Consider the following 57,671-nt stretch of genomic DNA (forward strand, 5'->3'; position numbering starts at 1 on the left):
ACTAAATTGCAAATCATTAAAATACCAAAAGTGTGTAAATAGGCATCCATATACATTAACTTTTCATGCTTATGTAGTATATATGTAGAAAGGAAAGGAGTACCGAAAAGAATAGTATTATATACAATATTAAAATAAATGGTTTGCTTTTTTTCATGAATCGATTTTGGAAAAACTACTTTTTGAATATCTTTCGGATAATCAGTTAACGAAAGTCGAGGATTATAATATAAGGACCCTAAAATCATTACGGATAGTACAATAGACATGATGACACCAACGTACATCATTTGCTCAAATTGATTCATATGCTTCATTCACCCTTTTCTGTAATTACTATGATGGTCATTCACTTAATTACATATTGTATGTACGTACATAATCAAAAATTAACAACTAGCTTTAATAGCGAAGCAAAATTGTTGCAATGCAAATGCAAATTTAATACAGTGGAAGCCTAATTGATACAGATAGGATTGGTGAAACCTATGAAAATTGAACATATTGCAATTTGGGTAAATGACTTAGAATGTATGCGTGATTTTTATATGAAATACTTTAATGGTAAAGCAAACTCTTTATATCATAATAAAACGAAACAATTTGAATCTTATTTTATTACGTTCGAATCTGGAGCAAGACTTGAACTTATGCGTAAAAAAGGGATTGAAAATAAGCCTAATTTAAACATAACCGGCTATACTCATATGGCTTTTTCTGTCGGTAGTGAAGAACGTGTGAATGAACTAACAAAGGTGATAAAAGATGCTGGTTATCCTTTATTAAATGGACCACGTTTTACTGGAGATGGCTATTATGAAAGTGTAATAGGCGATCCAGAAGGCAATCAAATAGAAATTACGATTTAACTTACCCTTTTCCACCACCTCCGTATTTTTCCACAGATTAGGCGGTGCTGTTGTTGAGGTGCCAAATGAGGCAACTGCTTACTTTTACCGAAAAGCACTATCAAACATGCCAATATTCGCTACTTGGGAACAGCCAGAAGGTGCTGGTGGAAGTATTCGATGAGTTGAAGACTTCCGCTTAGCAATGCTTCCATTTACAAAAGGTGTCTATGTTAATACTCCTGACCTATCCATTAAAAATTGGCCAGATGCATACTTCAGTTGCAACTTTGACCGATTAATGGAAGTAAAAGCGGAATACTTTGCGAAAAATGTCTTTAACTTTCCGCAAAGTATTCCGCTTTTTTAAACTATATACTCCACCTAATCTATCTAAATGCAAAACATCCATTTTAAAAAATGGATGTTTTGTAAAAGTAAGTTTACATAATATAATTATCAATTACTTATACCGAATAACTATTCAATCACCGAAAGTAAAACTTTCTCAAGCTCTTTTTTGGATAACATACTTTCGTTTATATAGCCATTCTTTTAATTGTACTTCATCCAAAGTTTCATTCCCCTCTCGTGATCTTTCACACTATATTCGCTCGTTTTTCACAAAAGGTTCATTTTACATGAAAATTTATTTATTACAATAAAAATATAAGGTATATTTTTATGAAAAGGAGGAATTCAATAATGAATACAGAGGATAAAATTCACGCTAAAAAAGTGTTAAAAAATCTATTCATCGGATCACAAGTTGATGGATTACAATTTGGTATTTCTCCAGGCGCTATAAAGATTCATTTCACAAACTTTCACGACTCAGTTGATTATGACGGACAATTATATATCAATATCGAATCCAAATGGTGTTTATTTAATAAACCTCAAAAAAGCTACCCATTAAATGAAGATGAATTTGAAGTTTATTCTGAGAAAGAAGAATATGTAAGATAAGAAGACAAAAAGTTACCGATATACAACTTGGCTTAGAAAGCCCTCATTTAATTATTACATTAGAGAGTGGACAAATTATTTTTTTAAATGGTTTTCATGATTATTATGAATGTTGGCAAGCTGGTGTCCTATGTGAGCAATGGCTTGTAGTCGCTGCACCTGGGAATGAAATCGCCACTTGGGCTCCCGATGAGTTTACCGATAAGTAAACTGTCTTCACGAAGAAGAAACGAAGATATTTTATGAAGTACTATACTAATGAACTACATAATCATTTCTATTACACGTAAACAAAATGACGATTTTACTTTAATAGAACTCACTTTATTAAAGTTGAAAGGATGATAATGATGGCATGTGTCCATGATTTTGGAATAATTGACGATTTTACTTCTCAAAAAAATTACGAAGATTATACACCAGAGAAATATCATTGTATATCTGTTGATGATGATATTATCAGTAGTTTAAATCAAAATTTATCAATTATGAAAACCTACTTCCATACAGTCAAAAATCAGAAATACGGTTTAGCTTATTGTGGTATTACAATTATCCCGCCTGAATCATTAGCAATTTTCTATGAAACAGTTACATCCTCAAAGTTCTTCAGAAAATCTGATGAGCTGAATGAGTTAGCTTCAAAAATTGTACAAGCTGCAGCAGAACAGAAGTACATGATCCATTATGGGGTTTAAATGTAATTCAAAAAATGCTTAGGATTTCTCCGAAGCATTTTTTGTATGTTACTAATACATTTATTCCTTAACCATTTAGTCAATGCTTGAGCCTATGGACCCATCTTTTACAAGTGAGGGCGCCCCTATTAATCTAAATAAGCGTCTCATTTCCAATCTTCCAGCTAAACCATCTCCCGTGCCCTTCTGTTTCTCCAACCGTTTCACGATATTCGTTTCCGTTAATATAATAATCAATATGAAGGTCACGATCCCACATGTTGTTATACAGGTGGAATACATCACGTTTTGCGCCAATTTCTTGTATTTGTTTTTCTAACTTATGTTTTACTTGTTCTGGTATCTGATTTGCAACATGTGTATGGAAAATACAAATAACAGCTTCTTCACTTATTTGTTCAATAATAGATGATAATAGCTCTACACCGTCTCCTTCTATTAATTGGACAGATTCATTTTTCACTAAAGATGCAGCTTGATCAAACATCTCAAGCCTTTCTTTATGTTCTGGCCAAATTAAAGCACGTAACCATAAATAATCTTCCTTATTATGTAAATCATTCACATGTAAGTCCAGTCCAATTCTTTCTACGACAGATGGGCTTTCTTTTAGAAAATGCGGCACATTCGTCCCTCTTATTTCAGAAGTTACATGCACATTTGAATTTATATTTCCGTACATTTCATCCGTCCCGTACGAATAACTATATTGGTCCCAGAACAGTTGCAACCCAGAACTTGTCCCAATTTCAATTAACGCTAACGGCTTCTTCACTTTGTTAAATATGTAGCAGAAACTTGGGTATAAGTATGCGCACCGTCTTACTTCATTTGTTTGAACGAGTTTCGTTTGTAACAAAGTAATGATTTCTTCTCGGTACTCTTTACAGAAATCTTTAAAATGATTAAAAGCTTTATCTAAATTTGTATCAGCATTTTCAACTAAACTACTATAATACGTTTTTAAATGATGTTCTTTCCCTGCTAACAATAAATAATGTACTGCACCTAATAGTAAGTTTGGGACTGGTTGACCTACCTGAGCATAGGACGATAGTGTAAGTACTTCCTCATCTTCAGCAATTTTCATTGATAAATATTCATATAAATCACTTGACCCTTTACATTCCTTTATTGAAAAGTTTCGAAATAAGTTTGAAATTTGTTCTTTTGTACACATTAGAGTCCCTCCTTTTTATTTTTCAGAATAATCTTACCATTATAGAAAGAATAATCCTATAAAAAGGTACTCGATTTAGTCACTTAAGGATACGTAAGCTTTTTCGAGATAATTTCAAACTGTAATTTTTTTCTATTTATCACCTTAAAAGAGCTTGTTAAATAAGATTTTTAGCGAATAAAACGTTAAATAGTTTAAAATTATCAGATAACACTAGATATTTTAGTCTATTAATTATTATAATAGAGTATGAGATGGTTATATAATTGAGACAAAAAAGGTATACACCTAGGTGGGGCCTAGGCGGTGTTTCTCTTTTACGGCTTAGACATAGAAAACACCTACACTTTTTTGCCAATATAGGGGATGGAGAGATTATCATGAGCAACATGCAGCAAAAAACAGACGTTATCTTAATTGGTGCAGGAATTATGAGTGCAACGTTAGGCTCATTACTAAAAGAATTAGCACCAGAATGGGAAATTAAAGTTTTTGAAAAACTCGCAAGTGCCGGGGAAGAAAGCTCTAACGAATGGAATAATGCAGGTACAGGGCATTCTGCGCTATGCGAACTGAACTATACTTCCGAAAAAGCTGACGGATCTATAGATATTAGTAAGGCTGTAAAAGTGAATGAGCAATTCCAGCTTTCAAGACAATTTTGGGCATATCTTGTAAAGAGCAAATTAATTCGTAATCCACAAGATTTTATTATGCCACTACCTCATATGAGTTTAGTACAAGGGAAAAAAAATGTTGAGTTTCTAAAAAACCGTTTTGAAGCGCTTTCAAAAAATCCACTGTTTCAAGGAATGGAATTTTCTGATGCTCCTGAAACATTAAAAAAATGGCTTCCACTCATTATGGAAGGCCGCACATCTAATGAACCGATGGCGGCAACGAAGATTGACTCTGGAACGGATGTTAACTTCGGTGCATTAACACGTATGTTGTTTGATTACTTAAAAACAAAAAATGTCGAGCTAAACTACAAGCATAGTGTCGAAAATATTAAGCGCACGAAAAATGGTTTGTGGGAAGTAAAAGTACACGATATGAATAGTGGTAAAATTGAGCATCATACTGCTAAATTCGTCTTTATTGGCGGCGGTGGCGGTAGCCTACCTCTACTTCAAAAGACTGGTATCCCTGAATCAAAACATATCGGTGGATTCCCGGTAAGTGGACTATTTATGGTATGTAAAAACCAAAAAGTTGTAGAGCAACATCATGCGAAAGTGTACGGTAAAGCTAAGGTTGGTGCTCCGCCAATGTCTGTACCTCATCTAGATACGAGATATATAGACAATAAAAAAGCTTTACTGTTTGGACCATTCGCAGGCTTCTCACCTAAATTCTTAAAAACAGGTTCAAATCTTGACTTAATCGGTTCTGTAAAACCGAATAACGTCTTAACGATGTTAGCCGCTGGTGTAAAAGAAATGGGACTTACAAAATACTTAATTCAGCAAGTTATGTTATCACACGAAAAACGTATGCTCGATTTCCCGGCATTCATTCCGAACGCGAAAAGTGAAGATTGGGATATTGTAGTTGCTGGGCAACGTGTACAAGTAATTAAAGATACTGATGCTGGTGGTAAAGGGACACTTCAATTTGGTACAGAAGTAGTAAGTGCAGCTGACGGCTCAATCGCCGCATTACTAGGCGCATCACCAGGTGCTTCTACTGCTGTTCACGTCATGCTTGAAGTATTAGAAAAATGTTTCCCAAGCCGCATGATAGAATGGGAAGAAAAAATAAAAGAAATGATTCCTTCATATGGCATTTCACTAACTGAAAATCCAAGATTGTTCCAAGATCTTCACACTTCTACTGGTCGTACACTTGGATTAAACGAAAAAGAAACTGTTCATAATTAATGAAGAAATAAAAAAACGTCCGATATATTCGGACGTTTTTTTGTCTACTAAAAATTATACTTATCAATATTATCTTTCGTAAATACAACTCGTTCTGGTAATACGATAATTCCATTCCCTTCTGCCTCATAATCATATCCTTGAATGGAGTTTGGCTCTACCTTCACTTTTCCAATTCCTTTTACTTCGAAGCTATCCCCTACTTTTAACTTCTTCCCTTTTACAACAATTTCATTTGCTACATACGTTGCGAGAGCACCTTGTTGTTTTACATCCCATAAACCAAATTGTGCTACTGTTCCTCGTTTTACGTAATCACGCATAACGTTTGGTGTAGAGAAGCCAGTTACGACAACCTTTTTATCCATTTTTAAATTTTCAGCTGCTTGTGCCATTGCCGGAAGTGCCGTTGCATCTGGACAAATGACTGCATTAATATCAGGATACGTTTTTAAAATATTCTCTCCTACTGACAAAGACTTTTGCGCATTATTTTCACCGTACTGCGTCGTTACAATTTCCCAGTTCGGATATTTCTTTTTAATAATTTCTTTCGCTTTCGTTACCCATTGGTTTTGATCCGTTACTGTCGGGCTAGAATAAAAGAAGGCTACTTTTCCTTTATCTCCAATTTGCTTTGAAGTCATTTCTATTAATAAATTAGCAAGTTGGTCTGGTGTTCCTTGGCTTATATAAAAAGAACGATCTTTCGGATTCACATCAGAATCCCACGTTAAGACAGTCATTCCTTTTTTCTTAGCACGTTGTAGTGATTGCGATAAACCATCAACTGATGTAGAGGAAACCATAAGTGCATCATAGTTTTGGTTAATAAAATTATTTATATACTTTACTTGCCCGGATACGCTCGCTTCAGACGGTCCATCATACTTCACTTGCACGCCTAACTTATCTCCCATCTCTTTTGCCCCTTCACCACCCGATGTGAAGAAACCAACTCCTGTTAATTTCGGAATAAATGCAAATTTCACATCATCAACCTTTTTCTTATCTGCCGTTTGGCTAGAACACGCAATTAAACCGATTAAACAAATACATACAATCAATACAATCCCCAGTTTTCTCTTCATGACATTTCCCCCTTATGCAAATTCTTTCTTTTCTCCGCTAAGAATTGATGTAATTTGAAATGTCTCATAATAACTGAAAGAATAAGGATAATACCTATTACTACATTGGATTGTTCATTTGTTAAACCCGTCATTTGCAAGCCATACTGCATGAGCCCAATAAAAATACTCGCTAGTACAGTACCAATAATACTTCCTTTTCCCCCCGTAATAAGTGTCCCGCCTAATACGACTGCTGTAATGATTGGTAAAATTGTTTCACTTCCCATATCAGCACGTGCGGAACCAAAATATGCGGTTAAGAAAGCACCTCCTAATCCACCTCCTAACCCGGAAAGTATGTAAGCGATAATGACTACTTTTTTCGTTTTAATCCCGGTGTATTTTGCTGTATTTTCGTTCGCACCTGTTAATTTTACATGGCGCCCGTATATAGTTCGGTGAAATAATACAGTACATAAAACTGTTAATACGATCAGTAGCCATAATAAATTCGGTATTCCTATAAAACTACCGTTTGCCAGTTGTACAAATGTGTCAGGTAAACCGCTTATTCCTTCGTACCCAGAAGCACCTGCCCCTCCTGAAATGACGAGGGCAATTCCCCCGTATAAAAACATCGTTCCGAGTGTAACGACGAGTGGTTCTACATCCGTCATTTTTATAATGAGTCCGTTTAAAGCGCCTGCTAAACAACTAATTATTAGGGCGATTATAACAGCAAACAAAATAGGTATTCCGTTCATCCAAAGTACACCGATTAAGATTGAAGTGAGCCCCATTATTGAGCCGATCGATACATCAATTCCTCCTGTTACTATAACAAAAGTCATTGGTATCGCCGCAATTGCGATAAATAGGAAATCATTTGTACTAAAAAGGAGATTACTAATATTTAAGAAATCACTATTTATTAAACTAAAAAGGATGAATTCTACAAGAAGTAATACAATTAGAACCCCTTCCCATCTATATACATACTTCATAGATTCATCCTCCTTTCTGCCTTCCACTTTTTCATAACACTATCTAATATGATGATAAGTAATAATAAAAAACCTGAAATAGCATTATTCCAAAATGCTGGTATTTTTAAAAAGACGAGTGAGCTACTTATTGTTTCTAAAAATAACGCTCCTAATGCAGCTCCAAATAAAGATCCTGTTCCTCCTTTTAAATGAATTCCTCCTAGTACAGCGGCTGCGATTACTTGTAATTCTAATCCTGTACCTGTTTGATTTGGCACGAAACCGATATTCATAACAAATATGCAACCAGCGAGCGCAGCGCTTATGCCTGAAATCATAAACGCATATATCTTCACTTTATTTACAGGTATACCAATAAGCCTCGCGCCATCTTCATTATCACCTACCGCATAAAAGTATCTTCCCAATGGCACTTTTCTTAAAAAGAAGTATAGTAGTAGTAAAATAATAAGAACGAACCATACAGTTATAGGTAAACCAAGAATGATGATAGATGACAGCTGCTTAAAATCGTTTGGAATATCTTCAATCCACTTCCCGCCTGTGAAAATTAACATTGTACCTCTAATAATTCCTAACATGCCTAATGTCATAATAATGGCTGGTACCCGAAACTTCGCAACTCCAATACCATTTACGAAACCAATAATGGCCCCAAGTATAATAGCTACAAATATCGACAAGAATGCACTATACCCATTCGTTAACATCATTCCGCAAACTGCTGCACTTAACCCCATGCTTGAACCAACTGATACATCTATATTTTTCGTAAATAAGACGAACGATTGACCGATTGCTAGCACGACTAAAATAACGCTTGATTTCATCAGTAAAGATAACGAGTTAAATTGAATAAAACTAGGGTTTATCATTCCTACAATAGCTATATAAATTAGTAGTAACAGTATGATAGACGTTTCATGCATTTTTAACATATGTTTCATTCCGCTACACCTCCGTATGCAAGGCGTGTAACTTCATTCACACTCAGTTGTTCTTTTTCCATATGAGAAACAAATCGCCCATTTCTCATTACATATACACGGTTTACTAATTGGACAATTTCTTCAACATCTGAAGAGATTAATAAAATTGCGAGTCCTTCCCTTTTCATTTTTTTTATCGTCTCATACACTTCAAGCCTTGCTTTCGCATCAATTCCGCGAGTCGGCTCATCAAGAATAATAATTTTAGGATTACATGCAAGATACTTCGCAAGCACGACCTTCTGCTGATTACCTCCTGATAAAGATGCCAGTTCTTTATTCATATCCTGTACAACAATTCGGAACTGTTCTATAAACGAATTAACTAAAGCGCTTTCTTTTTCTTTATTTATAAAAAAGCGATTATTTTGATATAAACTTGCTGCTGCAATATTTTCTTTAACAGAAGCAATTGAGAAAATTCCATTCCTCGCCCTATCCTCTGGCACATAAACTAGTCCTTCGTCTAGCCTTTTATGCAAAGAACACGTATCAATTGATTTTCCACCCAATAAGATAGACCCTGATTTTATAGTTTTCAATCCAAATATCGCTTCTGCTAATTCCGTTCTGCCAGATCCTATAATGCCAGCAACACCTACAACCTCACCCGCATGTACAGTGAATGATATATTTTCGAATGCGTGACCATTTATATCAACCACTTCTAATATTTTTTTCGTCTTTACTGTCTCTTGAACTACTTCTATTTTCTCTTTCTGTTTATATCCTTTTGGCAATAGTCCCTCCATCAGCATGTCATATGTATAGTCACATACATCACCTTGGCTTACAACCATTCCATCACGTAGTATTGCTACTTTGTTGGCAATTTCAAAGATTTCTGGAAAACGATGCGTAATATAAATCATCCCAATTCCTTTTTCTTGTAAACTTTTCATCAACACAAAAAGACTCTTAATTTCGTGTGTTGTTAATGTCGATGTTGGCTCATCTAGAATAAGAATCTCAGCTTCTCTTATTAATCCTCTAACGATTTCTACTAACTGTTGTTGCGCAATCGATAATGTTCCTCCTAGTTTATTAAGGTCAATATCCCATCCTAAGCTGCTAATCAATTGCTGAATCTGTACTTTTAGTTTCTTTTTCTTTTCTTTTAACCCGATACATATATTTTCTTCAATAGTCATATGCGGAAAAATGAGTGGTTCTTGCGGTATTAAATAAATACCTTTTCGGTGTGCTTCTGATGGATTTGAAAACTGTTGCTTCCTTCCTTTTACATACATCTCTCCATCATCATACGAATATAACCCCGTTAATATTTTCATTAATGTTGATTTCCCGGCGCCATTTACTCCCCCACTAAAGCGTATATATCTCCGCGCTCTACTTGTAAGTTCACTTCTTTTAATACAAGTTGATTTAAAAACGCCTTACTCATTTTCTTTACTTGTAATAAAGGTACGTTCTCCACATGATGTCACCTGCCTTTATCCAGAACATTTTTTGAGAAAATGATTATTTGTTCTACTTGTTTTGTAGCATTGTATATTCCTTTTTTTATATCTAGAACACTTTTTTCTACGTACTATTAATCGTTTCAACTGGAATAAACAAAATATATGGTACATATGTTTAAGCTGTGGTCAATTGTTGAAAGGGATGAAGAGTATGACTCAGCTGAACTTTGAAGAAAATTTATTAACTAAAGTAGCTTGGTACTATTATAAAGACCAATTAACACAACAGGAGATCGCGTCACTTCTTCATATTTCAAGAAATAAAGTCGTCCGGTTATTAGATAAAGCGCGAAGTGAAGGTATCGTTACATTTCACGTAAAAGGGACTGGTTTGCACTGTTTAAGTATTGAGCGTGACCTAATGAAAAAATTCCACTTAAAAGATGCTTTTATTATCCCTACCCCAGTAAACAATTATCACGCTTCTCTCGGAAAAGCTGCTGCACAATATTTAGAAACTCATCTCCAGCAAGGTGATTTACTCGGTATTGGCTGGGGAGAAACAATTAGCAAAATGCTAGAAAACATTCATTTTGAAAGTTCTATCAACCTTTCAATCGTAACGCTCACAGGCGGGGTAAATCACTATCTCCCGAGAAAACAAAACTATTTACACTACATGCAAGGCGAACTTCACATTATCCCTACGCCGTTTCTAGCGTCTACAACCGAAATGGCACAAAGTATTCTATCAGAACCGAGTGTAAAAGATATGCTTCAAGTCGCTTCACTTGCTCATACGGCTGTTGTCGGTATTGGGGGATTATCTCAAGACGCTACGATTGTAAAAGAAGAAAAATTAACACTACGTGAGATGACATATATTCGTAGTCAAAACGGTGCTGGCGATATTTTAGGACAGTTTTATAATACAAATGGCGATTTATTAGAGCTCTCGCATCACAATCGTCTAATTGGCACGCCCCTCTCTATTTTGCGCAATATGAAGCATGTCGTCGGTGTTGCTGGAGGTACTGAAAAGATAGATGCAATTTGTGGTGCCTTAAAAGGAAAGTTTATTCATTCATTAATTACCGATGAGGAAACTGCCCTCTCCTTATTACGAAAGGATGGTGATTGTTAATGTCCCATTTATTAGCTTTCGATGCTGGTACAGGGAGCATTCGAGCAGTTCTTTTTGATTTACATGGTAATCAAATTGCAGTAAGTCAAAAAGAATGGATTCACAAATCTGACCTTCGTTATCCAGGCTCTATGAACTTTGATGTAGTAGAAAATTGGAAGCTAGTACAAGAATGTACGAAAGAGGTGCTTCAAAAAAGCAACACTCCTGCCTCTTCTATTCTTGCTATTAGCGCTACAAGTATGCGAGAAGGATTTGTTTTATATGATCAAGATGGGCAAGAAATATGGGCGTGTGCAAATGTTGATGGGCGCGCATCCGTCGAAGTTAGTGAATTAAAAGAAATTCGGTCACATCTTGAAAAAGATTTATATACAAAGTCTGGTCAAACTTTTTCATTAGGTGCTTTACCACGCCTACTCTGGATAAAAAAACATGAACCCGACGTCTATAATAATATTCACTCTTTTACAATGTTAAACGATTGGATTTTATATAAACTAAGCGGCGTACTACAAATCGATCCCTCAAACGGATGCACGTCAGGTATTTTTGACTTACAAAATAGAGTGTGGGATAACGATGTCGCTAAGGAGTGCGGCCTATCTTTGCCATTTTCACCAACAGTAAATGAAGCTGGTACAGTAATTGGCAACGTTACAAAAGAGTGTGCAGCATTAACTGGATTACGTGAAGGGATTCCTGTCGTCGCCGGGGGTGGAGATGCTCAAATGGCATCGCTCGGAACAGGAATCGTGAAACCGAATCAAACGTTAATATGCGGGGGGAGCTTTTGGCAACAAGAAGTGAATGTTACTGAGCCAATAACAGATCCACATGCTGCGATTCGAGTAAATTGTCACGTTGTTCCGAACCTATGGCAATATGAAACAATCGCCTTTTTCCCAGGTCTCGTTATGCGCTGGTTTCGAGACGCTTTTTGCCAAGAAGAAAAGAAACTTGCTGATAAACTCGGTGTAGATGCTTATGAATTACTAGAAGAACAAGCGAAAGACGTACCTGTCGGTTCACATGGCATTATCCCTACTTTTTCAAACGTTATGAACTACATTTCTTGGCGTCATGCCGCACCTTCTTTTTTAAATTTAAGTTTAGACGCTGACAAATGCGGAAAAAAAGAACTGTTTCGTGCTATTGAAGAAAATGCAGCCTTCATTACACTTGGAAACTTAAAATTAATAAAAAATCTAACTGGCACATTCCCTTCTGAAGTTATTTTTGCTGGCGGTGCCGCTAAAGGAAAACTATGGCCACAAATTCTATCAGACGTACTCGGTATTCCTGTAAAAGTACCTGTTGTGAAAGAAGCAGCTGCTTTAGGAACTGCGATTGCTGCTGGAGTTGGTGCTGGCATATATTCATCTATGGAAGAAACTGCCGAAGAGTTTGTACAGTGGGAGCAAACATTCGAACCAGTTACTGAAAATCACGAACTATATAAAGAGTTCTATGAAACATGGAAAACTGTATATGACAGTCAGCTCGCTTTAGCTGATAAAGGGCTCCCCTCACATATGTGGACTGCGCCTGGTGCACTGTAACACATTACATAAAGGAGTGAACTGTATGTTAAAAGCGAATGAAAATGACTTCTCCTATCGCTTCGGTGATAACGGGCCGAAATATTTAATACAAGGTCCAAATATTGATCTTGGCCTTGTTGTCATTCAACCGGGCCAGGAGTTTCAAAACCATTATCATACGACGTGCGAAGAGGTCTTTTATGCATTAGAAGGTGAAATAGATTTCTATGTGAATAATGAAAGAGTTCCAATTAAACAAGGTGATGTCCTGCAAGTTCGTCCTCATGAATCTCACTATCTTATTAACCATTCTGACAAACCTTTTAAAGCTGTTTTTATTAAGTCACCACATTTACCAAATAAAGATACTGTACAAACGGAAAATCCAACATTAACGAAGGAGTGATTTGGAATGACTTGGGGATTTAAAAATCGATTAAATACAATTTTACCTGATGGTAGAGCGGTTATGTTAGCAATAGATCACGGTTATTTCTTAGGACCAATTCACGGACTAGAACAACCACTTGAAACAGTAAAAAACTTACTTCCTTATACAGACTCCCTCTTTTTAACGCGCGGTGTACTTAGCTCCTGTATTCCTGAAAACTGCAGCACACCGATGGTTATGCGTGTATCTGGCGGCGCTACTGTCGTCGGTAAAGATTTAGCGAATGAAACAATTGTTACACCTGTAAAAGAAGCAGTGAAGCAAAACGCAATTGGCGTTGGTGTTTCTGTTTTTGTCGGATCAGACTATGAAACACAAACTGTTTCGAATCTCGCAAATGTAGTCTCTGAAGCTCACGATTACGGCCTACCTGTACTCGGCATTACCGCAGTCGCAAAAGAATTACAAAAACGTGAAGCTCGCTTTCTAGCACTTGCTTCCCGCGTATGTGTTGAAATGGGTGCTGATATTATTAAAACGTATTACTGCGAGGGATTCGAAAAAATAACGAGCACATGCCCTGCCCCAGTCGTCATCGCAGGTGGCCCAAAACTAGATTCAATTGAAGACGCATTAAACATTACGTACAATGCGCTGCAAGAAGGCGCAATTGGAGTAGACATGGGCCGAAACATATGGCAATCCGAGCACCCAGCTGCGATGATTCAAGCGATACATGGCATTGTGAAGAATGGATTGAATGTGAAAGAGGCGCTTGAACTTTATGATGATGTGAAGAATTAATGTGAAAAGACAGACTATTTATTAGTCTGTCTTTTTTACTTTACAGTGAAACTTTCTTAATCCGTCTTCTAATATGATACATACTTAAATTCTATACACCTTCAAATGATTACTCTTGATGATTACTATTAAGCTTTGAAACTTTCTTACCTTCTCTGTAATCAAGACAAGACACCTCAATTAATAAGCCATTAAATACTGTAAAATAAAAACCATAACTACTACCTCTCATCGTATACGGTTCCTTGTCTATTTCAATGCCACCAGCTACTAAACGATTATATGTTTGATCAACTTCATTTGAAGTATCCACTAAAAAACCAATATGAAAAGCTTCTGGATACATCACTTCCTTATTCCCCTTAAATGCTTTGGGGTCGCTTAGCACCAGTATAAATCCACTCTCATCACTCATTACTAATAATGCCTTTCCCTTTTGCTCTAAAAATTGAAAATCAAAAAATGTTTCAAAGAAATGTCTCGCTTCTGATAAATCATCAACACATAAATTCAAATGATTTAACTTCATTCACTCATCTCCTTTTAAGCAGAGAGTATGTAGACTCATTTTCATAACACTTAAATATGCAAGGTAAGATATTCAAGCGTTCCGTCTAAGACTATGCTTTATAAGTCTAATACTTTTCTCCATAGCCTAGAACGTTTTTTAAATGAATGAAAGATTTCCTATCATTCCCATCCCCCCAGTAATAAAAAAGAGGATACATGATTGCTTCTACAACATGTATCCTCTGCTTGTATATTACGACTGCTGATAAGCCGCTTTTGATGATTTCACATAATAAACTGCGTGATCCACATTAATGATATGATCTGGTTTTGGTTTACCACGGCCCGCTCTATGTCCAGCTAAGTGTTCTTCACTTGTTTCCCAGTTTTTCCATGCTTCTTCAGATTCCCAGCGAATCATAACGACTACTTCTTCGTCGCCGCGTCTTACTTTTTTCACAAGAACACTTAAGTCAATAAAGCCTTCAAATTTTTCAATAATACCTTCTCCAGTAAAACGTTCTACAACTATATTTGATGTACCTTCTTTTACTGTAAATGTTTTCGTTTCGATAAACATATATCCCACTCCTTCATTGTAATACGAATACTACTATACTTTTATTATAGTTGATTATGATAATTATTTTCAATTATAAAGTTTAAATTTTTCGAATTATGCTGTTTTCTCTTCTATCGCCTCATCTAAAAATTTGAAATATGGGAGTAAGATTCCGATTAAAGAAGTGACACATATAATTGAACCGATAATAAAGTATAGTGCTCTTACTCCCCACATTTCACTCAATATGCCCCCTACTAACACACCTAACGGCATAGCGGATCGTATGAAAAATAATCGCACCGAAAATATTTGTCCTATCATATTGTTCGGAACTGATTGTTGGCATATCGTTGTGTTATAAACATTGAAAAAGGCAATACAAACACCTGCAACTATTTCAATTATTACCGCCATTACAATACTGTGGTTAAAACCTAGCGAAATGTATGTGAGTCCCCCGATAAACAATCCTCCAAGCATAAGTATACGCCTGCTTTTATATGTTACTTTTCCGACTAGTATAGATCCAACTACATAGCCAAGTGGGAATCCGGCCATAAAATAACCAAATTCCGCATATCCCGCTGACAGCTCGTCTTTTATATAAGGAAGATTTGTAACCATCGTTACCCCAACTCCAAATTGCACGAAAGTAAGAAATATACCGAGCCAAACGATGATTGGTTTTGTAAAAAAATATGTAAAACCGTGAAGAAACTGTCCAAGCCACGTTTTCCGAATAGGTTGCGACGTTCTATTTTCTTTTATATAAAGTAAGAAAGCACCACTAACAAATAAACAAATGCATACGAAAGATAATGTAAGTTCTGTTCCAATGAAATGAATGACTACTCCACCTAATACTGGCGCAAGAAACATCATAAGGCGAGTCATTCCATCAATGTACGCATTCGCATCTTGAAGTTGTTCTTTCCTTACAATGCTCGGTGTAATGGCTTGACTTGCAGGTGTATAAAGTGGTGTAATAAGTCCCACTACTATTTGAACAACATAAATGTGCCAAACTTCTATACTACCTGAAACTAGCATCACTAAAGGTAATAAAAATACGGACGCTCGTATCCATTGTGAAAAAATCATAATCCACTTCCGGCTCCATTTATCAATAAATGGGCCGCTGATTAATTGCAGTATGAGTGATGGGATGAAATATAATAACCACATACTACTTAAAGCCATTTCTGATCCTGTTAACTCATATACTAGAATTGAATTACATAACGTTCCGAAAGCCCCTCCTAATTCTGAGATTGCACTACCAATCCACATAAAAAAAAACGAACGATTTTTCAATACATTTTTCAATTTCATACACCAACTTTTCTTTTATATTCCTCCCTTTATGTACATTCTCGTTGTTAATTATCTATTCAAAAACATATCTAATTCTTTCGCTAAAGACTGTACTGCTTTCTTTCTTAATACATATTTTCCATCGTGTATATCCACTAACTTCGCTGCACGTAACAATTTCAAATGGTGGTGTACAGTCGATTTACCAAGTTGCAATCTTTCTGTAATTTCCTGCAATGTTCGTTCTTTTTCGAACAACATTTTTACAATGCGTAACCTCGCTTCATCTCCAAGAGCTTTATGTTTTTGAACTAAAAAATAATTCGGTTCATATGGATCTTCAGGATGGATACTTTCGTTTGCAACTGGATAATGAAATACTTTCGTATCTTCAATATCTGCCTCAATATTCCACGGTCTGTACGTCATTTGCGGAATAAGAAATACGTGATGAACACTTGGCTCTGGCATATAAATAACGCCACCTGTAGCCCACTCGACAAACTCTTCCGGCTTCATCTTTTTATTCATTTCATTTTTTGCTTCATAATCTCGTTTTAATATAGAAAGTATTTCTTCTTCCTCACTCTTAATTACACTCTCATACCACCCTGTCATTACAGCGATTAAATGAGATTTCAGCACTTGTACATCTACGTCACATATAAAGCGAATGTACGTAGAGAAAAACTGATGATCATGTGTTAATTCCTTTAGTTCATGTATTGCAGTTCTATCTCTACTTGCGGCTAAACGTCTTTTTTTCTCATATTTCTCCCCTAAAAACGGTAAACATATATACTTCAAATCTTCTTCTGAAAGTGAATCGATTTTAACATGAAACTGTGATACATCCTGTATGTCTTCTTCATACAACAATTGAAGCAATGCTTTCCACGTATTATTTTCTTCGACAAATTGTAAGTGCTCTCTCATTTCTTCTGTTAATGATTTCTTAATTTCTTCCCATTCATTTTGACTCTTTTCAAGTGTATCAATTAACCTCTTATGAGTAATTGCTGCAATGCCAAGCGCACATTCGAAAAGTATCGAATATTTCACTTGAACGTTATAAGTTTCCCTCTTTCTACTCGTTATGTGATAGACCTCCATTTTTATCCCCTCCTTGTTTGCTATATATCAAATTCTATTTTTATCGAATTTAACCTTCTATATTTTTAGAATTATTTTGCGACTTCAAAAAAACTCTAATCCATGAGCAAATAGAGAAAGGTTTATACTCTTTTTCATTCTGACTCAATTAAAGCCTTGATTATTAAGTATCATATTAAAAAGAAGTTTTTTAATGGCTCTGTTATAAGTTGTCTTTCACCCTCTTGTGCAACTATAGAAAAGGTTTATTGAAGAGAAAAGAGAATTGGTTTTATTAAGAAAAATGAACAGGAGGCTATACGAATGGGAAGAAAAGAAATGTTGCAAAATGGAGTCCAACAAGTTTTTTACGAAGAAGAATGGTACCCACCAATATCAGAAGCGGTAAAGAATCTTACGGTTGAACAAGCATGTTGGCAACCAGAAGGTGCTGCCAGTAATACGATTTGGGAAAATGTGAACCATTTATTAATCTTTAAAGAACGCCTACTTTCCCGCTTACATGAAGACGACACATTTGTTGCTCCACAAAATAATGATGAGACGTTTATCCAAGGTGGACCTAATGATGATGCCGCTTGGCAGCAAACCGTAAAGCGAACGCTTCAAGTACATGATGCCTTACAATCTTCATTAACCGCCCTTCAAGAAGCAGAACTAGATCAACTAAGTCCTTCTCTACCAGTTTGGCAACAATATATGAATATCCTTTTGCATGATGCATATCATACAGGACAAATTATACAGCTTCGGAAACTTCAAGGTTCATGGCCAACTCACCGTTCTTATTTATAAAGTGAAATTTTAATCAGCTCTTACCAATCGGGATTTTGCGGGCAGCCCATCCCCACCTCACTTCTTTGCTTTCCTTGAATTTTGAGGTAAAAATCTTACTGTCCGTTAATCCGAAATAAACGATGTTTAAAATCGCATACGTTTAATATCCAACAAAACAATTGAAAACAGCTAATTGTTTGATAATTACTGCGATTTCTCAAAATAAAGCAAATTAAAATACATTAATTCCTAACATAACTTACATGCTTCATAACTTCTAATCATAATCCAAATTTGGAAGAATAGATGCTTTTTTATATACAAATAATAACTCTCAAGGAGTTGTTGACATGTATTTCATATTGAATATGTTAGGGATTTTCGTTGTCATATTAATCATTTTCTTATGTTCGCCTAATAAAAAACATATAAAATGGAGACCAATTGTAATTCTCATCCTATTGGAGCTTTTTATTACGTGGTTTATGTTAGGCACAAAGCTCGGCAGTATTATCATTAATAAAATTGCGTCATTTTTCAGTTGGCTACTAGCATGTGCGAATGAAGGTATTCGATTTGCATTTCCTTCAGCTATGGAAAGTCAGCACATTGATTTCTTCTTTAGTGCGTTACTTCCTATCATTTTTGTTATTACTTTTTTCGATATTCTTTCTTATTTCGGAATCTTAACTTGGATTATTGATAAAGTAGGTGCAGTTATTTCAAAGATTTCTCGTTTACCAAAGTTAGAAAGTTTCTTTTCGATTCAAATGATGTTTTTAGGAAACACCGAAGCACTTGCGGTTGTTCGTGATCAATTATCTGTTTTAAAAGAAAATCGATTATTAACTTTTGGAATTATGAGTATGAGTAGCGTTAGCGGATCCATTCTTGGTGCTTATTTATCAATGGTTCCAGCAACATATATTTTCAGCGCAATCCCATTAAACTGTATTAACGCATTAATTTTAGCCAATGTATTAAATCCTGTGGAAGTTTCGAAAGAAGAAGACGTTGTTTACACACCTTCAAAACATGAAAAAAAGGATTTCTTTTCTACTATTTCAAACAGTATGTTAGTTGGGATGAATATGGTTATCGTTATTTTAGCTATGGTAATTGGTTATGTAGCTTTAACAGCATGTTTAAATGGGATTTTAGGATTTTTTGTAACGGGGTTAACAATTCAAAAAATCTTCTCCATTATCTTTAGTCCTTTTGCATTTTTACTCGGTTTATCAGGCAGTGATGCTATGTATGTAGCTGAATTAATGGGGATCAAAATAACGACGAATGAATTTGTTGCAATGATGGATTTAAAATCAAACTTAAAGTCGCTACAACCGCATACGGTTGCGGTTGCAACGACATTTCTAGCTTCTTTTGCTAACTTTAGTACAGTAGGTATGATTTACGGAACTTACAATTCATTATTTGGCGGAGAAAAATCATCAGTCATCGGTAAAAATGTTTGGAAGCTTCTTGTTAGCGGGATGGCTGTTTCTTTATTAAGTGCTATGCTCGTTGGGCTATTTGTATGGTAATTAATTTTAATAATAAAAGACACCCAAGCCAATTGAGTGTCTTTTATTATTATTTTCGAATTTGTCCATTTCCACGAATCACATATTTTGTAGAAGTTAATGCTGGAAGCCCCATTGGTCCTCTTACGTGTAACTTTTGTGTACTGATACCAATTTCCGCTCCGAATCCAAATTCGGATCCATCTGTAAAACGAGTCGATGCATTATGATAAAGTGCCGCGGCATCTACAGAAGTAAAAAACTTGCTGACGTTTTCCTCGTTTTCAGTAATAATTGCTTCAGAATGCATAGATCCATACGTATTTATATGATGAATCGCTTCTTCAACAGTGGAAACCACTTTCACTGCTAGTGTGAGAGATAAAAACTCAGTTTCCCAGTCTTCTTCTGTCGCAAGTAAGATAGAAGAATCAATCGCCACTGCTTTATTATCACCCACGTAGCTCCACTCCTCTTTTATTCAAGGAAGAAAACAACTCGCTACCATATTGCTCTGCCCAATTCTCATGAAGTACAATCGTCTCAATTGCATTACATACAGATGGACGCTGTGTTTTTGCATTTATAATAATATTAAACGCCATTTGTTTATCTGCTGTTTCATCAATGAATATATGACAATTTCCCACACCTGTTTCAAGTACTGGAACAGACGCTTCTCTCACTACTGTATCAATTAATTGTTTACCGCCTCTTGGTATAAGAACATCCAAGTACTCGTTCAATGTAAACAACTGTTTTGCACTATCTCTCGTTGTATCTTCTATGAGCTGTACACTTTCTGAAGGCAAGCTAGTTTGCTTAAGCGCCCGGTGAATAACGCTAACGATGGCTTTGTTAGAATGGATAGCAGAAGAACTACCACGTAGTATTACTGCGTTTCCTGTTTTTAAACAAATTGTAGCAGCATCAACAGTTACATTCGGTCTTGCCTCATAAATCATCCCGACAACACCAAGTGGTACGCGCATCTCCTGAATAGATAGTCCATTTGGCCTTTCCCATGCACTTACACATTCTCCTACAGGATCACGTAATTCAATTAGCTGCTTAATCCCCTCTGTCATATCAATAATACGATTTTCAGTTAGCAGAAGACGATCAAGGAGTGAATCAGAAAATCCTTTTGCCTTACCTTCTTCAATATCCCTCTTGTTTTCTTCTAAAATATAAGCTGTTTCTAATATTAACTGATCAGCTATTGCGGAAAGTGCTTCGTTTTTTTGCTCTGTAGATTTAAGCACAAGCTCTCTAGCAACCTCTTTTGCTTTTATCCCCTTTGCCAACACTTCATTCATTTTTATTTCCTCCTTTTTAAAGTGAAACCCAATGATCCCTATGGATGACTTCATAACTATGTCTCTCGCCTCTTACTTGAATATCTTGGCTTTGCATACCTTTTACATCTATTAGTTCCTCTGCGCTATATGTGCATTGTCCTTTTCCTATTACGCGCCCTTGTTGCGTTACAACCTCTACAACTTCACCCACTTGGAAAAATCTTGATACATTCGTAACTCCAGCTGGAAGTAAACTCTTACCATGCTGAATGATGGCAGTAGCTGCCCCAGCATCTACTTCAATTTGTCCGCTAACAAGCGAATGTAAGGCAATCCATTGCTTGTTCATCTTCATTTCTTTTTGAGGAGCATTACCAACATACGTTCCATCACCCTTACCCTTCAAAACATTTACAAACTTTTCCTGTCCACGTCCTGTTCCGATAAATACACTCACACCAAGAGAGAGCGCTGTCTTTGCAGCATCGATTTTTGATTTCATACCGCCAGTCCCAAGTTTTGAGCCAGCATCTCCTGCAAGAGAAGAAATTTCTTCCGTAACTTCAGGAAGAAAATAATATTTTTTTGCATCCGCATTTTTCTGAGGATTTTTGTCATATAACCCGTTCACATCCGTAAAGATCATAAGCATATCCGCCGAAACAAGCCCGCTTACTAAAGCTGACAGCATATCATTATCACCGAACGTCAGCTCCTCTAAGGAGATGGAATCATTTTCATTAATAATTGGAAGAGCGGAGCGGTTTAATAATTCTCCTAACGTAGCGTAAGCATTACTATATTGTTCTTTTCTAGAAAAATCACTTCTCGTCAGCAAAAGTTGCGCAGTAACGATGCCATATTTACGGAATTCCTCCGTGTACGCCTGCATTAACAAACTTTGTCCGACAGCTGCTGCAGCCTGTTTCCCTTTAATCGTTACAGGTCTGCTAGGATATCCTAGCGCTGAAAAACCTGCAGCGACGGCTCCAGATGTAATTAACACAACCTCGTGCCCATCTTCTTTCAACCGAGCCAATGCGGCAACGTGATCTGAAAGCTGTTCTGTAGAGATGCCTCCGTGACTATCTGCCAAGGAACTACTCCCAATCTTTACAACAACTCGTTGTTTTTTCACTTTTTTATCCCCCAAGTCTAAAATCAAAGTTTTTTATAAATTACACTTCATTCACTTTGTAACTATATCTATTCTCATCAATGCTGCAATGAGGTATTTAAGAGCAAAATAAAAATGACCGCTTCGCCCTTAATAAAATAAAAAGGACGAAACGGTCATTGTTCCGCGGTACCACCTTAATTGATATACATAGATATCCACTTGGTGCCTATAACGCAGGCGAACGCCTAAACTTTCATTTAAGACTCAGGGATAGGTTCGATATATTCTATACGAGGAATCTTTCAGCCGGTGAATTCCACTCTCTTTCGCAAGAAGACATATGTACTAGTTCCCTTCAACGATTTTCAATCTAATTTTTTTATATTATGCGATATAGTTCGATTCGGTGTCAAGAGGTATTTTTAAAAATAAATAGAGCCGCAAGTTATTTGTATGAAATTATCGCCCTACTAAATGAAAATACAAAATGATATAAGTTTAACTCATATTCATAAACATAAAACCTTACATTATAGTGTATATATTTACATAATGTCGAATATAATTAATTTTTATCTTTTAGTGTTGCAAAAAGGAATATATTCTCTTAGAATGTTTCTTTATATTGCACAGGGATGTTATTCTTATTCTCACTATAATAAAATAATATCAAACAGATATAATTGATTATAAAAGGAGCAAGATTGAGTTATTATGGATAAACAAATTGGATTCATCGGTTGCGGAAATATGGGAATGGCTATGATTGGCGGAATGATAAACAAAAATATAGTGTCTTCAAATCAAATTATTTGTTCAGATTTAAACACTGCTAATTTAAAAAATGCTAGTGAAAAATATGGGCTAACTACAACTACCGACAACAATGAAGTAGCTAAAAATGCTGATATTTTAATTTTATCAATCAAACCAGACCTATACGCGTCAATAATTAATGAAATAAAAGAAATAATCAAAAACGATGCTATCATCGTTACGATCGCTGCTGGGAAAAGTATTGAAAGTACTGAAAATGCCTTTAATAAAAAAGTAAAGGTTGTAAGGGTAATGCCTAATACTCCTGCTCTTGTTGGAGAAGGAATGTCTGCATTATGCCCGAATGAAATGGTGACAGAAAAAGATTTAGAAGATGTACTAAACATTTTCAATAGTTTTGGTCAAACAGAGATCGTAAGTGAAAAATTAATGGATGTTGTAACATCTGTAAGTGGTTCTTCACCAGCTTATGTATATATGATTATAGAAGCGATGGCAGATGCTGCTGTACTAGATGGTATGCCAAGAAATCAAGCATATAAATTCGCTGCTCAAGCTGTGTTAGGCTCTGCAAAAATGGTACTAGAAACAGGAATACATCCAGGTGAATTGAAAGATATGGTTTGTTCTCCTGGCGGAACGACAATAGAAGCTGTAGCAACATTGGAGGAAAAAGGACTGAGAACAGCGATTATTTCAGCTATGCAGCGTTGTACGCAAAAGTCTGTTGAACTATCTGGTCAAACTAAAAAGTAAAACTGTAAAAGAGATCGCGTTAGCTATGAATTCATATGAATTTAATTAGAAATTCACTACATGATAAACGGCCAAACTCATATATAATTGAGTTTGGCCGTTTCAGTTTTAATTATATTAAAATAATTTTATTCAAATCTTCTTTACAGGTTCTGTTTTATCCCTTACCTATTCCCTACTATGATTGTGTAATTTTATTAGAAACTAATAATTTTTCAATGCACTTCGGTAACATATCTAATAGCGTTTCAAATGCGTAGTTTACATCTAGACGTTCTGTCCATTGATGTGCATCTTTTCCTACCGGCCCCATATTTAATACTGGAACATCAAACTCTTCTAATTCCTGAAGCGGAATTGAATAACCTTTATCCCATAATGGCATATTGTCTACAAGCGAACTCATTGAATCCAGTGGATACTGCAAGCCTACATAACTTAAATCTGAAATCCCCCCAAAATAATTTTGGTTTTCAAATGTAATTTTATGATTGTAGTGTGCATACTTTTCCATTTCTACAACTACCTCTTTTATTAAAGGATTGTTGCGTGAACTCACAGCTGGATAGTACGGCGGAGCGAAGAAAAGTACAATCATCGGTGCCTTTTCTTTACATAAAATCGCTAATTTATCTACTAAATCAATGGTTACCGCACGATCATCTTTATCTCCTCTATTTTTTATAATATTAGATTGAATATGATTTATTTTTCCTCGTCCATGTTGCTCAATTGCATATGTGATAAGCTCTTCATAAGTTAATACATTTACTTTGAGATTAGGTGGTATAAATGGATTATATTTAGAAAAACGATATGCATGTTTTTCATACGACTCTTCTATTTTCTCTGCTACTTTCGTTACTTTTTGACGTAACAATGAAACTACATCTGTCATTGATTTTTCTAATAAAAACAAATTAAATAATGTAACTGCACGATGCGGAATTTGTACAGAATAATCCTCTTTTAAGTCCCTTTGAAGTAAGTTAGTTGGCGGAGGACTCGCTTCCCCTTCTACAATATCACAAAGGTCTGTGTTTAACTCTAATTCTGCTGTTATTAATGAAGCCATATAACTCCCATTTAACCCTGCAAAAGGTTCACCTACATGTGTCTCTTTTCCGTAGCAAAGAAAACCAGGTAACACTTTACCAATAGAGCCAGTGTAAATATACTTATTTTGGTCACCAGGATGTCTTGAAAACATAGGCTCTGAGTTTAGTACCGTTTTATACTCTAAATCATGTTCTCTTGCTAACTCTAGTAATCTTGGAACAGCAGCTCTCATCCCTACAGAGTTTACTTCTTCATCTGGTACAGCCAATAAAAGAACATTCCCATCAAATCTTTCTTCGCAAGCTTGCTCAATCATTGCCATTTGTAATGCGAGGCCGCATTTCATATCCATTGTTCCTCTACCAAACAGCCATTCTCCATGTTCTATATCTTCACGTACATGGTCTGGAAGTTCATCTTTATGAGAATAAAACATAGATGTTAACTTTTTAGGATTAAATGCATCTTCTTTCCACATTCCGTAATCTTGTACATCTACAACATCAAAGTGACTTACTAGAATTACAGTATTTTTTGTACTATCGCTTTTCTTTACTAGTGCTGTAACAAAATATCGTCCGTCCCCTGTCGGATTTTTTTGCAAATGGTGCGGGTTTTGTTTGAAATACTGTAAGTCAGATAATTGTTCCACAACAAAGTCTGGCAATATTACTTCAGCTTCTGAACCGGTAATACTAGGAATTTCAACAAGACTGCTTAATAATTGAACCAATTGTTCTTTTGATTGCCACTTTGACATATAAATCCCCCTATTTTCTCGCATTATGAAAACTAATTCCAGTATATGAATAAAAAGATGACGACAGCTATCAAAATTATAGTTCTGATGTACTGCCGATTTTTATTGATATTTCATGAGCCGCTTGTTTTACCTTGCTAATAAGAAAAGATAGTCGATCATCATTAATACGATGACTAATTAACCCAACACTTAATGCTCCTACTACTTTATGATTAAATCCGATAATAGGTGCAGCTACTGAAGCTGTCCCTTCTGTTTTTTCACCATAACTGACAGCATATCCTTCATTTTTTATTTGCTTTATTTGATTAAGAAGAATTTGCTTTTGTTCTGGTAATGAAGGAAGTAAATACTCTACAATATGTTCCATTTCATTCGTTTTCATATTGGCAAGCATCGTTTTATTTGCAGCACCAATTGAAAGTGGAATTTGTTCTCCTAGATTATCGATAACTCGAATTTTTAAAGGACTATCAATTCTTTCAATGATAATAGAATGTGTTCCGTTTGGAATATTCAAATAGACACTTTCTTCCACTTCAGAAGCCAAACGTTTCATCACTTCTCTTGCAACAGATCTATAGTCTACCTTCTCCAATTGACGCAACCCTATTTCCATCCACATTGGTCCAATTTTGTACTGTTTTGTCTCTGTAATTTGTGTAACTAACCCATGCTCCATTAGAGAGTTAAGTAATCTATGTACTGTACTAACCGGGAGATGTGTTCCATCAGCTATATCAGAAATAGCCCAATACTCTTTTTCATTTGTAGAATTCAATAATTTAATAATACTTATCGCTCGATCAATGGACTGTACCATAACTCGCCTCAACTTTACTCGTAATATGTTAGTACGCTTAATTAACTATCAATTTAGCAAACATTCGAAATGAAATCAATATATTTATTTAATTTTCTAACAATAAAAACATATCACTAACAACGAATTGAAAACGCAAACAAAAAAATATTGACTTTTCTTTTTAATTATCTGAAAATTATAACAAGATTTCACATCACGGAATACATTCCATAATACGGAAAAACATCAAACGTTATTCTATCAACTACGAAAGTGAGGAAAACAATGGCGCAAGTAAGCAATACAAACAATGAATTAAAACGTACGATGAAAAGTAGACACTTATTCATGATTGCACTCGGTGGTGTGATTGGAACCGGGTTATTTAACGGATCTGGCTTTATTATAAGTCAGGCTGGACCTGGTGGATCCGTACTTGCCTTTATTGCTGGTGGATTATTAATGTATTTCGTTATGCTATGTCTTGGTGAACTTGCTGTAGCCATGCCTGTTTCAGGTTCCTTTCAGGAATATGCTACTAAATTTATCAATCCTGCAACTGGCTTTACAATCGGATGGTTGTATTGGTTAAGCTGGGCGAATACGACCGGTCTTGAATTTACAACTGCCGGTATTACAATGCAGCGCTGGTTTCCTGATATTCCTGTTTGGGTTTGGTGTTTAATATTTGGCGTTACCATCTTCACTATTAACGCATTATCTGCTCGTAGTTATGCAGAAACAGAATTTTGGTTTTCAAGTATAAAAGTATCTGCCATTATAGCTTTTATACTTCTTGGTGGCGCCGCTATGTTCGGTTTTATTGATTTAAAAGGCGATGAACCAGCTCCACTTCTTTCAAATTTCGTAAATCATGGTGGTTTATTTCCGAATGGACTTGCAGCTATTCTATTAACAATGGTTACAGTCAATTATTCCTTCCAAGGTACAGAGCTTGTCGGAATCGCAGCAGGTGAAAGTGAAGATCCAGCAAAAACTTTACCTCGTTCTATTAGAAATATTATATGGCGCACAATGTTTTTCTTCGTCTTAGCAATCTTTGTTCTTGTTGCTTTAATTCCTTGGGAAGAAGCTGGATTAACAAAGAGTCCATTCGTTGCTGTTTTTGATAATATCGGTATTCCATATGCAGCTGATATTATGAACTTTGTTATTCTTACTGCTGTTCTTTCTGTCGCAAACTCAGGACTATACGCTGCTACTCGAATGCTTTGGTCTTTATCAAAAAACGAAATGGCTCCAGCATTTTTAAAGAAATTATCATCACGTGGGATTCCTCTCAACGCTTTAATCATGACAATAGCTATTTCTGCTTTTTCTCTTTTGACAAGTGTAGTAGCTGCTGAAACTGTTTACTTGTGGCTCATTTCAATTTCCGGAGTCATTACCATTATTGTTTGGATGTCAATTTGTGTTTCTCAATTCTTTTTCCGCAAACATTATTTAGCAGACGGCGGAAAATTAGAAGACTTAAAATTTAAAACGCCACTTTATCCACTCGTACCAATTCTTGGTTTTGGATTGTATGGCATTATATTAATCAGTCTTATTTTTATCCCAGAACAACGACTTGGAATCTATTGCACTGTCCCATTTATCATCTTTTGCTACACTTACTATCACTTTAAAGTTAAGAAAAGAAATTCTACTAACACTCATAGTGAAACTAAAATTAGCGAGACTTCGTAATATTTGACTATACATAAAAGACTACACATGGCGTTTCACTTCATGTGTGGTCTTTTTTCATCATTTTAATATGATTTCATCTGAATTTAATGAATATATCCCCTTTCCTACAAAAGTAGTAGAGTGTTCATTTAAACACTTACTACCTCAGTGGGATTTATCACATTCCAATTTCAATATAATAGTAAATAGGTATATCGGATATAGATGTACATTACTAGGCTTATACATATTTCAACTTTAGAATTATATTCACTATTGAATTGGTAGTTACCAATAAAGAAAGAAAGAAAGAAAGGAATGATCATAATAATACAGAACATATACGAAACTCATTTACATGTAAGAAATTTAGAGAAGGCAATAAATTTCTATCAAAACAAGCTAGGATTAACGTTAGCAAGAAAACTCTCCAAAAGAAGAGTGGCTTTCTTTTGGGTCGGAGAAAATAAACAACAAATGCTTGGACTATGGGAAGTACATAACATTGAAGACTTTGAGCCGAGACATTTTGCTTTTGGTGTAAATTTAGAGTTTTTAATGACTTCTAAAGCGTGGCTAGAGGAACGTGGAATAGCAGTGATAGGAAGTCAAGGAAAAGGAAATCAAGAGCCAATTGTCCAAAGGTGGATGCCTGCTGCAAGTGTATACTTTCTAGATTGTGATGGAAACAAATTAGAATTCATTTCTATGTTACATGAGAATCCAGATGAATTAGAATATGCGTCCTATTTAAGTGTATGGAATGCGGAACACCAAGAAAAATGAATGGAATTTTCGTTCAAGTCTTTTCTTATTTTTGGATATAATGTTGTACGATCCCCCCTTTTACTATGAATTTGTTAACATAATGCATTTACTGTCATCTTATATTTGTACTTACGTACGAGCAATTCCTAATCTGCTTCAATTACAATTTGAATTATGTAAATTTTCCTCTTATCTGGTCTGGCATCTACTCTTTAAACACAAACTCCCCTTAAATCGAAAATGATTAAGGGGAGTTTTATATACGATGCAATTATAGTTCAGATTTCACTCGAACAGAAACATTATTTTTAATTATATTTTTGACATCTTTAAAGCTAACAAAATTGTTACTTTTCTCATCCCAAAGACGGAAACGTAGTGATTGTAAGCTTGTAGCAAGCGTAATCGTTGGTACATTTTTTAACGGAAGCGTATTATTGTGTGCCTCTTCTAGTTTATAGTTAGGTACCCTTGGGCTTAAATGGTGAACATGATGGAATCCAATATTACCAGTTAAGAATTGCAAAATTTTAGGAAGCTTATAAAAAGAACTTCCTTCCACTGCCGCTTTCACATATTCCCAATCTTTATCCTCTTCAAAATAAGAATCTTCAAATGTGTGCTGTACGTAAAACAGCCAAATCCCTACTGAACCTGCTATTAAGAATATAGTACCATGTACTAACAGAAACGATTGCCACCCAATTGCCCAGCAAAGTATAGCTACTACAGCAACAATTATAATATTCGTCAAATAAGTATTCATACGTTCTTTCTGCCTTGCACCTTTTCGGTTAAATCTATTTTTAAGCAAGAAAACATAAATCGGACCTAATCCAAACATAACGAATGGATTGCGATATAAGCGATATGCTAAACGAAGTCTAAATGGTGCAGCTACATATTCATCAACTGTAAGCGTCCAAATATCCCCTGTACCCCTCTTATCCAAATTACCACTCGTAGCGTGGTGAATAGAATGTTCATGCCCCCACTGATCAAATGGGAATAATGTTAAAACACCCATACACGTTCCAACTATTCTATTTGCACGTCGACTTTTAAAGAACGAATAATGGGTGCAATCATGAAAAATAATGAAAATTCTTGTCATAAATCCAGCGGCTAACAGTGCTGGAACTAATGTTAACCAATAAGAAACTGACAAACTTTTATAAGCAAGGTACCATAAAATAATAAATGGCACGATTGTGTTGATCAGTTGCCAAACACTTTTTTTAATCGTTGATTTTTCAAAAGGAGCAACTTGTTTTTTTAAATTTTTAGTATTTTCTAAGGTCATTGTTCTAATTCCTTTCCTTTTTGTTGCTAATTCATATTATAGCACACTGTTAGTATCAGGTGTTAAAAGTAGCTATAATAAATATTATATACTATGAAAATCTCTTTTTTCTTACTCATTACTTACAAATTACTTACGCCCAAAATAGCTTCTATAATTGGACAGGCGGAGTATTTTATTTATAAAAGAAACTTCGAATTTTTCCAATAAGTACATAAAAAAACAGCAAGTTTTTTCACAAGAAGAAAAAAGCTGCGATAAGTCAGTTTCACCGACTTATCGCAGCTCCTCTTCGTTTTACCTTATTTTATCGATGAAGCCACACTGCACCTGCAGACTTGTCTTCAGCTTGGCCTACCACTTCAAACTTCAGTCCTAGTTTCGGTAACTTACGTCCTGCATCAGGAATAATGCTGTTGATGTATTGCTTAGAATCATCAAATTTTGCCACTCCTGGTAATCCTTTATAATCGAAGATACCGCGAGTTGGTGAATTTACTTTCCATGCTGGTGTTTGATCAAATGAGAATGCCGCATCGGCAATTTGGTAACGCGTACTGCTCTTCACAGTAGGTTGTCCGTTTAATGTCCCTACAATTGCCTCTGGATGAGAATCTACTACTCCTAAGAACCCTTCACCTGGATGAACGCCTACCCAGTTATCTGTAAAGCTTTGATCCGCATACCATACAACCATTCCTGTATTAAATACTGGACCACGTGCATGTTGTAACGCAGTGTCAGAACCAGCGTAATTTCTCCACTCTACATAGTAATTATGTTTTTTCTGTTCAAATCCGTTAGACACAGTAAAGCCTTTTAACGTCATTGCTGGCTGACCTTCTGCATCATCAGAGAAAACAACTTTTCCATCTACAGTTAATGCTGCATTATCTAACGCAAACCCTTTATAAGCTACTGCAATATCTGTTAAGTACTCAAATTGCAGTTTTACTTTTTTTCCTTTGAATTGGCTTAAATCGTATGATTTATCAACCCACTTACCATCAGTTGTATCCGCGCCGCCTTTTACATCTTTTTCGCCCATTCTATCAATGCGTGTCTTCGTTCCATCTTCTGCAATCGCATATACGTCAAGGAAATCATACTTCGCTTCAAGTTCGTAAAATGCCTTATAATCGAACTTAGCATCCTTTGCATTTGTTAAGTCAAATACTGGTGTCTCAAGTGTTGTATGAATGTCATTTCCTTTTGTACTGTAATAGAACTTCTTACCAAACGCTGATTCGATATTTTTTATATCTTTGTCCGGCAAGTTAACACGAACGATTCCAGGTCGTTTAGATTTTGTAGTACTTTGATCTACATATGTCGCAACACCGATTCCTTTGCTAAGTTTGTCATAATCTACTTCAAGGATATTCGCCCAGTTCCCCTTCATATTCTTTTGGAAAAATTCTTTATTTTGTGGTGAGAAACTCGTTGGCTCTGTTCCTGCAATTTTTCCAGCCCAGCTACCACCACTCATAATAGACCATGACTCAACAGGTTCACCTTGTCCTGAGTACTTTGTATCATATTCATCTGGTAAGCCTAAATCATGGCCATACTCATGTGCAAACACACCAACTGCCCCGTCTTCAGGCTCGATTGTATAATCATATGCAGCCATCTTTCCGCCCCAGTTCGAAACAGAAGATTTCGTGCCATCAATTGCATATGGTTTTGAACCTAGTTTTGAACGATGTGACCAAATCGCATCATCTTTCAATTTACCGCCGCCAGCTTCTTGACCAACGCCAGCATGTACAACCATTAAATGATCAATAATGCCATCTGGCTCATTTTTATTTCCATCACCATCTTGATCGTATTGATCAAATTGGTCATAGTCTGCTAAATTGATTCCTTTTGCTACCGCTGCTTTTAATGCTTCTTTCACAAAATCTTTTGGTCCTAAAGGCCCCTTGTTATCATGCCCAGTACCCGCATCAGCACCATAATCTGATGCTTTTCCTGGAACAGTAAGCCATTCTGTTACAGTCCCATCAACTGTGTAGCTACCACCAGATTGTTCTTCATAATATTGCTTAAATGTGTTAATCTTCGATCCATCAAATAAAGTAAATGGTTCATCACCAAATAACATTTTTTGATAATGTTCACCATTAAAGTCTTTAAAATACATGTATCCTGGCTCTTGATCAATATTGTTATGCTTAAAATCGCTAAATTCTACAAGTAAAACAAGTACTTTATCTTTTCGAACAGCTCCATTGTATTCTTCTTGCTTCGCTGATGTAGTAGGTACTTTTCCATTTAATTTCCCAGGGTTCAATGCTGCACCTTGTCCAGCTACTGGGCTTACTTCAGGCTGCTGCGCCTGTTCATTTCCCTTCATTTTTGCATCTTTTACTTTTTTCATAAAATCAGAAGCTTCTTGCGTAAGACTATCTCCTGTTAAAATTTCTTTCCCAGGGTTTTCCCCTTTCTTTTTCTCAACATATTTTTCGACAGCCTTTGACGTCTCAGCTTGCGATGCAGATTGATCAATTACCCCCCGTTGTTTTAGCGCTTCAGCCAAGCGCTCCTCCGGTATTAAGTGCTCATCTATTGGTAGAGATGATGTTGGTGTCTCAGCATGCGCTGCGTGACCTCCAAAAGCAAACGTACTACTTAGTACTGCTGCTGTTGTTAATACCGCTAATGGTTTTAATTTCTTTTTCTTTTTCAATGTATTTCCTCCCCAGTGTCTGCAAATTATCGTTTTTTGCCGATAACAACATAATATTCGTTATAATACGAATATTCAATCTTTTTCAACAAATAAAATGTTGAGAAATATTTTTTATGCAGGGTGAAATACATACGATAGAAAAACAAACTCACCTATAAATAACAGTGAACTTTTTTAGTAAAAATAAGAATTAAATATTCTCTATACTATTTAATCTATGGGTTACCATATTACTCACTATTCTCATTATTACAAGCTAATAGTGGTTCGTACATCATTATAGCGTGATTCTCTGTTACATATTGATCTTCTATTAACTGTTTCTGTAGATTATATACTTTACGTTGAATCACATTATGTCGTATATAACCGCCCCAGTATGCAGGTTGAATTGAGTGTTCTTTCTCATACACTTCATATTGATAAAGTTGCGGATAGACTGTTCTCCATTCACCAACTAAATGTTCATCTGTCATATAAAGGTGAAGTTGATACGGTTGATCCGTTTCATTTTTAATTTGTAAATCCAAATAGTTATAGGAACAAGTTGCCCCACTCCCAAACGGTTGAGTTCGCCTAGAATCAGGAAAGACATCAAAGCTATGACGATATCGTTCGGTTACTGTCAGTGGTGTATGTAGAGTCATCCAATATATTAAATTTGAAAGCTGACAAAGACCTCCTCCAATACCTGATTGAAAAGATCCGTAGTGTAATACCATACCTTCTACATACCCTTTTTTCCTCGTTGGCTTACCTATTAAACGCCAGTAAGAAAATGTTTCTCCCGGTCTAATGACGATACCATTTAGTTTTTTAACAGCAATTTTCAAATTAACAACCTTATTCTGTTGATACCACATATCTACATCTTTAAGCTTACGAAGTAATATTGTTTGGTGCTGAATTGCTGTACAAGGTAGCTTTTCTTGTTGGAACCTTTTTGCATATGTTTTTCCGTCTGCTAACCACTGAATGTGCCTCTTTGTAGAGTAATACCACTTCCCTAGCATAATGCGATACTTAGACCGCTGTTTAGGACGTAAGTGCACTATATTCATTTTATTCCCTCTCTCTTTCTTCAACTAAATTCTAATATATTTCTAAATCAATAAATTACAGTTTTCTTAACTGCATAATAATTTCCGCAAAAAAATAATAAATTTACTCTAGTGGAGATTTTATTTTGATGATTGCTTTATAATTATATAAAACTGAGCTTCAATACAATAAATTGAAATAAACACATTATAAATATAACGGATAACCTTAAATAAAAAATAATGAACATTAAAGAAATTCTAAAGTATTAATATATTTTTCGTAAATATTAATTGATAACCCATTAGACTTTACTATATGTATAACTTCTTATTCTACAAAACGAAATTTTTTAATGTAAGAAAAAACTATACTTTCCCTTTAATATTGATACCAGTCTCATATGGAAAACTTTACAAAACAATTCGAACACTTACATTTAGAATAAACACAAAAAATTGCCACCAGTTAGCTTAACTGGTTGGCAATTTTTTAACGAGAATGCTTTACAAATAGTTGAATTGCTTCTTCTGGTACATAGCACTTTCCATTACTCTCTACAATAATACTTCCTAATTCATACCCTTTACCATTGATACGAATTATATTTTTGTTACCAAATAATTGTGCTTCTACTTTATTACGTTTTACTACGAGTAACGGGTTTGCTCCTTCGGTTTTGTCGGCTGTTACAGTTGCACCGATTTTCTTAAAGGCTTGTTCACTCTCTAAAAATATTTTATTCGTTACTTCTTCTAAGTTAAAGCCCATCGCTTTCGCCATCGTCTTCGCAATGTCTGTATTTTGGATTAAGCCTTCTGGTTTTTGAGGTCCATAAGAATGTAAAAATACATCCTCACCTGTATGTCCTCCTGTCGTAAAGCCGATATTTGCACGATTAGCCAATAATGTAGTAAGAATTCGTCCTACATCCATTTTCTTTTTTGCCGCTTTTAATTTTTCTTTTTCATCATGAGTTAGATTATCCAAACCGTATAGTTTAGCTACATCTTCTACATTTGATAAATCAGATTTCAGTTTATTTATAGTTCCTTCAAGTGTCATTTTCGCCTTTTTCAATGAATCAATGTATGCAGAAACCGGTGTAGTATTGTATCCTTTTGTCGTATTTATATTCCCTATAGAGATACCGCTGTTACCATGATCAGTTAAAGCGATGAGCATCGTATCCCCATCTTTCTTTGCAAATTGTAACGCCTTTGCTACCGCTTCATCAAATGCCAATACATCACTAATCATCCCAATTGGATCATTAGCATGGGCTGCCCAATCAGGCTTACTACCTTCTATGAATAAAAAGAAGCCATCTTTATCTTTTGATAATGTTTGAATTGCTTTTTCTGTCATTTGAGAAAGTGTTGGTTGTTCTGGGTTTGTTTCTATACGATCCATATCAAACGCAAGAGCATGATGTGAGAAAGAGCCCCAAATTTTATTAGATTTGGAGTTCAATAACGCATCTTTCGTTTCAACGAAATCGTATCCTTTGTCTTGAATCACCTTCACTAAATTTTCACCATCTTTTCGGATTCCATTACTTTGCATAGGTAGCAGCGCTGCTTTTCCCCCGCCTAATACGACATCTATATTTTGATATACTTGCTGCTTCGCAATTACGTCAAATTGCTTGCGATTGACATGGTGAGCCGAGAATCCCGCCGGAGTAGCATGCTGAATTTCAGATGTAGCAACAATTCCAGTTGCACGACCAGTACGTTTTGCACCTTCTAATACGTTTGCGACCGGCCGTAACTTGTCCTCTTCTTTTATTGGCTCTAAGCTAGGCGAACTTACAATAGAAGGTAATACACCTACATATCCTGAATTTGATTTATTTCCAGTTGCTAATGCTGTTGCTGCTGGCGCTGAGTCTGTAATAGCTGATTCCGCCGAAAACGTACGAACTCCTCCTGTTACAATTTGATCTAACGTAAGCGGTGCCCCTTTATACCAGCGAGCCAATGTTGTCGCCGTTGAACTCGTTCCGTCCATAACCATCATAATTATATTTTTAGGCTGATGTTCTACTTTTTTCACCTTAGCTTTGGCCGCATGATAATTCATCATACTTTCCATACTTAATACGCTTACTATTATAGCTGCCACTAATAGCAACTTTTTCATCTTCACACCATAATTCAACATGATTGTTCCTCCATAAACTTTGCATTCATTTAAATACACACTATTTCCTTTTCCATACCAAAACCTACATATGTTTTATTAGTTCCCAATTCTCATAAAGCTAACAATAGTTACTTTCCCTTTCTTTCCTTTATTAAATATCGGTATGTATCATCTATCTTATAAAAAAGATTTAACATCCTTTTCATTAATTACTTGTTTAACAATAAATCCTCGATCAAAAGAAATAAAAATTTATTGTTAAACAATAAATTTCATGTTAAATTAATAAGATAATAAATAAATGAGGTGCTTTTTATGAAACAAGGATCCACACTCTTTTTAAAGACCGTTGTGATTCTGATCGGAATCCCCGTTCTTGCTATGTGCATTTTTTTAGTCCCTAAAATAGGAGCTTTCGCTGCAGAATTATATCCAGATATTGCATATATTAAATATCTTGTATTTATCAATTTATATGCAACAGCAATACCTTATTACTTCGCACTGTACCAAACATTTAAGCTTTTAAACTATATTGATAAAAATAACGCATTCTCAGAGTTATCTGTTCAAGCTTTAAAAAATATTAAGTACAGCGCATTGGCAATTAGTGTATTATATGTATTAGGTATGCCACTTTTCTATCTCGTGGCAGAGAGAGATGACGCCCCTGGCATTATTATTATCGGAATGATTATGATTTTTGCTTCAATGGTAATCGCGGTCTTTGCTGCCGTTCTCCAAAGACTATTAAAAGATGCTATAGATATAAAATCAGAAAATGATTTAACGGTCTGAGGTGAATAATATGGCAATTATTATTAATATTGATGTAATGTTAGCGAAAAGAAAAATGAGTGTAACAGAGCTTTCGGAGAAGGTTGGAATTACAATGGCTAACCTTTCTATCTTGAAAAATGGAAAAGCAAAAGCAGTCCGTTTTTCAACTTTAGAAGCAATATGTAAAGCATTAGAATGCCAACCGGGGGATATTTTAGAATATCAACCTGAAGATACCGAGTAAAAAGAGTCCTTCATACGAGAAGGACTCTTTTTATTACACATTACGGTGCAAAACTAATTTGACCAGTAAACAATAGGATAATTGCTATGATCCAAAATATAAAAAATGATGAGGACAGTATTAATGAAAGAATAGCAATTCCCTTCTTCTCTGTTCTTTTCGTCATTGTGATTATTGAAAGTATGATACCTACACCTGTCAGGGCAATTGTAATATAATCTCCAACTATATTACCTGCATTGGCTATTCTTGTTGGCGTTATAAAAACGAATAGAAAACACAAAATGCCGATGAGTAAAGATAAATAGCTTATTATACTGTACTTCTTTTTAGGAACTATTTCAGTTTTCATACTAACCCCACCCCTTCTATATAGCTATGAGTTTATATTAGCATGAATAACCATAATTTAGTTAAAGCGAAAAAGATAAACACTATCACTTTATCTTTCAGTTTATTTCTATCTAACAATTAACCTGGCTACTTCTTTAATAAAGATGGACGATCATTCTTTAACCTCTAGTAATTATTATATACTAGAAAATAAAGTGAAACTTTAATCAGTGGAGGTTTTGTTCACCCTCCACTGATTATTAGTTGAAGCGATCAGGCTGCCCGTTATTGCGGAATAAAATGAAAGAGTTCTAAAAAATAAAGACTGTACCTTTAAAATGAAAGATACAGTCTTTATTAATAACTTTTTTTATAAAGAAAACTCTCTATCACTCACTACCTTAAAAAACTCCGAGTAATGTGATAAAGAATAATCCGCTACATCACAATTACCTTGAAACATACATGTTGAAATACCTAATTCTTTTGCAGGTAATAAATCTAATTCTCTATCTCCAATAGCTAAATCAATATTATGCTTTTTATGTAAATGATTATAAGCTAAAGAGTTGGGCTTTCGGGGAAAGCCATCGTCAATTGTAACCATATCTACAAAGTATTTTTCCCAGCCGTAATATTTTAAAATGTCCATAACCCCTGCCCTATGTTTATGGGTCATAATCGCATTTTTATCTGCAAATTTCAAAACCTCTTCGACACCTGCAAAAGGTTTCATATCTTTTGGCGTGAATTTCTCCTTCAAAACTTTAATCTTTTCTTCCTGCTCGCATGAAATATTATAATACTGAATTGCATGAGAGTATGATATTTTTAAGTTTTTGTATATTTCTTGTTTTTCTACTGATTCACCTAATATTTCAGAAAGCATCATTGTATATGCAGGATACGTATCAAATAACGTCCCATCAAAATCCCATAAAATATTCATTCTATTCACCTTCTATTTTCAAATCATTCAATGACTAAATCCGCCCTATCCCTCGGCAATTCCGTTTCTAAGTAATAATCCTCTGCTTTCCAATACCTATTTTCAAATTTTGAAAGGTTTTTCTGTGTCTCCTCACTCTCACGTAAAAACCTTATCTCTCTTGGACAGTCCAAATAGACCATATAATGAAAGAAATCTCTCCATTCTTTTCGCTGCAGAAAAACTCCTTCAATAACAATTACCCCTACAATAGGAATCTGTACTTTTTCCATTTCACATATATCTGTTTCTTCATGAAAGAAAGGTAATTTCAATTTTGTTTCATGTTGTAGCTTTTGAAAAAATTTCTGCCTTAGCCATTCAATGTCCCATTGTAAATAATAATACTCGTACCATTCTTCATATCCAGTATGATAGCGTTTATTACGCTCCACTATGTGATCGTCAATATGGAAAATATGAAACGGAATGCCTTCTTGTTTCATATTTTCTTTTAAATTGGCTACGAATGTTGTTTTTCCAGATCGACTTAAACCATCTATCCCTAAAATAAAGCGGTTTTCTTTATGCTTCTTCATAACATTTATAAGCTCATTTGTACTCATTACTTCTTCCACTCTTCTTTTAATAACGAGTATAGAATGGTATCATGAGCGACACCATTTTGAATCATATGTTTTCGAAGTAATCCTTCTTCTTGAAATCCTGCTTTTATTAACAATTTTTGAGAAGCTTTATTTTCTACATATACAACCGCTGCGATTCTTATTAGTTGCAGCATTTCAAATCCGTAAGCTAAAATCGCTTGTAATGCTTCCGATGCATATCCTTGTCCCCAATATGTATCATCTAATTCATAACCAATTTCAGCTCGTTTATGATGATTATTAATTAAATGAAATCCGCACGTTCCGATTAATTGGCCCGTCCCTTTTTTCTCGATTCCCCAGCGAAATACACTGCCCTCTTCATAACGATTTTTAAACGTTTGAATCGTGGTTTTCGCTTGCTCAATATTTTGGAAAGAATCCATTCCGAAATAACGTATAACTGATTCTTTCGAAAAATATTGGAACATCGTTTCTGCATCTAATAGTGTAAGTTCTCTTAAGAATAAACGTTCTGTTTCTAGTTTCGGAAATCCCATCTCTCTTTCTCCCTCTATTCTAATGAACTGCAAATTTCAATATAATTTCCATCTGGATCAGCAATGTAGGCAATTGTTTGTCCCCACGGTTTTACAATTGGCTCCACTAAAATTTTAATACCTTGCTCTCTAAATTGCTCAATCGTTTCTTGTACATTCTCAACAACGAATCCTAACTCGAAATGAGAAGACTGTAATTCACCTTCTGTAAGCGGTAGTCCTGTTAATTCTTTCACATCTTGCCGCGTATTCATCGCTAAAATGGTAGTTCCAGTATTAAATTCAATATATGTACCGTGCTCTGCTTTTATAGGTAACTGTAAAATATCTTTATAGAATTTTAAACATTCCTCAAACTTTTCTACATATAAAATGATGTACTTCATTTTCAAATCCATTTTACATCCCCCCTTGTATCTATCCCTAAAATTTCGACAAAAGTCTCACAAAAACCTTGTTCCTTGTAGTAATGAGCAAAAAAAATGAGGCCGATTTCTCGGCCCCCCAGCTTATTGGCATAAAACAGGAGATTTGGTTTGGACATAACCAGTTCGTACTTTTATTATATTTTATTTTTTCTGAATTTTAAATACATTAAACACCTATTTATATTGAGAAAGTTTTTTGCTTGCATAAAATTAAAGATTTTAAGAAATGATACAAATGGAGGTGTATACATATGGAACCAATGCTATGTCCAAGTTGTAAAACGAACCGCACTCGCTTTAATATTCTTGAGCAACAAGTAAAACCAGTCAAATTAAATCCACAAACTGGTCAAGTAGAAGAAGAATACACAAATGAAACGATGAATGCTTTTCATATGGCTTACCAAGGACCTACATACAGAGTCCAATGCGCTGTATGCGGACTTGTTGAAAACCCTGAACAATTTATTAAACCTGCGCAAAATCAGTCTTTCTAATAAAAATATGATTATCCCTTGTAGAAATAGATTTTTCTATAAGGGATTTTTTCGTTTAATACGTTAATTAAAAATGTATTTCTTCCTTATTATATGTTAAATTCCACACCATTTTAGTAATATTTATATAAGGGAGGTGAAACAAATGATTTTAAATAAAAAGATAATGCTTCCATCAACATTTCTACTATTAACTTGTCACATAATCATCTTTTACTTTTGGATTTCCGATTGGAAGAAAATCTCGAGTTCTTACGGTTTAGCTATATGGATACTTTCTACTATTTGTGGTCTTTTACTTTATTTCCTTTATAAAAAACAAAAATCTAATAAAGTGATATTCATTGCTAGTTCGTTATTATTAATTACTTCTTCATTTATGATTTTTTTAGGTATTGTTACTGGTATCATCTTTGTAACTGTTAGTTCTATGCCTTAAATATACAATATTTTATTATATAAAAAATATCCAACAAAACAAGGATATATAGAAATTAAAGAAGATGATTTCCATTCAATATACAACCATCTTCTTTAATAAACCCAATCTTTGTTACAATATTTCATTTTTTAACTTTTTAATCTTCCAATATACATTAATAAATATATACAAATACATACAACCTATAAATCCTATCATGCCTTTAAATATATAAGGAATTCTAGATTCTGATGGTCCAAGAAAACATAAGTAAAGCGCTGGCATTATTGTTACAAACATAATTACAAAAAACTGTAACAACTCAGTAAGTTTTTGTATCCTCGTTTCCTTCTCTGAATATATATCAGGTAACTCATTTTCCTCTTCTACTTCTTTACAAAAGTAATTCCACTTCGCAAAACTCGTTACATGTTTCCAGCCACACATTTCATATATTTGGATATATTCTTTTTGTTTTTCTGTCGAATCTTTATACTCTAATCTAAAGTCTGCTTTATATACTACATCTTTCGGCTCAGTTTTCTTAAACGTATACATTACGTTATACTTTTGTAACGCCCAGCCTTGTTGATGCATTTTACGTAAATACGCTTCTTCTTTTTCTAAGCTCCATACTGCGAAAGGTTTGAATATCTTCTTTGTCTCCATCTCTCATTCACTCCCCTAATATACTATTTCCATTCCTTACAGATCTCTGCAATCTGTTATACTCGAGCTCTAACACTTCTCTCCCAAACGGCGTTAACTCATAGCACTTCTTTCTGTCTGTAGAGGCAACTTCAACAATTAACTTCTCTTTTAGTAATTTCGTCGTATTTCCATATAAAGTACCAGGGCCGAGCTTTACTTCCCCATTTGTCATCTCTTCTACCATTTGCATAATTCCGTAGCCATGCAACGGCTTCACGAGTGACAATAATATGTAATATGTCGCCTCAGTTAACGGAATATATTTTTGCGCCTTCGCATTCATTATAACTACCTCCGATACATCGATATATGATATATCGACTCACGATACATCGTATATCGATATTGTATAATTATATTCCAAAATATGCAAGAGTAATTTAATAATTAAACATCCATTTCTTTGAATTAAAAAATCATACCAATTTTCTGAATAATTTGTTAAAATATAGAAATATTAGCTCTTTTATAATGAAAGGAATGGTACATATGATAAATAAATTGAAAGAAAACATCGGATCTGTGTTTGTTGGTAAAGAAAATGTTATTGATCTACTGCTCGTTTCACTTCTTGCTGATGGACATGTACTACTCGAAAACGTGCCTGGTACTGGGAAAACGTTACTGGCGAAAACCATTTCAAAAAGTATTGGTGGTAGTTTTTCTCGCGTTCAATTTACCCCTGATGTACTTCCAAGTGATGTAACAGGTATTGAATACTTCAACCCAAAAACAAGCGAATTCGAATTAAGAATTGGACCAGTTATGACAAACATTTTGCTAGCAGATGAAATTAACCGTGCAATGCCGAGAACGCAGTCGAGTTTGTTAGAAGCGATGGAAGAACGACAAGTGACGCTGGAGAAGCAGTCAACTCCTCTTCCGAAACCGTTCTTTGTTATTGCGACGCAAAACCCAATTGAATCACAAGGGACTTTCCCTCTTCCAGATGCACAGCTTGATCGCTTTTTAATGACGATTTCAATCGGTCATCCAACTCCTAAAGATGAGTTACAAATGATGCGACGTTTTCGGAACGATTTACCATTAGAAAGTGTCACATCTGTCATCTCATTAGAAGATATTTTAGAAGCTCAAAAACGAGTAAAAGAAATATTTGTTTCGGAACCGTTAGAACATTACATTATTAAACTTGCTCATGCTACAAGAAATCATGATTATATCGCTAACGGTGTAAGCCCACGTGCCACATTAGCTTTAGTACGTGCTGTTCAAGCTTTAGCCTTTTTACGCGGGAGAGAATATTGCACACCAGAAGATATACAATTGTTAGTTCCTTCTGTTTGGAATCACCGTATCGTCTTATCAATGGAAGGTGCCCTGCGTACGACAAAGAATGATATTATGCAAAGTATTTTAAAAGAAGTTGACGTACCTGTGGAGATTGAACAAGCATGAATGGACAGCGTGTTGTAACTGTGCCTTTATTTTTTCAACTCCATATTATTCAACTAACCGTTCCAATCGCATTACTTTTCACATTCTTTTTCCCGCAACGAATGCTTATGTTTCTCTTTTTCTTCTATTATTTATTTGCGATTTTTATTTATAAATATGTCGCTTTCATAGAGAAGAAGTTTCAAATCATAAATGAGAAACAAACTACACGGATTTTTCCTGAGGAATCTGGACAGTTTTTTATTCATTTAAAAAATGGAGCCAGCATACCAATCGTTAATGGTGTTTGTTACTTTCATTTAAATTCGTCCCTTATACCGCATAAAGAGCAAGGCATTGAACAAATATCAAAAACGTTATTCTCTTTCCCATTTTCACAACCTGCACATTCGGCACAAAAATGGGGGTTAACATTAACCGCCACGAAGCGTGGTGTGTTTCAAATTGAACAATTTGAATGTGTATTAAAAGATCCATTTCATCTATTAACTGTACATTTACCTGTTTTTGATAAATTAAGGACTGAAATTATTGTGTATCCTTCTCCTAAAGAAGTAGCAGGTTTGCAAGAACTTCAGCAACTTTTGAATGGATCTTATCGAACGAATTTTTCTTTTTACAATGATGAAACATCTATTATCGGTGTAAAGCGATATGAGCGTGAGTCTTTCCGCTCTATTCATTGGAAGGCATCTGCTAAAATGCAACAATTACAGGCGAAGCAATATGAACCTGTAAAAAATTATAGTTGGACGATTTGTCTTTCTTTAGCTGCCGATCGTGGATTTGGTTGGAAAGATAATGTAGAAGAACTTATTTCATATGCAACACACATTTTCCAGTATGCAACGAAGCACCACATTCCGTTTGAATTGTTTATTAGTGTATTAGCAGAAGGCGGTGCATTACATGTACCGTTAAATGAAGGACAAACACAATATGCAAAAGCTTTAGAAGAATTAGCCCGTATTTCAGATGATAGTACGTTACTTCCGAAACAAGGATTCCTTCATTATGTAAAGAGAAAAAGAGAACGATCGTCTACAATGATATACATTGGTTTACAAAGAAATGAACTCCCTCTTCTCTCGCAGCCAACGTTTCTCATTACTAGTGAAGGGATGGTGGAACCAGTTGAAAACTTGGCTATATCACATTCATGATTTCATTCTGCTCCTTCTGCTTTCATTATTAACAGAAAGAGATGAACTAATTAGTATTGCAATATTTTTAACAACAGGCTATATTGGAGTATTTCTTATTCATAAATTTATGCAAAAAAAAACAACAGGATTTGTAATACTTTTAGTTCTTCAAATCGTTCTTTTCTCTTTATTTTTACCTTTTTCTCTATTTGGCACAATCATATTACCACTATTTTTCTTTATCGTACATGTGGTCGGACCTGGATATCCAGTTCAAAAATCTTTAGGTGGTATTGTATGGTTTTTCGTTTCAGCTATATTTTATGCACCCTTTCCACCGTTGTGGAAACTATTAATGTTAGCCTTGCATCTTATGATTACATTTTGGTTAACCGGGGCCAATCGCAAACAACAACTATTACGTTTTTCTTCTATCATTACGATTGGCTTAATGAGTATATTAATTGTTCAAGTATTTCCTTTCATTCGACTTATTTTTGGTTTTATAACGGAAGTAGTCGCATTAGGCGTCGGCTATGCTTTAATGCCATTAATTAAAGCAGCGGAATTAAAAGATACTGAAGATGTTTGGGCAAATAAAGGACATCTCTTAAAACCAAAAATTGAAGACGGAAAAAAAATTCCTGATTTTGATCCAATACTCATAAATAGCACTACAATAATAGTATGTACAGCTATCGCTATTTACGTCGTTTGGAAAATAGTAAAAAAACGAAAACATTTAAGTTTACCAAATATGCCCGCCTTCGAATCTACTATCATTACTGATAAAGAAGGAATGAGCCAAAATCGTTTTAAACGAAATAAACCGCCACATAACGAAATTCGGAAGGAAATTTTCAAGCTAGAGAGTAAGTTAACCCCTCCTTTAAATAGAAAACGGGGAGAAACTGTTGAGGCTTGGCTAGAAAGAATAAACGATGAAGAAGATGTAAATATTCAAAGTGATATTATTATAGATGCTTATAATACGGTGCGTTATTCAAATAGTGCAAACACTGTACTTCTACATGAATTTAAGGAAGAGATTCATAAGCTTTATGCATATCAAAAAAGTTTGAAGAAACGAAAGAAATAACGTAACAAAAAGACTCCTATATTCATAGGAGTCTTTTTGTACTTCTACGTTGCTTTTTAAATGGAAGCATTCTTCCCTGCTTCAATTTCTAATGACTCTTCATGCCACCAAAGTGTTTCTTCAGGGTCTTCTTTAGCGATTTGGTGTGCTTCTTTTTTCGTTTCTACTGTAGGATATGAACCTTTTAGCGCACGCCCTGAAGTTGTAACGAATAGTACACTAAATACAACTAATCCAATAATACTTACACCTGCTAAATAAAATGCCGGTGCGAGCGGGTTACCAGTTGCATGAACTAAGTATGAACATACAAGCGGTGTTGTTCCACCGAATATCGATACAGAAATATTAAATGAGATCGAAAGTGCTCGATAACGTACATCAGTGAAAAAGAGTGATGGTAATAATGAAGGTAATGTTCCTTCATATACACTTAAGAAGAAACCTAGTACGAAAATACCTGCAAATATAGCTGCAATATGTCCGTTACCTATTAGTAAAAATGCTGGAATTGCAAATACAGTTAAACCAAGTAAACCAATTTGCACAACGCGTTTATTACCAATTTTATCACTTAATTTACCGAAATATAGTGCTAGTGGAATCATAAGTGCCATCGTAATAGAAATAATTAATAAGCCTGTTGTTTCTTCGACTTTAAGTACTTGAGTTAGATAAGAAGGAATATACGAAAGAATCATATAATTTGTAATATTAAAGAAGGCGACAATTACTGTGCTTAATAAGAAGTCTTTTTTGTGATATTTAATAATATCCATGAATGAAAATTGTTCATTGTCTTCAGATTCCTCTTGTGCTTTTTCCATCTCTTCAAAGATTGGAGATTCATCTAGATGACGGCGTAAGTATAAACCGACCAAACCAATTGGTGCAGCTATTAAGAACGGAATACGCCATCCCCAGCTGAGCATTTGCTCATCTGTTAACAATAACATCAAAATGGTAACAATTACCGATGCAGCAATGTAACCTGAGAGTGTTCCAATTTCAAGACCACTACCGAGTATACCACGCTTTTTATCTGGAGAAGATTCTGCGATATAAACCATTGCTCCTGAATATTCGCCGCCTGTAGAGAAGCCTTGAATCATTCGGGCAACTAAAAGTAGTATTGGTGCCCATACACCAATTTGTTCATAGGTTGGTAGTAATGCGATGAATAATGTAGAAAGTGCCATTAAAATAATAGTAGTACTTAACACGATTTTTCGGCCGTACTTATCTCCTATTCTACCAAAGAATACACCTCCGATTGGTCGAACGAGAAAGGCTGCTGCAAATGTACCGAATGTAAGTACAAGTTGCAATCCACTATTATCAACACCAGAGAAGAATAATTGACTTAAAATTACCGCTAAATACGCGTATAATCCGAAGTCAAACCACTCCATTGCGTTCCCTATACCAGTAGCAATTACTGCTTTCCTGGCTTGTTTAGGATTAACAATATTAACGTCTTGAGGTTCAAAATTTAAATCATTATTTTGTTGCATATAATAAAACAGCTCCTTATTTAATTTAACTTCTTTAAGCACACCTTCTCTTATTGAATAAAATTAATTCGAAGCACTTAAGGAAAAGCAACGTCTCCTTATCTGTTATTATTATTTCACATAATTAATTATTTGTCCAATTAAATGCTCTTTTTATATAAAATTAAACCCTGTTTAACTTGTTATAGAATGACGTTCAGCTTATATAACACATACCTTTACACTACAAATGAAATTTTAATTTATTTATATCTATACGTTTCTGTAATTGCTTCCTTTAACCTAGAAATTAGTAACTTTTACTAAAGATTTGCATATATTTAAAAAGTGAACTCATTAGCTCGAATTTTGTCTTATTACATTCAAATATAGTATTATTATAGATTTAAAGGAGGGTGTTTTATGTTGGAAATAATACTTTTACTTGCTACTATTTCTTTTCTCTTCATTATTTCTGGATTTTTCATTACCTTAAAACAATATAAAGAAATAAAAAATATAAAGACTATATTAACTACCAAAAAAGAAAATGAGAAAACTACATCCGAAAACTCAATCCCTATGCAATTAGACCTGAGCGTTCTCAATAATTTACTGGCTTCTGGAATAAATAAAGGTACTAATTCAGGTAATGAAAATTCTAAGTCTGAGAAAACTAAATAGTCGTTACGTATTTAATAAAATATATATCTCCTATTTTATCTAATCTTATTAATAACTACCTCTGATTAAAAAGGAGACTACTTATGTGTAAAAATCCGATTTCTATTATTATTCGTATACAGCATAACATAAAAGTTTTACCTGAAATTTTGAAAGCCTGTGAACAACTACACCCTTTAGAAATCATCCTTACTATTAACGGATATATCGATGATTCCATTGATATTGCACAATCTTACAATTGTAAAATTATCACATTAGAAGAACCGTCAGAATTAAATAATTGTTATGTAATTGGTGCCACAAAAGCAAAGGGTAAGTACCTCTTATTTTTAGATGCAAATTACATTATCCAATCTTCCTTACTTACACAATTTCTTCAACCATTACTAGACGAATCAGCTGACATAGTATTAAACAATTTAGATGACTTTTTTTATCAAAAGCAAAAGCCAACTATAGAAATGATTTGGCAGCAGGTTACGAATCATTTTTTTCATCGTCCAGATTTACATGTTAACTCACTATTATTTCCTCCCTATGCAATAACAAAAGAGATTCTTGATGCAATTACTCCAGAAAGTTTATTAAATCCGATATTGGCACAAATGAAAATTATTAAAAATAAATTTCGCATTAGCAATCATTTTAAAATTTCTATACCGCAAATTCCCTCCTTCCCCTCAAAACAACTCATTCGTTATCACCTAGAAGCAATTGAAAATTGGGTAAATATATTACAAGATTCAAGAGGAAACTATACTGATAATAATCGAAGGCGAGATATTATTTTAGAACTTCAAAACGGCGAACAAAGAGCTATACCCAAAATAATTACAGGTAAAAAGTTTTATTCAAATACTTATGGAAATAAACAATTATCCATCATTATCCCTGTTCAAAATGAAGAAAAAACGATAGAATCTATCATTTTTGAGGTGCAGAAATTAAAACCTTTAGAAATCATCATTATTGTTAATGGATCAACAGATAAAACAGAGGAATTGGCGAAGAATTGCGGTGCAACAGTTATTACTTACAAAGAAGCACTCGGCATTGATACCGGACGTGCCGTTGGTGCATATTTTGCAAAAGGTGATATATTATTATTTATTGATGGTGATTTCTTAATTCCTAGTTCTGATTTATTACCATTTGTACAATCTGTTCAAAATGGAACCGATTTAGCTTTAAATAAATTAGAGCACTACTACATGTATCGTGTTCCTTATACTATCGTAACTGCATGTAAGCATGTTGTTAATTTAGCATGTAATCGAAAAGATTTAGGTATGGGCTCCACAACTGCTGTCCCTCATGCTTTTAGTCGAAAATGCATTGATACAATTGGGTTTGATTCTCTTCTTTCACCAACCTTAAGTCAAGTTAAAACAATTTTAGCAGGATTGCATGTACAAAATGTTCATTCTATCGACGTTGACAAGATAAATCGAGTTCGACCAGAAAAACACTTTTCGCAGGAAGGCTACCTTTCATTAGCAACGCAACAAATCATTGGTGATCATATAGAAGCAATTTCTTACCTCATCGAACAAAAAAGAAACACTGAATACTTTTAATTGTATATTCTTACCACCAAATAATATATAAATTCATTTTAAATATATAGCAAAATAAAAAAAGATGGTTGTAACCATCTTTTTTATTTTTACATTAGATCAAAAGAAAAGTAGCAGGCAGGCTTTTCATTTCTGTATCTTTCTTAAGAAGTTTGAAAATAGAGGCTTGTTAATGAAGAGTCAACACTTAAATCATCTTTTAGTGCAATTGAGAAACATGCAACTAATGGTAAAGTAATAACAATTGATCCACTAGGACTAATTACAATAGTAGGACTTGTCCCACATGTGCCTCCACAATCGACTACTGCATCAATTCCACTACCAGGGGTAATTGTAATTTTAAGACACACATCTAAACAAACATTATTCGTAGTACATGCCATTACTCTCCCTCCTTTCTTTTAACAATATATGCAGTTAATTAAATTCGGACACGACTCTCTTACTAAGTCTTATAAATTAGATGTTATTTTATTATTAACTGCATAGAAAATTAACGTTTTATTAAACTATCTAAATCAACTAAAAAACTCAAATCATCCTTTACTGAAATAGAAACACATGCAATAAACGGTATTACATTAAAATTAGATAAACATTCATCATTGCACCTTACGAATATTTCTGCCCCACCATTTGGATTGACTTTAGTTTCTAAAGAAATATGAAAACAACTTTTATTGATGCAAGACAAGATATTCCCTCCTTTCTTATATCTAATATCAATTTATCCAAAAATAAAAATACCGTTACAACTTTATTTACCCTTTACCTTCCATACTTAAAATAAAAAAGATAAAAGCTTCTTCATATATATAAAGAAGCCTTTACCTTTTAGTTACTTGTTCATTTACTATCAGTCAGTGAAACATGCTCTTCACTTGTACCTGAGCTAAAAATAATAAAAATTTTTGATTTTAGTTTCATTGCAATACTAAATATCGTCAAGTTGCATAAATGAAATGTTTAAGTTACTCATTCAATAGACAAATTTACCTTTTAAAATAAATCTTTAAAATCCTTATTCTTCAATAAATATGAAAGTCCTTCTAAATGATCCCCAGTAATTCTCAATACAGCTGGTGGATGTCCTATCGTCGCAAAATGCTCTTGTGGCCGAATACGATTTGGTTTCATTACATCTACAAAATGGACACATTCGACTTTATACCCTTCTAATATTGCCTTTACTTGTGCAACACACGCTGTGTGAAGAGTGTCCCAGCCAATTCCCTCTAAACATTTTCTACTAATAGCATGGGGAACAGCAATTGTAGATCCTACCCCTAAATCTTTACGGTTACAAGCAATATTCAACATATATTTATATAAACTTACAATATATAGAGGAAATCTAAGATTTAAATTTAAATCATTTAAAACCATATCAACACCATCCGCAACAGCTTGCGTTAACGGATGAAGATCTTTTGCTGGAATAGCAAAATCAGCATCAATAAAGAGAAGTATATCTCCTGTCGCTTCTTGTGCACCAATTGCCCGTCCTACATCATGCCCTAATCTTTCTTCATAAACAATTACTGTTGCCCCTGATTGCTTAGCAATTGCTTCTGTTTGATCTGTTGACCCATTAATGACAACAATTATTTCTTTCGGTTCAATTTTTCTTGCCTCAAGAATAACTTCTTTAATCGTTGATTCTTCATTTTGTGCTGGTATAATAATTGATAACTGTTTTCCATTATAAATAGAGGAATTCATTCCCCATCCTTTATGGAAACGTGAATAATTCTTTTGGTTTTTTAACTGCTCTATAATTTCTCTTTTTCTTCCTCCATCTGTATAATTACCTCTATCATCTTTTCGTTTTAACCAACTCTCCAAAGCTTTTATATTTTCTTTAATCTCATATACTTCTAATTTAGTTAATCCATTTTTATAGAACGAGGTTTTGTTTGCAGGCATATTATTCAAGGAGGTGTTAGTGATGGCTGACGAGGATTGTAGTCGCCACCCTTTCTCAATAAGAGTTACTTGGGACAGAATAGGGTTCTGCAAGATATCATATCCAATGTCTTCAATTGCTTTTTTAGTAATAGCATATGGCATAGATAACATCGAATCATATTTTAAATCCATACGCCCCAATACATCGTTTACTATTTTTCTATACACCATAGCAATGCTTGGCCATTCTACTCTCATCTTTTCAAAACAAACCGAGTCTATATTATTTAAAATTACATCCTGTTCCTTTTTTAGTATCGGTTCTATAAATCGTTCTAATTCTACCGAAAAAATAACATCTTCTCCATTTAAAAATAAGACTACATCACCATTGGCGACTTTTGCCCCATGAACTGGTGCTTTCCATTTACTTTTCTCCTCAATCACAACAACGTTACTTTCAACAAATGTTGGTATAGATTGTATCGCACTCATTCTATCATCAGCTACAATAATAATTTCTAGTGGTTTTATATGCTGCACTTTATTTAAAATTTGATTCAATTTTGATTTTTCTTCTCCTAAAACTATAACAACTGATAGGTCCACTTCTTTTTGTTCTTCTTTTACAGTCTGATTAGGTTTTACTTTTTTTATATATTCAATTGTTTCACTCTTCCCTACAGCTGCATGCCCTGCTTTTTTATCAAAATATAAGTCAATTATAATTTGATTTACTTCCGTGTCTTTATCAAGTTGCTCTAATTCGGAAATAAATGGTAGCAAATGATTTTGCACATCAAATTCACACGCGAAATTTTGCAAAAAATAAATATTCGGTACATATTTAATGTGATTAAAAAATTTCACAACATTAATTCTTTCACCAAATTTCTCTTCAACTTCTTCTCTTGATAAATTTGGATAAGACAAATCGAAAACTAGATTTATTGGTACAGGTATCCATTTTAATAAATTTGTTTGAGGATTATTAATGAAAGCTGTGGAGCCCTTAACGAATCCAGCTAAAATTAAAGACATAAATCCTCCCCCAGAACTGCCATAAAACAACACATTTTTCGAATCAACTTTTAACTTTACAAATACTATTTCTAAAATATTTGCTATATCTTGTAAATAAAATCTATTTAACTCTCCCTGTCCCCAACCTAAAGATAATTTTCCAAGATATAACGTAGGGTCATTATAATATATAACAGTATCTTCAAATTCATCCATCCAAGAATGTCGATGAAAAATAGGTGGACCAATTGGCTGTTCTTGAAACCCACCTGCTCCGGATCCAAAAACAATAGTGTTAGAAGCATCGGGCTTAATACGAATTAAAAATTCATACGTTACTTTATCCCAATCAACCTTGAGTATAAATGGTTCTGTAATTTGAAAATCCATTTGCCATAATTGTTCATATGAAATGTTAATTATTTTATACTGGTCTAACAGTTTAATCACCCTTTCCATCCATTTCGAGTTGTTCTATCAAGTAAGAGAGAGCTTCAACGTGATCACCAATGATTCTTAATACTGCCGGAGGATGCCCATTGTGACTTACATTCTCCATTAAACGAATTCTATTCGGTTTTACAACATCAACGTAATGTACACATTCTACTCTATACCCTTGTAATATTGCTTTTACTTGTGCAAGACTAGGGCATAGTAAGCTTTCCCAGCCTATTGCATCTAAACATGATCTACTCATAGCATGTGGAATTGCTACTAATGAGCCATTGCTTAATTCTGGACGATTATATGCTAAATTAAGCATATATTTTACGACGTCTACAACATAAAACGGAGGGTGTAACATCGGATTCAAATCATTTAATGCTATGTCTACACCAGCTGAAACTGCTTTTGTAAAATGATGCAAATTACTTCCTGAAACACTAAAATCACCATCAATAAATAAAAGAATATCTCCTGTAGCTTCAAGCGCTCCAATAGCACGTCCAACATTATGACCAAGTCGTTCGTTATATTCAATAATAGTAACACCAAGTCTTTTAGCAATATTAGCCGTTTGATCTGTCGAACCATTTACAACGACGATGATTTCTAATGGTTCTATTTTTCTCGCCTCAAGTATTACTTGTTCTATAGTCTCTTCTTCATTTTGTACTGGTATAATGACAGAAAGTTGCTTCCCATCATAAATTGAAGAATGCATTCCCCACCCTTGATGATAGGAAGGGTATCGCTTACATTCACCTAGTTTTTGAACAATATCTCTTCTTTTTCCTGCATCAGTAAACCCTACTCTTCTTCCTTTTTTCTCTATCCATTTAGCTATACCGCGTAAATATCTTTCTACTTTCTCTTTTTCATTTTTGGATAACTCTTTTTTTATTAAATATCCTCCTTCCTCTATAGTCTCATCTTTAGATAACGTATTGATTGCATATTGATCGTTAATCCGCCACCCTTGATTTACAATCTTCATATGAGATAGAACGATATCTTCCATATAATTAAAGCCGATATTTTCCACTACTTCCTTCGTAAGCGCATATGGTAACGAAAGTATTGAATTGCTTTTTAAATCTGGTCGACTTAAAATTTCATTTAACATTTTTCTCCATACAATATCCATATTTGGACATTTACCTATTTCTATCAATTTATCTATTTTATTTAAAACTACATCGGCTTGATTTGTAACAATTGGCTCAATAAATCTCTGCATTTCATTTGTGGATAATAAAAAATTACTATCTACAAATAACAATACATCTCCTTTTGCTGCCTTTACAGAAGCTTCATACCCATCATAATACGTACTATATTTACCCATCAAAACAATATGGCATTTATGTTTCTTTGCTATTTCATACAAATTACTTCTATCGTTAGGAACTAAAATTATAATTTCAAGAAGATTTAGCTTCCATATAGATTGAATTGACTCTTCTAATATTTGCTCTCTTTCACTGTACAAAATAATAACCGTTAACGATTTCATTACACGCCCCCTTTACATATCATGTGACATAAAATATTAAGTATTACCATTTCCTATGAATTTGCTACTTTATTAACATATTCAAAAGTGAATTATACTGTGTGAAAACAAACGTCTATTTTTAAAAATATAATTCTGCACTTACCTCCTTTCTCTTATCATTGTTTGTTACAACTCTCACCATAAAAAACAAAAAAAGTCCTAATTTCTTTAGGACTTTTTTAAATAAATTTATCAATATTATTAATTTTATATACTACCTTTTTCCATGTTATACCGCGATCTTTTGTAGTAAATATTTCTTTTTTATTACACGCCCAACCTTTACGCCGATTAAAAAAATGCAAACAAAATACATTTTTTAACAATGGATTACTTGATACTTTAATCCATTTTGCTCCTTTTTTTATTATTTGATACACACTTCCATTTTCACTATTTATAACCCAGCCATAATAGGAACTAAAAAACGAAACAGCCACTTTACTAGTATTTATTGTTTTATTTGAAATATGCCACGAATTCCCCTTATCAAATGAGTAATTCATTAAAAATACATCATCATTCTTTTTAGTTGGTATTACTAATAAGTTATTTTTATAGATTGCTTTATAAGCCATAGCAGTCCCATTATTAATTCCTTCAAGACTTGGAATATCTTTTATAGGATGCCAACTTTCCCCACCATTTATTGTTTTAAATACCGTTGATGTTTCATAATGTTTTTGTAATGAAATAAACCCAATTAGATCGTTTATAAATGTTATCCCTGAAATACTATCACTAATACTTATATTTTTTATTACTTTCCAAAATTTCCCTTTCGTTTTCAAATAGTATAAATTATGTTCAAATTTATTTGATGCAAGCTTTCTAGATAATACAATCCATATACTATCCATATTCGTAGCATGCAATTGTACTTGAACATCAGTCGATTTCTCCCAATCTTCTTCAACCGGTAAAATAAACTCACTCCACCTTTCTCCTCTATTAACTGTATAAAATATAGCTGGCAATAAATCGTCATTCTTTTTTGTTAAACCATATGCCCAAGAGCTTCGAGCGTTTATTGGATACCCAAATAATACAATTGAATTAAGAGGATTGACAACATCCCATTCTACTCCTCTATTTTGAGTATATAAGATAGCCTGCTTTTTATTTGTATATTGAATACTAGCCCAACCATATTTATCCGTTCTCATTTGTAAAGAAGTAAATTGAATATCATTATTTTCCAATATATCACCTCATTCTTATTATTTATATATTCGTATGCTATTATTTTCAAAACGTTCTATCATTAGTTATTTAAACCAACCGCTTTATCTACTATCTTTATACTTACTTTCCCTTTTCTTCACCACTCAAATATAACGAAATTCCTTCTATTTTTCCGTTATCATATACAAACGACTGTATTTTATAAAATTCAACTATAAAAAATGCACCCCAATTGTAAACTATCCCCAACAATTAGAGTGCACTTTATATAAAATATAGCTTTAATTTTTAAGCACTTACTACAGCAGCAACTTTATCTAAACAAATAATAAACTGATTGATAAATGCGTCAATTTCCTCTTTCGTAATAATATACGGCGGAAGTAATCGAATAATATTCCCTTTTGTTACATCGACTAACATTCCTTTATTCATTAGCTCAACCTGTAATTTCTTCACATTTTCATTCGTATCATTCAGACTAATTCCAAACATCATGCCAGCATGACGCACTTCCTGTATATAATAAGAATTTTCTTTCTGAATGTCTTGCAGTTTGTCATTCAAATATAGTGACGTTTCATAAGCTTCTTGCATTAACCCATCATCAAGTAATGTATTTAATACCGTTAAACCTAAAGCTGTTCCCATTGATGAATGAGCAAACGTTGTCCCGTGATCTCCTGGTGAAAATACATCACATAACTTTTCACCTACAATAATTCCTCCTAGCGGTATCCCGCCTCCTGCTCCTTTACCAATTTGAATAATGTCCGGTGTGATATTAAAATTTTGATAAGCAAATAGTTTTCCCGTTCGACCCATACCACTTTGAACTTCATCAACGACAAGAAGTACATTATATTTTTCACATAAATTTTGAACACCATGCAAATATTTACTTGATAAAGGATAAATTCCCCCACTGCCTAAAACAGGCTCTAGCATAATCGCAATTGGTTTTTCTTTAATAATGGTCTCCTCTAATTGGTCTATATTCTCACGCTCTACTTCGTATACAGGAATAGATGTTTTAGGGAAATTTTGATATACCTTTTCTTGTCTCGTAAAATGTAGTGCCCCTAACGTCCTCCCGTGAAAACTATCTTTTAACACAACTACTCCGTCACGCTCTTCATTCGCAATAGATCTATATTTATCAATTAATTTTAATGTCGTTTCTGTCGCTTCCGTACCAGAGTTTGTAAAAAAGACTTTTCCGCTTTTTAAAGTACACTCTACTAATTTCTTTGCATACTCAATTGCAACTGGGTTTAAGAAATGAAACGGTAAATGCAACGATTTCACAACTTGCTCCATTGTCGTTTGTACAATTTTAGGATGATTGTATCCTAGTACATTTACTCCTACGCCAGAAAATAAATCTAAATACTCTTTACCATCTACATCATATAGTTTACATCCTTCTCCTCTTTCCATTGCAACCTCTGTCCGACAATATGTAGACATCATATATTCTTTATCTAATTGAAACCAATCCAACATGTTAAATTCCTCCTAGTTATTTTTCCTTTTTTAACGTTTATTCTCTATATAATCGTTTATAAATTAAGTTTTAAGATTGAAATTTTAATAGTGGTTTTCTTCCACATTTTTTATTAAAACGTGTGCTTTCTCTTCCCGATATTCATTTTTCCATAATTTCTTCTATTTCAACAGGTCCACTACATATGTGTTTTTTTCATCTAGCGGTATGTTACTGCTTTGAACTTTGTATGTCATACATAATCGAGACTATAAAATCATATTTAGTAACAATCGACGAAAAAATTTGGAGGCTATATCGATGAATGAAAAATATGATAAACATAGGAAAGAATTATTAGAAGAAGACTTTAATAAACATCGAGAACTTACTGAACCAGCTAAATTTCACTCTCAAACAGTTGGTTCACGTGGACCCGTACTAGAGCAAGATAGTGTACTGCATGAGTCATTACAACAATTTATTCATGAAAAAATTTTAGAAAGACCTGTTCATGTAAAAGGATTTGGTGCGTTCGGTTATTTTCAAACGATATATTCGATGTCTGAACATACTAAATTAAGTTTTTTACAAAATTCTAATGAGAAAGTTCCTGTTATGGTTCGATTTTCGTTAGCTGTTAGTACGAAAGGAACACCGGATACTGCTAGAAATGTACGCGGTTTTTCTACAAAATTTTATACAAAAGAAGGCATTTTTGACCTTTTATGTAATCACATTCCTGTTTTTTCTGTTCGCGATCCGATGCGTTTCCCTGAAACGATTCAAGCATTATTGCCTTCACCTAAAAATAATTTAATAGACCCGAATAGATTTTGGAGTTTTGTCGCTAAAGCACCTGAATCTATTCATTTTGTTGTCCGTTTATACTCTAATAATGGTACGGCCAAAAGTCTTCGCCACATTCCAGGACATAGTGTTAATACATATGTATGGAGAAATGCGGAAGGTAATCGAAAGTATGTAAAGTATCATTGGTACCCGTTTGAAGGTGTACAATACATTACTAGTAAAGAAGCAATTAAACTAGCTGCCGAAAATCCTGATTATAGCGGGAAAGATTTATATGATGCTATTGAAAATGGTAAACCAGTGGAGTATGGTTTATACGTCCAGCTCATGGATC

At 34.3% G+C, this 57,671-nt stretch carries 52 protein-coding genes, 4 pseudogenes and 1 other annotated feature (2 of these 57 cut by a window edge); of the genes and pseudogenes, 24 read left to right on the top strand and 32 right to left on the bottom strand.

Translation table 11 applies throughout. The annotated features are described in order from the left end of the window. Positions 1–308 carry the 5' portion of a hypothetical protein gene (locus BC_RS14785; protein ID WP_001071242.1) on the bottom strand. The gene continues 184 nt to the left of window position 1, outside the view, so the window shows 308 of its 492 coding nt (coding positions 1–308); its start codon is at positions 306–308; its stop codon lies off the left edge, out of view. Positions 309–488: 180 nt separating this feature from the next. On the opposite strand from BC_RS14785, the gene BC_RS14790 reads away from it, so the two are divergent. The 4 genes and pseudogenes from BC_RS14790 (at position 489) to BC_RS14805 (ending at position 2,515) form a co-directional block, all read left to right on the top strand. Beyond that, complete coding sequence (locus BC_RS14790; RefSeq protein WP_000687535.1) at positions 489–869, top strand: VOC family protein; 381 nt, start codon at positions 489–491, stop codon at positions 867–869. A gap of 4 nt (positions 870–873) precedes the next feature. After that, a pseudogene (locus BC_RS14795) lies at positions 874–1,218 on the top strand (BBE domain-containing protein); the annotation flags it as partial. 335 nt (positions 1,219–1,553) lie between these two features. Further along, positions 1,554–2,026, top strand: a pseudogene (locus BC_RS14800) (hypothetical protein). A 138-nt stretch (positions 2,027–2,164) separates the two neighbouring features. Further along, a complete protein-coding gene (locus BC_RS14805; RefSeq protein ID WP_001999997.1) occupies positions 2,165–2,515 on the top strand; it encodes a hypothetical protein in 351 nt (116 codons plus the stop codon). Between the two features lie 133 nt (positions 2,516–2,648). On the opposite strand, the gene BC_RS14810 is transcribed toward BC_RS14805, so the two are convergent. Further along, positions 2,649–3,695, bottom strand: a complete 1,047-nt coding sequence (locus tag BC_RS14810) for a DUF2332 domain-containing protein (RefSeq protein ID WP_000337441.1) — start codon at positions 3,693–3,695, stop codon at positions 2,649–2,651. Positions 3,696–4,075: 380 nt separating this feature from the next. Here BC_RS14810 and mqo point away from each other — a divergent pair, with 380 nt between their 5' ends. Further along, positions 4,076–5,578, top strand: a complete 1,503-nt coding sequence (gene mqo, locus BC_RS14815) for a malate dehydrogenase (quinone) (RefSeq protein ID WP_000069141.1) — start codon at positions 4,076–4,078, stop codon at positions 5,576–5,578. 47 nt (positions 5,579–5,625) lie between these two features. On the opposite strand, the gene lsrB is transcribed toward mqo, so the two are convergent. The 4 genes and pseudogenes from lsrB to BC_RS14835 all read right to left on the bottom strand — a co-directional run bounded on the left by lsrB (position 5,626) and on the right by BC_RS14835 (position 10,085). Beyond that, positions 5,626–6,669 (bottom strand): autoinducer 2 ABC transporter substrate-binding protein LsrB, encoded by a 1,044-nt coding sequence (lsrB, locus tag BC_RS14820; protein ID WP_000823665.1) that lies wholly within the window; start codon positions 6,667–6,669, stop codon positions 5,626–5,628. After that, the gene (locus tag BC_RS14825; protein ID WP_000878521.1) at positions 6,666–7,655 is read right to left on the bottom strand and encodes an ABC transporter permease; all 990 of its coding nucleotides are present in this window, start codon (positions 7,653–7,655) and stop codon (positions 6,666–6,668) included. The genes lsrB and BC_RS14825 overlap by 4 nt, the downstream gene beginning before the upstream one ends. Further along, entirely contained in the window at positions 7,652–8,605 is a 954-nt protein-coding gene (locus BC_RS14830) for an ABC transporter permease subunit (protein WP_000682144.1), read from the bottom strand. Before BC_RS14830 ends, BC_RS14825 begins: the two co-directional genes overlap by 4 nt. Next, positions 8,602–10,085 (bottom strand): annotated as a pseudogene (locus BC_RS14835) (sugar ABC transporter ATP-binding protein). The gene BC_RS14830 and the pseudogene BC_RS14835 overlap by 4 nt, the downstream one beginning before the upstream one ends. 197 nt (positions 10,086–10,282) lie before the next feature. Between BC_RS14835 and BC_RS14840 the strand changes: the two are divergent. Genes BC_RS14840 through lsrF form a run of 4 tightly spaced genes read left to right on the top strand, consistent with a single transcriptional unit; the run spans position 10,283 to position 13,954 of the window. Then, positions 10,283–11,215 (top strand): sugar-binding transcriptional regulator, encoded by a 933-nt coding sequence (locus tag BC_RS14840; RefSeq protein ID WP_000192708.1) that lies wholly within the window; start codon positions 10,283–10,285, stop codon positions 11,213–11,215. Continuing rightward, the gene (gene lsrK, locus BC_RS14845; protein ID WP_000018809.1) at positions 11,215–12,777 is read left to right on the top strand and encodes an autoinducer-2 kinase; all 1,563 of its coding nucleotides are present in this window, start codon (positions 11,215–11,217) and stop codon (positions 12,775–12,777) included. The genes BC_RS14840 and lsrK overlap by 1 nt, the downstream gene beginning before the upstream one ends. Before the next feature lie 25 nt (positions 12,778–12,802). Continuing rightward, positions 12,803–13,165: a cupin domain-containing protein gene (locus BC_RS14850; RefSeq protein WP_000909986.1), complete on the top strand. Its 363-nt coding sequence runs from the start codon at positions 12,803–12,805 to the stop codon at positions 13,163–13,165. Between the two features lie 6 nt (positions 13,166–13,171). After that, positions 13,172–13,954 (top strand): 3-hydroxy-5-phosphonooxypentane-2,4-dione thiolase, encoded by a 783-nt coding sequence (gene lsrF / locus BC_RS14855; RefSeq protein WP_000219772.1) that lies wholly within the window; start codon positions 13,172–13,174, stop codon positions 13,952–13,954. Positions 13,955–14,063: 109 nt separating this feature from the next. Here the strand turns inward: lsrF and BC_RS14860 are convergent, their stop codons facing one another. The 4 genes from BC_RS14860 to BC_RS14875 form a co-directional block, all read right to left on the bottom strand. Further along, positions 14,064–14,483, bottom strand: a complete 420-nt coding sequence (locus BC_RS14860) for a VOC family protein (protein ID WP_000773075.1) — start codon at positions 14,481–14,483, stop codon at positions 14,064–14,066. A gap of 234 nt (positions 14,484–14,717) precedes the next feature. Beyond that, on the bottom strand, positions 14,718–15,044 hold the full coding sequence (gene hmoA, locus BC_RS14865; RefSeq protein ID WP_000469496.1) for a heme-degrading monooxygenase HmoA: 327 nt from the start codon (positions 15,042–15,044) through the stop codon (positions 14,718–14,720). A 96-nt stretch (positions 15,045–15,140) separates the two neighbouring features. After that, a complete protein-coding gene (locus BC_RS14870) occupies positions 15,141–16,361 on the bottom strand; it encodes an MFS transporter (RefSeq protein WP_000769364.1) in 1,221 nt (406 codons plus the stop codon). A 51-nt stretch (positions 16,362–16,412) separates the two neighbouring features. Continuing rightward, positions 16,413–17,456 (bottom strand): ArsR/SmtB family transcription factor, encoded by a 1,044-nt coding sequence (locus BC_RS14875; protein WP_000454564.1) that lies wholly within the window; start codon positions 17,454–17,456, stop codon positions 16,413–16,415. A 303-nt stretch (positions 17,457–17,759) separates the two neighbouring features. On the opposite strand from BC_RS14875, the gene BC_RS14880 reads away from it, so the two are divergent. After that, entirely contained in the window at positions 17,760–18,251 is a 492-nt protein-coding gene (locus BC_RS14880; RefSeq protein ID WP_000532735.1) for a DinB family protein, read from the top strand. A 332-nt stretch (positions 18,252–18,583) separates the two neighbouring features. Then, entirely contained in the window at positions 18,584–19,777 is a 1,194-nt protein-coding gene (locus BC_RS14885) for a NupC/NupG family nucleoside CNT transporter (protein WP_000273596.1), read from the top strand. 49 nt (positions 19,778–19,826) lie between these two features. Here the strand turns inward: BC_RS14885 and BC_RS14890 are convergent. Together BC_RS14890 and proB are read right to left on the bottom strand one after the other, a co-directional pair. Beyond that, positions 19,827–21,075, bottom strand: a pseudogene (locus BC_RS14890) (glutamate-5-semialdehyde dehydrogenase). A 16-nt stretch (positions 21,076–21,091) separates the two neighbouring features. Next, the gene (proB, locus tag BC_RS14895; RefSeq protein ID WP_000744805.1) at positions 21,092–22,195 is read right to left on the bottom strand and encodes a glutamate 5-kinase; all 1,104 of its coding nucleotides are present in this window, start codon (positions 22,193–22,195) and stop codon (positions 21,092–21,094) included. 139 nt (positions 22,196–22,334) lie between these two features. Continuing rightward, positions 22,335–22,545, bottom strand: a binding site (T-box leader). Between the two features lie 346 nt (positions 22,546–22,891). Here proB and proC point away from each other — a divergent pair. After that, positions 22,892–23,710, top strand: coding sequence for a pyrroline-5-carboxylate reductase (gene proC, locus BC_RS14900; RefSeq protein WP_000360723.1), 819 nt, complete (start codon positions 22,892–22,894; stop codon positions 23,708–23,710). Between the two features lie 178 nt (positions 23,711–23,888). Here the strand turns inward: proC and BC_RS14905 are convergent, their stop codons facing one another. Further along, positions 23,889–25,529, bottom strand: coding sequence for a M20/M25/M40 family metallo-hydrolase (locus tag BC_RS14905; protein ID WP_000049572.1), 1,641 nt, complete (start codon positions 25,527–25,529; stop codon positions 23,889–23,891). Between the two features lie 76 nt (positions 25,530–25,605). Next, on the bottom strand, positions 25,606–26,355 hold the full coding sequence (locus BC_RS14910; protein ID WP_000250758.1) for an IclR family transcriptional regulator: 750 nt from the start codon (positions 26,353–26,355) through the stop codon (positions 25,606–25,608). A 267-nt stretch (positions 26,356–26,622) separates the two neighbouring features. Between BC_RS14910 and BC_RS14915 the strand changes: the two genes are divergently transcribed. Further along, positions 26,623–28,047, top strand: a complete 1,425-nt coding sequence (locus BC_RS14915; RefSeq protein WP_000079993.1) for an amino acid permease — start codon at positions 26,623–26,625, stop codon at positions 28,045–28,047. Between the two features lie 309 nt (positions 28,048–28,356). Beyond that, positions 28,357–28,815 carry a VOC family protein gene (locus BC_RS14920; protein ID WP_025687456.1) on the top strand — a complete coding sequence of 153 codons (459 nt, stop codon included), beginning with the start codon at positions 28,357–28,359 and terminating at the stop codon, positions 28,813–28,815. Positions 28,816–29,068: 253 nt separating this feature from the next. Here BC_RS14920 and BC_RS14925 read toward each other — a convergent pair whose 3' ends face one another. From BC_RS14925 to BC_RS14940, 4 genes are all read right to left on the bottom strand, one after another. Further along, positions 29,069–30,100 (bottom strand): fatty acid desaturase, encoded by a 1,032-nt coding sequence (locus tag BC_RS14925; protein WP_000171504.1) that lies wholly within the window; start codon positions 30,098–30,100, stop codon positions 29,069–29,071. A gap of 307 nt (positions 30,101–30,407) precedes the next feature. After that, positions 30,408–32,795 carry an immune inhibitor A domain-containing protein gene (locus BC_RS14930; protein WP_000727443.1) on the bottom strand — a complete coding sequence of 796 codons (2,388 nt, stop codon included), beginning with the start codon at positions 32,793–32,795 and terminating at the stop codon, positions 30,408–30,410. 233 nt (positions 32,796–33,028) lie between these two features. Next, positions 33,029–33,859, bottom strand: coding sequence for a VanW family protein (locus BC_RS14935; protein ID WP_001028237.1), 831 nt, complete (start codon positions 33,857–33,859; stop codon positions 33,029–33,031). 472 nt (positions 33,860–34,331) lie between these two features. After that, positions 34,332–36,005, bottom strand: a complete 1,674-nt coding sequence (locus tag BC_RS14940) for an alkaline phosphatase (RefSeq protein ID WP_000935911.1) — start codon at positions 36,003–36,005, stop codon at positions 34,332–34,334. Between the two features lie 297 nt (positions 36,006–36,302). Between BC_RS14940 and BC_RS14945 the strand changes: the two genes are divergently transcribed. Both BC_RS14945 and BC_RS14950 read left to right on the top strand, forming a co-directional pair. Beyond that, on the top strand, positions 36,303–36,785 hold the full coding sequence (locus tag BC_RS14945; RefSeq protein WP_000809113.1) for a DUF2975 domain-containing protein: 483 nt from the start codon (positions 36,303–36,305) through the stop codon (positions 36,783–36,785). A 10-nt stretch (positions 36,786–36,795) separates the two neighbouring features. Then, positions 36,796–37,011 carry a helix-turn-helix domain-containing protein gene (locus BC_RS14950; protein WP_000974619.1) on the top strand — a complete coding sequence of 72 codons (216 nt, stop codon included), beginning with the start codon at positions 36,796–36,798 and terminating at the stop codon, positions 37,009–37,011. A gap of 40 nt (positions 37,012–37,051) precedes the next feature. On the opposite strand, the gene BC_RS14955 is transcribed toward BC_RS14950, so the two are convergent. The 5 genes from BC_RS14955 to BC_RS14975 form a co-directional block, all read right to left on the bottom strand. Then, positions 37,052–37,363: a hypothetical protein gene (locus tag BC_RS14955; RefSeq protein WP_000845555.1), complete on the bottom strand. Its 312-nt coding sequence runs from the start codon at positions 37,361–37,363 to the stop codon at positions 37,052–37,054. Between the two features lie 351 nt (positions 37,364–37,714). Then, positions 37,715–38,293 carry an HAD-IA family hydrolase gene (locus BC_RS14960; protein ID WP_001024248.1) on the bottom strand — a complete coding sequence of 193 codons (579 nt, stop codon included), beginning with the start codon at positions 38,291–38,293 and terminating at the stop codon, positions 37,715–37,717. 23 nt (positions 38,294–38,316) lie between these two features. Continuing rightward, the gene (locus tag BC_RS14965; protein WP_000106106.1) at positions 38,317–38,898 is read right to left on the bottom strand and encodes a kinase; all 582 of its coding nucleotides are present in this window, start codon (positions 38,896–38,898) and stop codon (positions 38,317–38,319) included. Next, positions 38,898–39,440 carry a GNAT family N-acetyltransferase gene (locus BC_RS14970; protein WP_000506639.1) on the bottom strand — a complete coding sequence of 181 codons (543 nt, stop codon included), beginning with the start codon at positions 39,438–39,440 and terminating at the stop codon, positions 38,898–38,900. Before BC_RS14970 ends, BC_RS14965 begins: the two co-directional genes overlap by 1 nt. 14 nt (positions 39,441–39,454) lie before the next feature. Next, entirely contained in the window at positions 39,455–39,838 is a 384-nt protein-coding gene (locus tag BC_RS14975) for a VOC family protein (RefSeq protein WP_000364499.1), read from the bottom strand. Between the two features lie 281 nt (positions 39,839–40,119). Between BC_RS14975 and BC_RS14980 the strand changes: the two genes are divergently transcribed. After that, complete coding sequence (locus BC_RS14980; protein WP_000433609.1) at positions 40,120–40,365, top strand: hypothetical protein; 246 nt, start codon at positions 40,120–40,122, stop codon at positions 40,363–40,365. A gap of 145 nt (positions 40,366–40,510) precedes the next feature. Further along, the gene (locus BC_RS14985; protein WP_000602672.1) at positions 40,511–40,804 is read left to right on the top strand and encodes a hypothetical protein; all 294 of its coding nucleotides are present in this window, start codon (positions 40,511–40,513) and stop codon (positions 40,802–40,804) included. 114 nt (positions 40,805–40,918) lie between these two features. On the opposite strand, the gene BC_RS14990 is transcribed toward BC_RS14985, so the two are convergent. Then, the gene (locus BC_RS14990; RefSeq protein WP_000448311.1) at positions 40,919–41,455 is read right to left on the bottom strand and encodes a DUF2812 domain-containing protein; all 537 of its coding nucleotides are present in this window, start codon (positions 41,453–41,455) and stop codon (positions 40,919–40,921) included. 7 nt (positions 41,456–41,462) lie between these two features. Further along, on the bottom strand, positions 41,463–41,780 hold the full coding sequence (locus BC_RS14995; RefSeq protein ID WP_000991882.1) for a PadR family transcriptional regulator: 318 nt from the start codon (positions 41,778–41,780) through the stop codon (positions 41,463–41,465). Between the two features lie 206 nt (positions 41,781–41,986). Here BC_RS14995 and BC_RS15000 point away from each other — a divergent pair, with 206 nt between their 5' ends. From BC_RS15000 to BC_RS15010, 3 genes are read left to right on the top strand one after another with little or no spacing between them, the layout of a single operon-like run. Continuing rightward, positions 41,987–42,916, top strand: a complete 930-nt coding sequence (locus BC_RS15000) for an AAA family ATPase (RefSeq protein WP_000608796.1) — start codon at positions 41,987–41,989, stop codon at positions 42,914–42,916. After that, a complete protein-coding gene (locus tag BC_RS15005) occupies positions 42,913–44,079 on the top strand; it encodes a DUF58 domain-containing protein (RefSeq protein WP_001014397.1) in 1,167 nt (388 codons plus the stop codon). The genes BC_RS15000 and BC_RS15005 overlap by 4 nt, the downstream gene beginning before the upstream one ends. Beyond that, entirely contained in the window at positions 44,051–45,160 is a 1,110-nt protein-coding gene (locus BC_RS15010; RefSeq protein WP_000860478.1) for a DUF4018 domain-containing protein, read from the top strand. Before BC_RS15005 ends, BC_RS15010 begins: the two co-directional genes overlap by 29 nt. A 56-nt stretch (positions 45,161–45,216) precedes the next feature. On the opposite strand, the gene BC_RS15015 is transcribed toward BC_RS15010, so the two are convergent. After that, entirely contained in the window at positions 45,217–46,674 is a 1,458-nt protein-coding gene (locus tag BC_RS15015; RefSeq protein ID WP_001186921.1) for an MFS transporter, read from the bottom strand. Between the two features lie 402 nt (positions 46,675–47,076). On the opposite strand from BC_RS15015, the gene BC_RS15020 reads away from it, so the two are divergent. Both BC_RS15020 and BC_RS15025 read left to right on the top strand, forming a co-directional pair. Continuing rightward, entirely contained in the window at positions 47,077–47,337 is a 261-nt protein-coding gene (locus BC_RS15020) for a hypothetical protein (protein ID WP_000889737.1), read from the top strand. An 83-nt stretch (positions 47,338–47,420) separates the two neighbouring features. Continuing rightward, the gene (locus tag BC_RS15025; protein ID WP_000335241.1) at positions 47,421–48,917 is read left to right on the top strand and encodes a glycosyltransferase; all 1,497 of its coding nucleotides are present in this window, start codon (positions 47,421–47,423) and stop codon (positions 48,915–48,917) included. A gap of 143 nt (positions 48,918–49,060) precedes the next feature. Here BC_RS15025 and BC_RS15030 read toward each other — a convergent pair whose 3' ends face one another. The 6 genes from BC_RS15030 to BC_RS15055 form a co-directional block, all read right to left on the bottom strand. Further along, complete coding sequence (locus BC_RS15030; protein WP_000752474.1) at positions 49,061–49,303, bottom strand: hypothetical protein; 243 nt, start codon at positions 49,301–49,303, stop codon at positions 49,061–49,063. A 110-nt stretch (positions 49,304–49,413) separates the two neighbouring features. Beyond that, positions 49,414–49,614, bottom strand: a complete 201-nt coding sequence (locus tag BC_RS15035; RefSeq protein ID WP_001277646.1) for a hypothetical protein — start codon at positions 49,612–49,614, stop codon at positions 49,414–49,416. Positions 49,615–49,919: 305 nt separating this feature from the next. Continuing rightward, on the bottom strand, positions 49,920–52,241 hold the full coding sequence (locus BC_RS15040) for a glycosyltransferase (protein ID WP_002195602.1): 2,322 nt from the start codon (positions 52,239–52,241) through the stop codon (positions 49,920–49,922). A 52-nt stretch (positions 52,242–52,293) separates the two neighbouring features. Next, a complete protein-coding gene (locus BC_RS15045) occupies positions 52,294–53,811 on the bottom strand; it encodes a glycosyltransferase (protein WP_000839297.1) in 1,518 nt (505 codons plus the stop codon). A gap of 221 nt (positions 53,812–54,032) precedes the next feature. After that, positions 54,033–55,055 carry a hypothetical protein gene (locus BC_RS15050; protein ID WP_000429608.1) on the bottom strand — a complete coding sequence of 341 codons (1,023 nt, stop codon included), beginning with the start codon at positions 55,053–55,055 and terminating at the stop codon, positions 54,033–54,035. 271 nt (positions 55,056–55,326) lie between these two features. Continuing rightward, positions 55,327–56,544, bottom strand: a complete 1,218-nt coding sequence (locus BC_RS15055; protein ID WP_000887931.1) for an aspartate aminotransferase family protein — start codon at positions 56,542–56,544, stop codon at positions 55,327–55,329. A 301-nt stretch (positions 56,545–56,845) separates the two neighbouring features. On the opposite strand from BC_RS15055, the gene BC_RS15060 reads away from it, so the two are divergent. After that, a protein-coding gene (locus tag BC_RS15060) for a catalase (RefSeq protein WP_001003614.1) crosses the window boundary here: on the top strand, positions 56,846–57,671 show its 5' portion. 554 nt of this gene lie beyond the right edge of the window; the window shows 826 of its 1,380 coding nt (coding positions 1–826); its start codon is at positions 56,846–56,848; its stop codon lies off the right edge, out of view.

The organism is Bacillus cereus ATCC 14579, assembly GCF_000007825.1.
Classification (GTDB): Bacteria; Bacillota; Bacilli; order Bacillales; family Bacillaceae_G; genus Bacillus_A; species Bacillus_A cereus.

Excerpts from the sequence above, each read along its gene's own strand:
- BC_RS14790 (WP_000687535.1), top strand. The coding sequence starts at position 489 with ATGAAAATTGAACATATTGCAATTTGGGTAAATGACTTAGAATGTATG.
- BC_RS14805 (WP_001999997.1), top strand. The coding sequence starts at position 2,165 with ATGATGGCATGTGTCCATGATTTTGGAATAATTGACGATTTTACTTCT.
- BC_RS14810 (WP_000337441.1), bottom strand. The coding sequence starts at position 3,695 with ATGTGTACAAAAGAACAAATTTCAAACTTATTTCGAAACTTTTCAATA.
- mqo (WP_000069141.1), top strand. The coding sequence starts at position 4,076 with ATGAGCAACATGCAGCAAAAAACAGACGTTATCTTAATTGGTGCAGGA.
- lsrB (WP_000823665.1), bottom strand. The coding sequence starts at position 6,669 with ATGAAGAGAAAACTGGGGATTGTATTGATTGTATGTATTTGTTTAATC.
- BC_RS14825 (WP_000878521.1), bottom strand. The coding sequence starts at position 7,655 with ATGAAGTATGTATATAGATGGGAAGGGGTTCTAATTGTATTACTTCTT.
- BC_RS14830 (WP_000682144.1), bottom strand. The coding sequence starts at position 8,605 with ATGAAACATATGTTAAAAATGCATGAAACGTCTATCATACTGTTACTA.
- BC_RS14840 (WP_000192708.1), top strand. The coding sequence starts at position 10,283 with ATGACTCAGCTGAACTTTGAAGAAAATTTATTAACTAAAGTAGCTTGG.
- lsrK (WP_000018809.1), top strand. The coding sequence starts at position 11,215 with ATGTCCCATTTATTAGCTTTCGATGCTGGTACAGGGAGCATTCGAGCA.
- BC_RS14850 (WP_000909986.1), top strand. The coding sequence starts at position 12,803 with ATGTTAAAAGCGAATGAAAATGACTTCTCCTATCGCTTCGGTGATAAC.
- lsrF (WP_000219772.1), top strand. The coding sequence starts at position 13,172 with ATGACTTGGGGATTTAAAAATCGATTAAATACAATTTTACCTGATGGT.
- BC_RS14860 (WP_000773075.1), bottom strand. The coding sequence starts at position 14,483 with ATGAAGTTAAATCATTTGAATTTATGTGTTGATGATTTATCAGAAGCG.
- hmoA (WP_000469496.1), bottom strand. The coding sequence starts at position 15,044 with ATGTTTATCGAAACGAAAACATTTACAGTAAAAGAAGGTACATCAAAT.
- BC_RS14870 (WP_000769364.1), bottom strand. The coding sequence starts at position 16,361 with ATGAAATTGAAAAATGTATTGAAAAATCGTTCGTTTTTTTTTATGTGG.
- BC_RS14875 (WP_000454564.1), bottom strand. The coding sequence starts at position 17,456 with ATGGAGGTCTATCACATAACGAGTAGAAAGAGGGAAACTTATAACGTT.
- BC_RS14880 (WP_000532735.1), top strand. The coding sequence starts at position 17,760 with ATGGGAAGAAAAGAAATGTTGCAAAATGGAGTCCAACAAGTTTTTTAC.
- BC_RS14885 (WP_000273596.1), top strand. The coding sequence starts at position 18,584 with ATGTATTTCATATTGAATATGTTAGGGATTTTCGTTGTCATATTAATC.
- proC (WP_000360723.1), top strand. The coding sequence starts at position 22,892 with ATGGATAAACAAATTGGATTCATCGGTTGCGGAAATATGGGAATGGCT.
- BC_RS14905 (WP_000049572.1), bottom strand. The coding sequence starts at position 25,529 with ATGTCAAAGTGGCAATCAAAAGAACAATTGGTTCAATTATTAAGCAGT.
- BC_RS14910 (WP_000250758.1), bottom strand. The coding sequence starts at position 26,355 with ATGGTACAGTCCATTGATCGAGCGATAAGTATTATTAAATTATTGAAT.
- BC_RS14915 (WP_000079993.1), top strand. The coding sequence starts at position 26,623 with ATGGCGCAAGTAAGCAATACAAACAATGAATTAAAACGTACGATGAAA.
- BC_RS14925 (WP_000171504.1), bottom strand. The coding sequence starts at position 30,100 with ATGACCTTAGAAAATACTAAAAATTTAAAAAAACAAGTTGCTCCTTTT.
- BC_RS14935 (WP_001028237.1), bottom strand. The coding sequence starts at position 33,859 with ATGAATATAGTGCACTTACGTCCTAAACAGCGGTCTAAGTATCGCATT.
- BC_RS14940 (WP_000935911.1), bottom strand. The coding sequence starts at position 36,005 with ATGTTGAATTATGGTGTGAAGATGAAAAAGTTGCTATTAGTGGCAGCT.
- BC_RS14945 (WP_000809113.1), top strand. The coding sequence starts at position 36,303 with ATGAAACAAGGATCCACACTCTTTTTAAAGACCGTTGTGATTCTGATC.
- BC_RS14950 (WP_000974619.1), top strand. The coding sequence starts at position 36,796 with ATGGCAATTATTATTAATATTGATGTAATGTTAGCGAAAAGAAAAATG.
- BC_RS14955 (WP_000845555.1), bottom strand. The coding sequence starts at position 37,363 with ATGAAAACTGAAATAGTTCCTAAAAAGAAGTACAGTATAATAAGCTAT.
- BC_RS14960 (WP_001024248.1), bottom strand. The coding sequence starts at position 38,293 with ATGAATATTTTATGGGATTTTGATGGGACGTTATTTGATACGTATCCT.
- BC_RS14965 (WP_000106106.1), bottom strand. The coding sequence starts at position 38,898 with ATGAGTACAAATGAGCTTATAAATGTTATGAAGAAGCATAAAGAAAAC.
- BC_RS14970 (WP_000506639.1), bottom strand. The coding sequence starts at position 39,440 with ATGGGATTTCCGAAACTAGAAACAGAACGTTTATTCTTAAGAGAACTT.
- BC_RS14975 (WP_000364499.1), bottom strand. The coding sequence starts at position 39,838 with ATGGATTTGAAAATGAAGTACATCATTTTATATGTAGAAAAGTTTGAG.
- BC_RS14980 (WP_000433609.1), top strand. The coding sequence starts at position 40,120 with ATGGAACCAATGCTATGTCCAAGTTGTAAAACGAACCGCACTCGCTTT.
- BC_RS14985 (WP_000602672.1), top strand. The coding sequence starts at position 40,511 with ATGATTTTAAATAAAAAGATAATGCTTCCATCAACATTTCTACTATTA.
- BC_RS14990 (WP_000448311.1), bottom strand. The coding sequence starts at position 41,455 with ATGGAGACAAAGAAGATATTCAAACCTTTCGCAGTATGGAGCTTAGAA.
- BC_RS14995 (WP_000991882.1), bottom strand. The coding sequence starts at position 41,780 with ATGAATGCGAAGGCGCAAAAATATATTCCGTTAACTGAGGCGACATAT.
- BC_RS15000 (WP_000608796.1), top strand. The coding sequence starts at position 41,987 with ATGATAAATAAATTGAAAGAAAACATCGGATCTGTGTTTGTTGGTAAA.
- BC_RS15005 (WP_001014397.1), top strand. The coding sequence starts at position 42,913 with ATGAATGGACAGCGTGTTGTAACTGTGCCTTTATTTTTTCAACTCCAT.
- BC_RS15015 (WP_001186921.1), bottom strand. The coding sequence starts at position 46,674 with ATGCAACAAAATAATGATTTAAATTTTGAACCTCAAGACGTTAATATT.
- BC_RS15020 (WP_000889737.1), top strand. The coding sequence starts at position 47,077 with ATGTTGGAAATAATACTTTTACTTGCTACTATTTCTTTTCTCTTCATT.
- BC_RS15025 (WP_000335241.1), top strand. The coding sequence starts at position 47,421 with ATGTGTAAAAATCCGATTTCTATTATTATTCGTATACAGCATAACATA.
- BC_RS15030 (WP_000752474.1), bottom strand. The coding sequence starts at position 49,303 with ATGGCATGTACTACGAATAATGTTTGTTTAGATGTGTGTCTTAAAATT.
- BC_RS15040 (WP_002195602.1), bottom strand. The coding sequence starts at position 52,241 with ATGGATTTTCAAATTACAGAACCATTTATACTCAAGGTTGATTGGGAT.
- BC_RS15045 (WP_000839297.1), bottom strand. The coding sequence starts at position 53,811 with ATGAAATCGTTAACGGTTATTATTTTGTACAGTGAAAGAGAGCAAATA.
- BC_RS15055 (WP_000887931.1), bottom strand. The coding sequence starts at position 56,544 with ATGTTGGATTGGTTTCAATTAGATAAAGAATATATGATGTCTACATAT.